Annotated in this window: 52 protein-coding genes, 3 tRNA genes and 1 pseudogene (2 of these 56 only partly in view); 28 read left to right on the forward strand and 28 right to left on the reverse strand. The window is 44.8% G+C overall.

The features are described 5' to 3' along the window. Positions 1-1,038 carry the final stretch of a photosystem I core protein PsaB gene (psaB, locus tag QH73_RS09815; protein ID WP_039716575.1) on the forward strand. Its footprint begins 1,179 nt before the window's first position, so the window shows 1,038 of its 2,217 coding nt (coding positions 1,180-2,217); its start codon lies off the left edge, out of view; its stop codon occupies positions 1,036-1,038. Positions 1,039-1,685: 647 nt separating this feature from the next. Here psaB and QH73_RS09820 read toward each other — a convergent pair. Further along, positions 1,686-2,036, reverse strand: a complete 351-nt coding sequence (locus tag QH73_RS09820) for a hypothetical protein (RefSeq protein ID WP_201278065.1) — start codon at positions 2,034-2,036, stop codon at positions 1,686-1,688. A 732-nt stretch (positions 2,037-2,768) separates the two neighbouring features. Between QH73_RS09820 and QH73_RS09830 the strand changes: the two genes are divergently transcribed. Further along, complete coding sequence (locus tag QH73_RS09830; protein WP_015155243.1) at positions 2,769-2,993, forward strand: hypothetical protein; 225 nt, start codon at positions 2,769-2,771, stop codon at positions 2,991-2,993. A gap of 36 nt (positions 2,994-3,029) precedes the next feature. Here QH73_RS09830 and QH73_RS09835 read toward each other — a convergent pair whose 3' ends face one another. Together QH73_RS09835 and QH73_RS09840 are read right to left on the reverse strand one after the other, a co-directional pair. Next, positions 3,030-3,257, reverse strand: coding sequence for a ferredoxin family protein (locus tag QH73_RS09835; RefSeq protein ID WP_039716573.1), 228 nt, complete (start codon positions 3,255-3,257; stop codon positions 3,030-3,032). A 1,025-nt stretch (positions 3,258-4,282) separates the two neighbouring features. Beyond that, positions 4,283-4,432: a hypothetical protein gene (locus QH73_RS09840; protein WP_165587654.1), complete on the reverse strand. Its 150-nt coding sequence runs from the start codon at positions 4,430-4,432 to the stop codon at positions 4,283-4,285. A 48-nt stretch (positions 4,433-4,480) separates the two neighbouring features. Between QH73_RS09840 and QH73_RS09845 the strand changes: the two genes are divergently transcribed. From QH73_RS09845 to QH73_RS09860, 4 genes are all read left to right on the forward strand, one after another. Continuing rightward, entirely contained in the window at positions 4,481-5,923 is a 1,443-nt protein-coding gene (locus QH73_RS09845) for a sensor histidine kinase (RefSeq protein ID WP_165587655.1), read from the forward strand. 379 nt (positions 5,924-6,302) lie between these two features. Continuing rightward, on the forward strand, positions 6,303-7,337 hold the full coding sequence (locus QH73_RS09850; RefSeq protein WP_039716571.1) for an acyltransferase family protein: 1,035 nt from the start codon (positions 6,303-6,305) through the stop codon (positions 7,335-7,337). Positions 7,338-7,781: 444 nt separating this feature from the next. Beyond that, the gene (locus tag QH73_RS09855; RefSeq protein WP_132866873.1) at positions 7,782-7,997 is read left to right on the forward strand and encodes a hypothetical protein; all 216 of its coding nucleotides are present in this window, start codon (positions 7,782-7,784) and stop codon (positions 7,995-7,997) included. A gap of 234 nt (positions 7,998-8,231) precedes the next feature. After that, entirely contained in the window at positions 8,232-9,092 is an 861-nt protein-coding gene (locus QH73_RS09860) for a lysophospholipid acyltransferase family protein (RefSeq protein ID WP_052290270.1), read from the forward strand. A gap of 25 nt (positions 9,093-9,117) precedes the next feature. On the opposite strand, the gene QH73_RS09865 is transcribed toward QH73_RS09860, so the two are convergent. The 3 genes from QH73_RS09865 to QH73_RS09875 form a co-directional block, all read right to left on the reverse strand. After that, entirely contained in the window at positions 9,118-9,948 is an 831-nt protein-coding gene (locus QH73_RS09865) for an MBL fold metallo-hydrolase (RefSeq protein ID WP_039716569.1), read from the reverse strand. A 152-nt stretch (positions 9,949-10,100) separates the two neighbouring features. Then, positions 10,101-11,015 (reverse strand): alpha/beta fold hydrolase, encoded by a 915-nt coding sequence (locus QH73_RS09870; protein WP_039716568.1) that lies wholly within the window; start codon positions 11,013-11,015, stop codon positions 10,101-10,103. 3 nt (positions 11,016-11,018) lie between these two features. Next, positions 11,019-11,216 (reverse strand): hypothetical protein, encoded by a 198-nt coding sequence (locus QH73_RS09875; RefSeq protein ID WP_039716567.1) that lies wholly within the window; start codon positions 11,214-11,216, stop codon positions 11,019-11,021. Between the two features lie 174 nt (positions 11,217-11,390). Here QH73_RS09875 and QH73_RS09880 point away from each other — a divergent pair, with 174 nt between their 5' ends. From QH73_RS09880 to QH73_RS09900, 5 genes are all read left to right on the forward strand, one after another. Next, positions 11,391-11,690, forward strand: a complete 300-nt coding sequence (locus QH73_RS09880; RefSeq protein ID WP_132866875.1) for a hypothetical protein — start codon at positions 11,391-11,393, stop codon at positions 11,688-11,690. 93 nt (positions 11,691-11,783) lie between these two features. Continuing rightward, positions 11,784-12,704: a hypothetical protein gene (locus tag QH73_RS09885; RefSeq protein ID WP_039716566.1), complete on the forward strand. Its 921-nt coding sequence runs from the start codon at positions 11,784-11,786 to the stop codon at positions 12,702-12,704. 71 nt (positions 12,705-12,775) lie between these two features. Next, a complete protein-coding gene (locus QH73_RS09890) occupies positions 12,776-14,698 on the forward strand; it encodes an Hsp70 family protein (protein WP_039717659.1) in 1,923 nt (640 codons plus the stop codon). A 272-nt stretch (positions 14,699-14,970) separates the two neighbouring features. Next, positions 14,971-15,774 carry an SDR family NAD(P)-dependent oxidoreductase gene (locus QH73_RS09895; RefSeq protein WP_039716565.1) on the forward strand — a complete coding sequence of 268 codons (804 nt, stop codon included), beginning with the start codon at positions 14,971-14,973 and terminating at the stop codon, positions 15,772-15,774. 22 nt (positions 15,775-15,796) lie between these two features. Next, positions 15,797-16,387: a pentapeptide repeat-containing protein gene (locus QH73_RS09900; RefSeq protein ID WP_039717658.1), complete on the forward strand. Its 591-nt coding sequence runs from the start codon at positions 15,797-15,799 to the stop codon at positions 16,385-16,387. 1 nt (position 16,388) lies between these two features. On the opposite strand, the gene QH73_RS09905 is transcribed toward QH73_RS09900, so the two are convergent. The 5 genes from QH73_RS09905 to QH73_RS09925 form a co-directional block, all read right to left on the reverse strand. After that, entirely contained in the window at positions 16,389-17,612 is a 1,224-nt protein-coding gene (locus QH73_RS09905; protein ID WP_039716564.1) for a saccharopine dehydrogenase family protein, read from the reverse strand. A gap of 830 nt (positions 17,613-18,442) precedes the next feature. Next, positions 18,443-18,524: transfer RNA gene (locus QH73_RS09910), tRNA-Leu, on the reverse strand. Positions 18,525-18,562: 38 nt separating this feature from the next. Further along, positions 18,563-19,837, reverse strand: a complete 1,275-nt coding sequence (locus QH73_RS09915) for an ABC transporter permease (protein WP_039716563.1) — start codon at positions 19,835-19,837, stop codon at positions 18,563-18,565. A gap of 231 nt (positions 19,838-20,068) precedes the next feature. After that, positions 20,069-21,337: an efflux RND transporter periplasmic adaptor subunit gene (locus tag QH73_RS09920; RefSeq protein ID WP_132866959.1), complete on the reverse strand. Its 1,269-nt coding sequence runs from the start codon at positions 21,335-21,337 to the stop codon at positions 20,069-20,071. A gap of 213 nt (positions 21,338-21,550) precedes the next feature. Continuing rightward, complete coding sequence (locus tag QH73_RS09925) at positions 21,551-21,769, reverse strand: hypothetical protein (RefSeq protein WP_165587636.1); 219 nt, start codon at positions 21,767-21,769, stop codon at positions 21,551-21,553. Here QH73_RS09925 and QH73_RS09930 point away from each other — a divergent pair. After that, positions 21,706-22,899: a sensor histidine kinase gene (locus QH73_RS09930; protein ID WP_039716562.1), complete on the forward strand. Its 1,194-nt coding sequence runs from the start codon at positions 21,706-21,708 to the stop codon at positions 22,897-22,899. The genes QH73_RS09925 and QH73_RS09930 overlap by 64 nt on opposite strands. A gap of 8 nt (positions 22,900-22,907) precedes the next feature. Here the strand turns inward: QH73_RS09930 and QH73_RS09935 are convergent. The 3 genes from QH73_RS09935 to QH73_RS09945 all read right to left on the reverse strand — a co-directional run bounded on the left by QH73_RS09935 (position 22,908) and on the right by QH73_RS09945 (position 26,039). Beyond that, positions 22,908-22,980, reverse strand: a tRNA-Arg gene (locus QH73_RS09935). A 146-nt stretch (positions 22,981-23,126) separates the two neighbouring features. Further along, positions 23,127-24,494, reverse strand: coding sequence for an FADH(2)-oxidizing methylenetetrahydrofolate--tRNA-(uracil(54)-C(5))-methyltransferase TrmFO (gene trmFO, locus QH73_RS09940; protein ID WP_039716561.1), 1,368 nt, complete (start codon positions 24,492-24,494; stop codon positions 23,127-23,129). 66 nt (positions 24,495-24,560) lie between these two features. Beyond that, on the reverse strand, positions 24,561-26,039 hold the full coding sequence (locus QH73_RS09945; protein WP_039716560.1) for a site-2 protease family protein: 1,479 nt from the start codon (positions 26,037-26,039) through the stop codon (positions 24,561-24,563). A 175-nt stretch (positions 26,040-26,214) separates the two neighbouring features. Here QH73_RS09945 and QH73_RS09950 point away from each other — a divergent pair, with 175 nt between their 5' ends. Beyond that, the gene (locus tag QH73_RS09950; RefSeq protein WP_039716559.1) at positions 26,215-26,862 is read left to right on the forward strand and encodes an MBL fold metallo-hydrolase; all 648 of its coding nucleotides are present in this window, start codon (positions 26,215-26,217) and stop codon (positions 26,860-26,862) included. Positions 26,863-26,974: 112 nt separating this feature from the next. On the opposite strand, the gene crtR is transcribed toward QH73_RS09950, so the two are convergent. Continuing rightward, on the reverse strand, positions 26,975-27,901 hold the full coding sequence (gene crtR, locus QH73_RS09955) for a beta-carotene hydroxylase (RefSeq protein WP_039716558.1): 927 nt from the start codon (positions 27,899-27,901) through the stop codon (positions 26,975-26,977). Between the two features lie 192 nt (positions 27,902-28,093). Between crtR and pyk the strand changes: the two genes are divergently transcribed. After that, positions 28,094-29,860 carry a pyruvate kinase gene (gene pyk, locus QH73_RS09960; protein WP_039716557.1) on the forward strand — a complete coding sequence of 589 codons (1,767 nt, stop codon included), beginning with the start codon at positions 28,094-28,096 and terminating at the stop codon, positions 29,858-29,860. A 112-nt stretch (positions 29,861-29,972) separates the two neighbouring features. Here pyk and QH73_RS09965 read toward each other — a convergent pair whose 3' ends face one another. From QH73_RS09965 to QH73_RS09980, 4 genes and pseudogenes are all read right to left on the reverse strand, one after another. After that, on the reverse strand, positions 29,973-30,359 hold the full coding sequence (locus tag QH73_RS09965; protein WP_039716556.1) for a YybH family protein: 387 nt from the start codon (positions 30,357-30,359) through the stop codon (positions 29,973-29,975). 477 nt (positions 30,360-30,836) lie between these two features. Beyond that, entirely contained in the window at positions 30,837-31,322 is a 486-nt protein-coding gene (locus QH73_RS09970; protein WP_039716555.1) for a globin domain-containing protein, read from the reverse strand. Positions 31,323-31,642: 320 nt separating this feature from the next. Continuing rightward, positions 31,643-32,734, reverse strand: a complete 1,092-nt coding sequence (cax, locus tag QH73_RS09975) for a calcium/proton exchanger (RefSeq protein ID WP_039716554.1) — start codon at positions 32,732-32,734, stop codon at positions 31,643-31,645. 6 nt (positions 32,735-32,740) lie between these two features. After that, a pseudogene (locus QH73_RS09980) lies at positions 32,741-33,088 on the reverse strand (calcium:cation antiporter family protein); the annotation flags it as partial. A gap of 507 nt (positions 33,089-33,595) precedes the next feature. Here QH73_RS09980 and QH73_RS09985 point away from each other — a divergent pair. The 3 genes from QH73_RS09985 to QH73_RS09995 all read left to right on the forward strand — a co-directional run bounded on the left by QH73_RS09985 (position 33,596) and on the right by QH73_RS09995 (position 40,588). Next, the gene (locus QH73_RS09985) at positions 33,596-36,358 is read left to right on the forward strand and encodes a DUF3536 domain-containing protein (RefSeq protein WP_039716552.1); all 2,763 of its coding nucleotides are present in this window, start codon (positions 33,596-33,598) and stop codon (positions 36,356-36,358) included. Between the two features lie 206 nt (positions 36,359-36,564). Beyond that, the gene (gene bchH, locus QH73_RS09990; RefSeq protein ID WP_039716551.1) at positions 36,565-40,410 is read left to right on the forward strand and encodes a magnesium chelatase subunit H; all 3,846 of its coding nucleotides are present in this window, start codon (positions 36,565-36,567) and stop codon (positions 40,408-40,410) included. 31 nt (positions 40,411-40,441) lie between these two features. After that, complete coding sequence (locus QH73_RS09995) at positions 40,442-40,588, forward strand: hypothetical protein (protein WP_165587656.1); 147 nt, start codon at positions 40,442-40,444, stop codon at positions 40,586-40,588. A 47-nt stretch (positions 40,589-40,635) separates the two neighbouring features. Here QH73_RS09995 and QH73_RS10000 read toward each other — a convergent pair whose 3' ends face one another. Next, entirely contained in the window at positions 40,636-41,259 is a 624-nt protein-coding gene (locus QH73_RS10000) for an HD domain-containing protein (RefSeq protein WP_052290162.1), read from the reverse strand. Between the two features lie 158 nt (positions 41,260-41,417). Further along, a complete protein-coding gene (locus tag QH73_RS10005; protein ID WP_039716549.1) occupies positions 41,418-41,861 on the reverse strand; it encodes a DUF6220 domain-containing protein in 444 nt (147 codons plus the stop codon). A gap of 113 nt (positions 41,862-41,974) precedes the next feature. Here QH73_RS10005 and QH73_RS10010 point away from each other — a divergent pair, with 113 nt between their 5' ends. Then, complete coding sequence (locus tag QH73_RS10010) at positions 41,975-42,697, forward strand: helix-turn-helix transcriptional regulator (protein WP_309476469.1); 723 nt, start codon at positions 41,975-41,977, stop codon at positions 42,695-42,697. 47 nt (positions 42,698-42,744) lie between these two features. Here QH73_RS10010 and QH73_RS10015 read toward each other — a convergent pair whose 3' ends face one another. Next, positions 42,745-43,524, reverse strand: a complete 780-nt coding sequence (locus tag QH73_RS10015; RefSeq protein ID WP_132866879.1) for a class II aldolase/adducin family protein — start codon at positions 43,522-43,524, stop codon at positions 42,745-42,747. Between the two features lie 238 nt (positions 43,525-43,762). Here QH73_RS10015 and QH73_RS10020 point away from each other — a divergent pair, with 238 nt between their 5' ends. Both QH73_RS10020 and QH73_RS10025 read left to right on the forward strand, forming a co-directional pair. Then, positions 43,763-45,343 carry an ArnT family glycosyltransferase gene (locus QH73_RS10020; RefSeq protein ID WP_236146960.1) on the forward strand — a complete coding sequence of 527 codons (1,581 nt, stop codon included), beginning with the start codon at positions 43,763-43,765 and terminating at the stop codon, positions 45,341-45,343. A gap of 270 nt (positions 45,344-45,613) precedes the next feature. Continuing rightward, positions 45,614-46,168 (forward strand): zinc ribbon domain-containing protein, encoded by a 555-nt coding sequence (locus QH73_RS10025; RefSeq protein ID WP_039716545.1) that lies wholly within the window; start codon positions 45,614-45,616, stop codon positions 46,166-46,168. A 69-nt stretch (positions 46,169-46,237) separates the two neighbouring features. On the opposite strand, the gene QH73_RS10030 is transcribed toward QH73_RS10025, so the two are convergent. Continuing rightward, positions 46,238-46,765 carry a DUF3172 domain-containing protein gene (locus QH73_RS10030; RefSeq protein ID WP_039717656.1) on the reverse strand — a complete coding sequence of 176 codons (528 nt, stop codon included), beginning with the start codon at positions 46,763-46,765 and terminating at the stop codon, positions 46,238-46,240. Between the two features lie 132 nt (positions 46,766-46,897). Here QH73_RS10030 and QH73_RS10035 point away from each other — a divergent pair, with 132 nt between their 5' ends. Further along, a complete protein-coding gene (locus QH73_RS10035) occupies positions 46,898-47,707 on the forward strand; it encodes an ABC transporter permease (RefSeq protein WP_039716544.1) in 810 nt (269 codons plus the stop codon). Positions 47,708-47,770: 63 nt separating this feature from the next. On the opposite strand, the gene QH73_RS10040 is transcribed toward QH73_RS10035, so the two are convergent. Together QH73_RS10040 and QH73_RS10045 are read right to left on the reverse strand one after the other, a co-directional pair. Beyond that, positions 47,771-48,592: a circadian clock KaiB family protein gene (locus tag QH73_RS10040; RefSeq protein ID WP_039716543.1), complete on the reverse strand. Its 822-nt coding sequence runs from the start codon at positions 48,590-48,592 to the stop codon at positions 47,771-47,773. An 82-nt stretch (positions 48,593-48,674) separates the two neighbouring features. Next, a complete protein-coding gene (locus tag QH73_RS10045; RefSeq protein ID WP_039716542.1) occupies positions 48,675-50,063 on the reverse strand; it encodes a type IV pilus twitching motility protein PilT in 1,389 nt (462 codons plus the stop codon). A 720-nt stretch (positions 50,064-50,783) separates the two neighbouring features. Between QH73_RS10045 and QH73_RS10050 the strand changes: the two genes are divergently transcribed. Further along, the gene (locus QH73_RS10050) at positions 50,784-51,164 is read left to right on the forward strand and encodes a hypothetical protein (protein ID WP_039716541.1); all 381 of its coding nucleotides are present in this window, start codon (positions 50,784-50,786) and stop codon (positions 51,162-51,164) included. Between the two features lie 94 nt (positions 51,165-51,258). Here the strand turns inward: QH73_RS10050 and QH73_RS10055 are convergent, their stop codons facing one another. Then, a complete protein-coding gene (locus QH73_RS10055; RefSeq protein ID WP_039716540.1) occupies positions 51,259-51,639 on the reverse strand; it encodes a hypothetical protein in 381 nt (126 codons plus the stop codon). Between the two features lie 98 nt (positions 51,640-51,737). On the opposite strand from QH73_RS10055, the gene wecB reads away from it, so the two are divergent. Together wecB and QH73_RS10065 are read left to right on the forward strand one after the other, a co-directional pair. Further along, complete coding sequence (wecB, locus tag QH73_RS10060; protein ID WP_039716539.1) at positions 51,738-52,841, forward strand: non-hydrolyzing UDP-N-acetylglucosamine 2-epimerase; 1,104 nt, start codon at positions 51,738-51,740, stop codon at positions 52,839-52,841. Between the two features lie 3 nt (positions 52,842-52,844). Next, positions 52,845-53,633, forward strand: coding sequence for an SAM hydrolase/SAM-dependent halogenase family protein (locus QH73_RS10065; protein ID WP_039716538.1), 789 nt, complete (start codon positions 52,845-52,847; stop codon positions 53,631-53,633). 124 nt (positions 53,634-53,757) lie between these two features. Here QH73_RS10065 and glgA read toward each other — a convergent pair whose 3' ends face one another. Next, on the reverse strand, positions 53,758-55,236 hold the full coding sequence (gene glgA / locus QH73_RS10070) for a glycogen synthase GlgA (protein ID WP_039716537.1): 1,479 nt from the start codon (positions 55,234-55,236) through the stop codon (positions 53,758-53,760). A 571-nt stretch (positions 55,237-55,807) separates the two neighbouring features. Here glgA and QH73_RS10075 point away from each other — a divergent pair. From QH73_RS10075 to QH73_RS10090, 4 genes are all read left to right on the forward strand, one after another. Next, positions 55,808-56,197: a hypothetical protein gene (locus QH73_RS10075; RefSeq protein WP_039716536.1), complete on the forward strand. Its 390-nt coding sequence runs from the start codon at positions 55,808-55,810 to the stop codon at positions 56,195-56,197. 121 nt (positions 56,198-56,318) lie between these two features. After that, positions 56,319-57,194, forward strand: a complete 876-nt coding sequence (locus QH73_RS10080; RefSeq protein ID WP_132866881.1) for a M48 family metallopeptidase — start codon at positions 56,319-56,321, stop codon at positions 57,192-57,194. Then, a tRNA-Leu gene (locus QH73_RS10085) sits at positions 57,173-57,256 on the forward strand. The genes QH73_RS10080 and QH73_RS10085 overlap by 22 nt, the downstream gene beginning before the upstream one ends. 37 nt (positions 57,257-57,293) lie before the next feature. Beyond that, on the forward strand, positions 57,294-57,506 hold the full coding sequence (locus QH73_RS10090) for a hypothetical protein (RefSeq protein WP_039717655.1): 213 nt from the start codon (positions 57,294-57,296) through the stop codon (positions 57,504-57,506). A gap of 51 nt (positions 57,507-57,557) precedes the next feature. Here QH73_RS10090 and QH73_RS10095 read toward each other — a convergent pair whose 3' ends face one another. After that, positions 57,558-57,671 carry the end of a GspE/PulE family protein gene (locus QH73_RS10095; RefSeq protein ID WP_039716535.1) on the reverse strand. 1,596 nt of this gene lie beyond the right edge of the window, so 114 of the gene's 1,710 nt are visible here — the last part of the coding sequence; its start codon lies beyond the right edge, outside the window; the stop codon is at positions 57,558-57,560.

Below are 57,671 nucleotides of genomic sequence, written 5' to 3' on the forward strand. Positions count from 1 at the left end.
GCGGGGATCTTCTGGGTACGCGACTACGACCCCGAACAAAATAAGGGTAACGTTCTCGATCGCGTCTTGAAGCACAAAGAAGCGATTATCTCCCACTTGTCTTGGGTGTCTCTCTTCTTAGGCTTCCATACCTTAGGGCTTTACGTCCACAATGACGTAGTGGTTGCCTTCGGAACTCCCGAAAAGCAAATCTTGATTGAACCCGTGTTCGCACAATTCATTCAGGCTTCCCACGGTAAAGTTCTATATGGCTTTAACACTCTGTTATCAAATCCCGATAGCATTGCTTCCACAGCTGGCGCGACCTATTTACCAGGTTGGTATGAGGCGATCAACAACACCACGAACTCTCTGTTCTTGACTATTGGTCCTGGTGACTTTTTAGTACACCATGCCTTTGCTTTAGGTCTGCATACCACTACCCTAATTTGTGTCAAAGGTGCATTAGATGCCCGTGGTTCCAAGCTGATGCCAGACAAAAAGGACTTTGGTTTTACCTTCCCCTGTGACGGTCCTGGTCGTGGCGGTACTTGCCAAACTTCTTCTTGGGAACAAACTTTCTTCCTTGCTATCTTTTGGGCGCTTAACCTAGTTGGTTGGGTGACATTCTACTGGCACTGGAAGCATTTGGGTATCTGGCAGGGCAATGTGGCTCAGTTTAACGAGTCTTCCACCTACCTCATGGGTTGGCTGCGAGACTATCTGTGGCTGTACTCAGCTCAGTTGATTAACGGCTACACCCCCTACGGTATGAATAACCTGGCTGTCTGGTCTTGGATGTTCCTGTTCGGACACTTGGTATGGGCAACTGGTTTCATGTTCCTAATCTCTTGGCGCGGTTACTGGCAAGAGTTGATTGAAACTCTCGTTTGGGCGCACGAACGCACGCCACTAGCAAACTTAGTTCGCTGGAAGGACAAGCCAGTTTCTCTGTCCATCGTTCAAGGTTGGCTAACTGGTGTAGTTCACTTTACAGTTGGTTATGTCCTGACCTATGCTGCGTTCCTCATTGCTTCAACTGCTGGTAAGTTTGGTTGAGGTTGTAGAGGAGAGATACATGTTTAATTGAGACTGTACAAACGTTAGATGTAGCGTCTCTACATAAAGCCCCACCGATTTCCATCTTATAGGTAGGGTTTTTTCTTATGAGTATTTTTTCTCTTTTTCATAGCGGTTTTCAATTGGGTGAAATACATAACACTGGTAGGGGCGCTTTCTCTGTGCGCCCCTACCAGTGTTATGTATGCGATCGAGAATTGCTGTCAGTTATGTGAAATCCAATTTTTGTGGAGACGAAGATAGATAACTATTGGCTATGTTCTAATACAAACAATGATTTTGAAATTAGTAAAAGTTCGTATTGTTTTCTAACAGCAAATTGTATCCATATAAACATAGCTTTCTAAAAAATATCTCTTTCTTTAGTTAGTGTTGAGCTATTAGTAAATCTAGTTAATTTATAAATAAGTGAATTCTCTGCCTCATGCAGACTTACTGTCCTAGATAGCTTTCCTAAAAGAGACAGAACTGGTATAGTTTTTCTTCTCTAATTGGGCACTGGTTAGCTTTCTGGGATTTTTACTTTATTGGTGCAAGAAAAACCGCCAGGGTTATCGCTGGCGGGTAGGAAAGGAGAAAAAAATTAGCTTAATATTAAATTGGCAATACTTTTGCGCCAAACCGAGCTAAGGGTTAATGATGCCGAAGTAGAGAGCAGCAATAAAAATGAGAATTGCCAGAGTCACTATGCTAAGAGTGATGCGAAACTTGGTATTAGGCATTTGCTCGCGGGTTAGTACGCTATCTGCTTGTACCTGAGTTATCGGTTCAGATTTCGAGTCAGGATTAATGTGAGAAGTTGTATCGTTTGCTAAAGCAGGAGGGGTTTTCGATGCCGGATCTGGGCGCGCAGTTTCGCGGTTATCTATTTCGGGAGCTGTATTCTTGGGAGAGTCGGGATTTTCTGTGTTTGGTGTTTGGTTGTCTGGCGATCGCATGATTGTTTGGTGGTATTTTAATAACAGATGTACTGCCATAGTTTCAAATATTTATTAGTGACTGCATCTTTCTATAGAACCAGTTGGTTGAAAAATGGTTCTATCAAAGGAGTTAGCTCGATCTAAAGTTTAGTTGTAACGCTAAATACAATACCAAGCACTCGCTGTTTGTACACCTTCGCTGCCGCGCGAAACAAGGGAGCAATTTATAAGCTTGAATACCAGTAATTTTCTCAATTCATCTGTAATTTGACTGAAGCCTTAGCAAAGTGCGATCGCAATCTTTTGTATTGAAAAATACAATTTGCTAAGATTTTCTCTCAAACTAAAATATATCTTCAGTCTAGGTAAAACAGACTGAAAGGATGAAGTTGTAATTCTTAGAGTTCTTCATGATGAGAGATGAAAAGGTACTTCACTAACGGCACTAAAAGAGTAGAAATCTATGTTCGGCATTGGAGAGTATGTGCTTCATCAAAAGACAGGGCACATCGGTAAAGTCATCGGTTACGGACACGAAATACTTAATGGTGTTTATACAACGACACTGAAAGTACTGGTAGATTACACTGAAACTTCTGGAAAGCGAGGAGTTGTAGAAGAGGACTTGTATTCAGCCTGGGTAAAGTGGATAAGCTCTTAACGCTTCTACCTAAGAGGTAAGCAAAAGAGTTGGCTAAGCATGAATACTGATGAAGGATCGATTTGTATTATCATCCTTAATTAAATTAAACAGCTCCACAAGTTGCGGCAACAAACAACGTAACAATTATGGCGGAAATTTTCGATCTAGGTATGAGTGATGAAGAGTACTTGCAACTGACTGCTCAAGGTAGAGATCCAGTGCAGGAACAGATTCTTGTCAGGAACCTTATCCGCGCTGGAGTACCAGCAGCAGAAGCCAATCGAGTTGCACCATTACTGCAAAAATTAGTCCGTTCGCCTCAGGAGGAAACTTTGATTAAAAAGGTATGGCAGCAAGTCAGAAGCCAATAATTCGAGTCGCTTCGCGCCAATTTACGCATCATGAATTCACGTATTAGTTTTTTGCAAATCTGGTCGTTCTTCTGAAAGAATTGCACCTTCCACAGGGCATACTTGCAGACAAATACCGCAGTCAATGCAACCAGTAAAGTCAATCCAGTTCCAATCAGTATCTTTGGCATTTTTACCTGAACCTGGGTAAATACAGGCAACGGGGCAGGCATCAATGCAATCGGCGATACCTTCACAGGTATTGGCAATAATTGTATATCCCATAACATCTCCATTCAAATTACTGTTAAGCAAGAGTTTTGAAGAGAAAATACGAATTGCTTTTGTGGAAATCGAAACGCAAAAATCTCTACTAGAACAAGGTTTCTATAATTCTTATTTTTCTTCTTCTATCCAGGGTCAGAGCGTCATATTAAGCTACTCTGTACTCATTAATACAAGAAAACTCTTATAGTACTCTCGATTGTGTGGATGACATTTGTAGAGGCGCACAACAGCTATCTGTGCGCCTCTACCAGGCATGTATTGCCCCATTGAAAACCGCTCTTAGTTATCGCTGCATATAAACTTTAGCAATCGAGAATGACGCACCAAATTTAGCTCGAAGTAGCGTATTGAACAACTGAGTCTTAGGTAAGATATTCATATTAACAGTGTAAAAAGATAAGTGTAGATTTACACTCAGAAGCTAGAACTGAGCAATGCAATATGTATGTGCGATATGTATGTTGCACAACAAACTTTTATTCTAAAAGCTATCTCTCTAGGGATACATAAATTACTCTTTAGCGTTTAATAATTGACGTAGTGATAAGAATACCCAAGGTGAAAGCTCGACCCTATTTATAGCTTTATGAATAGAGTTTAAATGAAGTGGTAAACGAGGCTAGCCTTTTAAGAATAATTGAGGTAGTGAATAAATTTCGCAAAAAATAAATCAACTCCTCTAGTTCAAGCTGTAGATACTTAAGCAGATAATAAAATAATACTTTTTCTACGTTTAGTGCTAGACAATTTTCCTTTTATATTTCATCAAACGATAAATTTTCAAAATTATTTTTGAGTAAAAAGGTGGTATGCGATCGTGTCTACTTTCTCTCAAGATGAGTATTCTCAGAAGAAAGATGATTTGTCTAATCTATGCTTTGAAGCAAAGATGATGCGGCTTCGAGCTTGCAAAATGCGGATTGACGCTTTAATAATGCGTATTAGAGCAAAAGCTATACTCGAAAAAAATCGGAATTTAGTTGCTATCTATCAGGAATGGTTTGTCAAGTAATACTTGTAGTTTAGCGATCGCCTAGATACACCCCAAATTCCAGCAATTCATTTGACTGCTGATATTTGGAGCAGTCTGTTACCCTTGCCACAACTATATAAAACTTGACACTAAATAGCGGCAGCCAAAAGCTAGGATCGTTGTTAATTGCTAATTTCAATGATGGATTTCTAGTGTTGGATCGAGCTGTCTTTGTCAATTCATGGCAATGAAAGATGAGCAAAAGACAAAAGAGCAACTGATTCGAGAGCTGGTCGCACTGCGTCAGCACTTGGTTGAGCTAGAAAGCGCTGCACAGCAGCAGCAGGTAACAGAGATATTACAGCAGCAAACTCAGCGAGAGCTATTGGTAGCAAGAATAGCGCAGCGCATTCGGCAAAGCTTGCAAATAGAGGCAGTGCTAAACACAACTGTTGTAGAAGTGCGGCAGTTACTTCAAGCGGATCGAGTGTTTATCTACCGCTTTGAACCAGACTGGGGTGGAGTCGTAATTGTTGAGTCTGTAGCACCTGAATGGACATCGATTTTAGGCAGCAGACCCAAAGACCCGAGTTTTGCTCCAACTTACGTTGAATTATACAAAAAAGGTCGAGTACAAGCGACAGCAGATATTTATGCGGGAGAGCTAACCGAGTGTTATGTGGAGTTTTTGGCGAATTTTCAAGTCCAGGCAGACTTAGTAGTACCAATATTACAAGCAGAAGAGTTATGGGGACTGCTTGTGGTGAATCAATGTGCGGCACCACGACAATGGCAGCAATGGGAAATTGACTTGCTGCGACAATTAGCAACACAATTGGCGATCGCACTTCAGCAAGCGGAACTTTATCAACAGTTGCAAAGCGAATTAGAGGAACGGCAAAAGACGGAGAAGGAATTAAAACGCCAGCAACAACTTTTAGCACAGTCCAACAGCGATCTACAACAATTTGCTTCTGTTGCTTCCCACGATTTACAGGAACCACTACGCAAGATTCAAGTTTTTGGCGATCGGCTCAAAGAGAAATTTAGCGAAGTATTGGGAGCGCAGGGACGAGATTATATCGAGCGAATGCAAAGCGCTGTCGGTCGGATGCAAAGCTTGATTGATGACTTGCTCATTTTTGCGCGAATTGCCACCAGAGCGCAGCCATTCGTAGCGACGAATCTAGAACAAGTGGTGCAAGAGGTACTGTCTGACTTGGAAGTGCGGTTGCAGCAGACAGGAGGAAAAGTAGAAGTAGACAAGCTACCCACCATTGATGCTGACCCAGTACAGATGCGACAACTGTTTCAGAATCTGATCGGAAATGCGCTGAAATTTCATCGTCCTCAAACACCACCAGTAGTCAAGATTTATAGCCAACTGGTCGCTCCACTCCAAAGCGAAGCAGAGGGCTCAGAAGATGTCGCCGCGTGTCAAGTGATAGTGGCAGACAATGGAATTGGGTTTGAACCAAAGTATCAGGAGCGAATTTTTCAGACATTTCAACGCTTACACGGTCGCAGTCAATATGAAGGAACAGGCATGGGATTAGCAATTTGCCGCAAGATTACCGAACGGCATGGAGGTAGTATTACAGCTACAAGTACGCCGGGACAAGGAGCAACATTTATCATCACATTGCCAATGCAGCATCAACAGGTGTTACCAGATGAAGAGTTGCTGTAACAGCCTCGATCGTTTTGTTTTGAGTTTCAGTCAGCGATCGCGATTTTGAGAAATTGTCACTTAGCTAAATTTAAATTTTGCAACTTTTCCATCAATGAGTTGTAAAAATTGTTGCACGATCGCAGCAATTTTTGAGCGCGAGCGTATCGTTAATCGAACGTCGATCGCTATCTCAGCAAAGTGTAAAGAAGAGAAAAATTTTTGAAATTTGCGATTGCGATCGCGAAAATTCCGATAACATGTGTAGCAAACATGTAGTCCGCTCGATTGACTCTCAAAGCTTCGATTGCTTATCTGTTGTCTTAGTACATAAAGAGGTACTGTAGACTGGGTGAAATTAGCCTAATAATGTAGTTGCGTCTATAGGAAATGCTCGAAAATGAGAGACATCAAAATAGACTTCTTAAGGTTTTTAGGTTTATCTCTGATTATTCTCGCTCACGTCGAGCCACCAACTTGGCTGGCTCAACTCAGAAACTTTGATGTAGTTTTAATGGTCGTAGTTTCTGGATTAGCATTTACACAATCCCGAAGAGTAGAATCTTATCAAAGTTATCTCTGGAAAAGAATCAAACGGTTACTCTTTCCCGTTTGGCTTTTCTTATCTTTCTACTTTTTAGCGAATACTGGATTGTCACTCTTAGGAAAGACCGCGTTAATTCCTCCAGAAGTTATATTAGATAGCTACACCCTAACCGAGGGAATTGGCTATGTTTGGATAATTCGAGTATTTCTGCTAGTCGCCCTCACAGCTCCTTTTATTGCAAGAGCAAATCAAAGAATCAAAGACCATAAAGTTTATTTCTCCATCTTAATCTTTTCATATTTAATATACGAATTGCTATTAGCTCTAACTTCGCAATACACAACCACCTCTTTAGGAGAAAATGTGTCATTGTTTGTCTATTATGGGATAGCATTTTCGTTGGTGTTTGCTGTTGGCATTCGGCTCCCGCAATTAAGAAAAGCTGAATGTTCGGTTTTAGCAGGATTTTTTCTATTAACATTTGCTATTTTAGGAATAACTTACTTTACTCAACAGGGCGACTTAGTCACTACGCAAACCCATAAGTATCCACCTTCTGCATATTATCTTTCCTATGCTATGGGTATGACTGTTTTAGCTTACCTAGTAGGAGACAAATGTATTCCAATTATAAGGAAGTTCAAAAAATTAGAGTTTTGGATTTTATTTATTGCCCAGAACAGTATGTGGATGTATCTTTGGCATATACCAATAGTTGAGTTTTTTGAGCAGAATAGTTATTTTAACTTTCTAATTGAATATTTTGTTGCTTACTCAGGGGCAATGCTAATTACCTTCTTTCAAGTCTCTGCTGTCAAAAAGTGGCTTTTACCTACTATAAAGAAAGAATCTTTAAAAAAAGACTTAACAATTCTTTTGACGGGCTAAATAATAAATACTGTCAGCCTTGAGCGACATACAGGGGTTGTAAGGGCGCTTTCTCTGTGCGCCCCTACAGTTCGTGTATCTCATCCAATTGAAAACGGCTATGAAAAAAATTGATGAATACAGAAACGCAAACAAGTCAAACAAACTAGAACTGAAGTCATACATTGTCTTAAACGTAACTGTAGACAAGTCGTTTGTATCCTGAATAAATATAAGCCTTTTATCTGCTTGCCATGATGACAAGTATATTTGTTTCAAAGGGAGTAGGAAGTAGGTAACCCATGCGCTATAACATAAGATTAAAACAATGACTTATTGTGTTTCGTGCTACGCATCTCAACATAATTGTTTTTGATTAGTGGGCTATAAACCCATGACAAAAGTTTTTATACTGTCGCCTGCTCCCTTATCTCTGCTCTCTTTTAGTTAAACGAGGTTAAGATTATGAAATTTCAAATCGAACATAGGAGCTATTCGCTAAAATACCAGTGTTGCTATTTCTGTCAGCGAGATTTCGAGAGAAAAGAAGCAGCAATAATTTTATGTAACGAACGTGGAGAAACCTGTGGCGAAGCTTGTCCGAATTGCATTGATAAGGGATATACATGGATGCAAAATCAATGTCATACAACTAAGCTAGTTGGCAATCGATTTGCCTAAACTAGAAATAGGAGCGCTTGTTGTTGGGCTAGACTACTAGCACCTTTTGAGGCTATGCAGATCGCGACGAACAGTGGTAGAAGTGCGATCGCTATTCATATGTCGGAGTGACATGTATAGAATGATTAAGGGCTATAGCTATCTATTGGAATCATCTTGAACATTTTTGAACGCAACTGGGACAGCAATGACCAAATCTCTCAACAACTCTCCGATCTACTGGAAAAGATAAGCATTGTCACAGGCACGAAAAGCCATAGCGCCACAACTCTTGGGCATAGATTTGATGGCTGGTCTTTATCAGAGCGCAATCCTGAAGCAATTAAAGCTTGGATGCCGATCTGGAAATGGTTTTACCATAATTACTTTCGAGTGCAAACCGATGGCTGGCATCATATCCCATCGACAGGTAAGGTGTTGCTCGTTGGCTCCCATAATGGCGGCTTGGCTTCCCCAGATACATCAATGTTTCTGTATGACTGGTTTAGTCGCTTTGGTTACGACCGATTAGCCTACGCCTTAATGCATCCCTCGGCTTGGCAAACGCCGCTTTTTGCTCGACCGGGTTCGCAGGTCGGGGCAATTATAGCTCATCCAAAAATGGCTCGCGCGGCACTCTCGAAGGATGCAGCACTACTCGTCTACCCAGGCGGCGCAAAAGATTTGTTTCGTCCTTATGCAATGCGAAACCGAATTTACTTGGCAAACAATAAAGCGTTTATCAAGTTAGCTCTGATCGAATCAGCACCGATTGTACCGCTGGTTTCCCACGGCGCGCATGAAACTCTAGTTATCTTGACCGATCTTTACTCGCAGGTGAAACAGCTACAAGAGTGGGGTTTTCCCTTGGCGCTTGACGGTAATACAGGCGTGTTTCCAATTTTTCTGGGGCTACCTTGGGGTGTAGGAATTGGTCCAATTCCCAATTTCCCGTTTCCCGTGCAGATTCATACTCGCGTCTGCGCGCCAGTTGTATTCGAGCGTTACGGTCGTGCCGCCGCACGCGATCGCGACTATGTAGATGCTTGCTACGAAAGGGTTTGCAGCCACATGCAGGCGGAGCTAGACGATTTGATCGAGCAGAGTGACGGATAATTGGTAAGTGAAATTGTCTAGCCGATCAATTCGATCGCTTGGCGAATGTCTCAAACTCAATAGCGTCGTGACTGCAAAAGAGGCGCACGTCTTTGCTGCGATCGAGGGAGAGTGCGTGTAACCGTTGTTGGTTATAGATTCGGGCTTGGCGATCGACTTCCATCATCCACTGGTAGGCGCGCAGACCGGGCGTACAGCGACGCTGGGGCGAACCCATCTCATGTCGATAAAAGTAGGCATCGCCTGCATGAAGCAGCCAGCCTTGGGGGGTGTCGATCGCAATCCCAGCATGACCCCGCGTGTGACCGACAAGCGGGATCATCAGGATTTCTGGTGGTAGTCCTTCAAGGTTGCGCACTGCCTCAAAGCCGAACCAAGGTTCACCTCCAGCAGAATAATACTTCCAACTTTTGACCTCATCCCACTGCCCAGGACGATAGCGCTGGCTGGCAATGAAACCGTGCCGCGATCGCGTAGCCTCAATCTCAGCCTGCATCACATGTACGGTTGCTTCAGGGAAATCTTCTAAACCGCCAGCATGGTCAAAATCGAGATGGGTTACTACAATATGGCGCACGTCATTTGCACTAAAACCGAGTTGTTCGAGTTGGTGGAGCGCCGTATATTTGCGATCGAATTGAATCCGATTAACTTGAATGAAGAACTGGCTCAGTCGCGAGTCAGGCGCTTCAAGATCGCGCTGACCAAAGCCAGTGTCAATCAAGACAAGTCCCTGTTCTGTCTCGACTAGCAGGCAATGGCAGACGAGGCAGGCACTCAAACCCCGACTAAAGCCGTCAAATAGCGCTCCGCCCAACGGACACATACAACCGCAATTCAGATGATGAATGCGCATAAATGCTCCCTCTCAGGACTTCCAAATTGGATTCAGGACTTACGCAGTCGATCCCCCAAACCCCCTTAAAAAGGGGGCTTAAAGTCCCCCTTTTCAAGGGGGGAACCAGGGGGGATCGAGATCTCAGATTTCAAGTGCGTAACTCCTGTGGATTAACTATGGTTCAAAGGTTCAAATGCTGCCAACGTGGCAACAAATTCAGGCGTTGACTCGTAGGGCAAGACATTGCGACCGGCAATCTTGACACCTTTGCCTTGAGGCAAGCACTTGAGATAATCGGTTAATCGTCGGTCTGGTGTATCCTGCTTGCCTGCTTGACTGATACTCGATGCTCGATCGCCCACAACAACTAATGTTGGTTGAGCGATCGCGGCGATCGTATCTCGATAATTCTGTCGCCAGAAACCCGCTAAGAAGGAAAAGACTGCGTGACGGCTAGCGGGATTTGCCGCACCTTTGACCAACAGATCTAACCATTCACTATCGACGCGATCGCTACTAGCAAATAGCTGGCGCGTCGAGAAAGACCTCAAAAACTGCGGTCTGCGAGCATACAAATAAAAGGCAGTGCCAAGGGGCGAATCTAGCAAATTCCAAGTCAGTTTTTGCTGCCTCGCTCCTGTTGGTTGAGACATGAGTGCGATCGCTGGGGGACTAGCCAGTACCAATTTTTGGATGAGATTTGGTTGAGTTTGCAACCGGACTAACTCAAGCGCTACAGGTAACAGCGCCCCTTGCACGACCAGGGTGACGGGTTTTTGGACGACTGTTTGCAGAAAATGTTGCAACTGCGAAGCCCAATCAGCCGGAGTGTAGGCGATATGTGGCATTTCGCTCTCACCACAGCCAAGAAGGTCGGGATTGTAAATCGGATTATTGTGTCCGGCTCGATCCCAAGCTTGGCAGAAGCGATGCCAAAATCGACGCGATAAGCCCACACCAATCGGGTGAATGAGTAGCAAAGGAGTGCTATCTTGTGCCGAGCTGTCAGGTGTGTAGTTTTCGTAAGCGCAACGGTAGTTCTTCCAACTGTAAAACTCTGTATTTGGGATTGTAATCTGGCTCATGACTCACACCTTTGCTTGCTGTAGATGCCAGTATTTAGCTAGCCGTCCATCTTTACCATATTGAGATAACTTCACCGCATTTTGGGACAAAACTAGAGGCAGTTTTTCATTGTTCGGAAATCTACCGTCATCTGCAAACACCTGAACGAGGGGGTTTGAGCGCTGCAATACTGCATCTAGATGCGAATTGCTCGTAGTCATTGGTTGTTGCCAAAAGTACAAAGCAGTTCTACTAGTTTGCCTACAACTTTACTCCAGCTACCTCCACCAGAGGTCAGGGTTCTCTAGGACACAATTTGAGTATGTTTACTCACAAGCTACACAAAGCGATCGCGACACTATTGTATTTCTCAACTCATAGCAATTTTCGATCGCGTGCGTGACATTTGTAGGGGCGCACAGCTGTGCGCCCCTACAAATCGTGTGTTGTATCCAATTGAAAACCGCTCTCGGACTAAATTTTCTGGAATCGAGCTGGGGAGTTTTGAAGATATAAGTAACAACGGTTCAATTCTAAATTTAAATCTCTATGTTAAACCTGGGGTGCGTTTCTATAACTGCACCCCTTATTATTTGCGAATTATCGCCCCCTTTTTCAAGGGGGGTTGGGGGGATCGAGCCTTATCTAATATTGAATGCGATCGCCCTCCAGATCTTCACTACCACGCCAACTGATAAAAGTAACCCTGGAGTTAGTGGTCGTCAACCTATTGAAGAAGTTACCGTTTTTAGAGAGGCAATTTAGCTCCCCAAGCCTCGTCTAGCAAAATGAAGACACTCACAACACTTTTTAACGAAAGCCGCAGCGATCTACACTCAGAAATCGAGAGAGCGACTAGCCTAGAGCAAGTAGTTAAGGTGGTGCAGAACCGACTTGACGAACTTGAAAGAAGTTATGTTGGCGAACTCAGTGTAACTCAGGTGCGTTTGGCTTCCTTTTTTTTAGAAGTGCTGCGGCAGTCTCTAAATACTCTGACTGCGATCGATTCTACGCAAGATTTAAGTATAGAACGGGGACAAATTTTTAGTCAAACTCCTAAATTTTCGCCAAAAAGCTTAATTCTAAAACTGCTCCAAGGACTCAGTTGTATTGGAATTTTAGGAGCATTGTTCTCCTCGTATTCAAATTCTTCGCAAGTCTGGATTGCAATTTTGTTGCTCTTTCTACTTATTGGGCTAGAAGTGGTATTTCAACTCAGTGCCAGCCAAGAAAATCGCTTAGATTCTGCTGTGCTAAAAGAAATACTTCCGTCAAAATCGCAAATTGATAAAGCTACTTTTTTAAATTGTTTAAGCGATGCCCTAAATACTATCGACCTTGCCGTTGCCGCTTCAGAAACCAAGAAGACAATTGATACTAGTGGCATAGAAGAATTGCCTGAACTTTTGAATTTTCTCCAAAGACTCAGTGGCGCGTCATTTCTAGCTCAACCGCAAATGACGCTCGAACTGGTGAAACTTCTGCCGCAAATTTTAATGGAGCAGGGAATTAGAATTCAGATGTATCGACCGGATGACGAATCTAGCCGTCGCGAGTATTTTGACTTCGAGCCAAATATAGACCGCTCGGCTCAAGACTACATTACTATAACCCCTGCCTTATGGAAGGGCGATCGCCTGTTACTTCGCGGTCGAGTCATTGAGCCATCTCGTTCTAAATCTGAAAATGAAAATATTGTGTCATCGTGAGTTGGTATAGCATCACTTTTAAATTCGAGCGAGATTGAGATTAGATATTACCTATAAATAATAGTATGAACGTGAAAGTTTCCGAAATAATTGGTTTCGATTTGGGACATGGTGAAACAGCTGTGGCGAAAGCACCAGCTCAAAGTATTGAATCTCCTCAGATGCTAGAAGTAAATCATAAAAAAAACCAAATAACTGCACTTGGCTGGCATCCCGAACTAGGCTATCTTGTGGGAGAACAAGCATTGATTCAAGCTGGTGTGACTCAATTAAAAATTGCTTTTAAGCAAAAACCAGATGAAGATCTAAATTCTAGAGAGACAATGCGTCGATTTCTAGAAACTTATTATCGCCTGCTGAAAGAAAGTAAACAAATTGAAGGTGGAACGGACAGTTATTTCTATGTTGGATGTCCTTCAGGGTGGACTTTGGACGACCGAGAGAAGTATCAACATTTATTAGAGTCAACTGGCATTCCATTATTAAGTGTCGTCCCTGAATCGCGGGCTGCTTTCATGCAAGCCAAAGAAGTCGGTAAGTTTGGCTACGACCAGCTCAAGTCATCAGTGCTGATTGTCGATATTGGTTCTTCGACTACAGATTTTACTCTAGTTAAGAGCTTTCATGAAATTCCCCTAGATTTTGGTAGTAACGCTCTAGGAGCCAGTCTGATAGACAAGGCAATTTTTGCTCGTACTCTTGCTAACCACGAACAGAAAGTTTTACTAGAAAAAGTGTTTGCAGAATATCCCCATCATCAAGCACGGTGCGAACTTGCCTGTCGTAAAGCGAAAGAAGATTACTTTTCTAACGAACAGATATACAGCGATTCTCAATCCTTCGCACGCGGTTTTGAGTCGATTAACGAACAGATTTTTTTTATTCCTAAAGTCAATCGGCAAATTATTACGGAGATTTTAAACCAACCCTTACCCGAACTAGAAAATAAAAGTTGGCAAGAGTCGTATCGTCAAGCAGTCAATGAAGCAAAGGAAAAACTAGAAAAACTTGGTGTAACACCCAAAGTTTTATTAATGACGGGTGGAGCATCTCGCATGAGTTTTACGCGCCAAATTTGCGAAGAAATTTTTCCCGAACCTGAAACTCAAGTTCGTCCCGATCCAGAACCAGAACGATGCATTGCATTAGGTCTAGCACGGGTAGGAAGATGGGAGCTACGCGCTAGTGCATTTAAAGCCGAAGTTGACAAACTATACGACTCGCACCAGATGAAAGAGGCGATCGCCAGAAATATTCCAGAGCTAATTAAGCTAATAACTCAGCCATTATCGATCGCTTTGGTTGAAAATGCTGTCAAACCCGGATTAAAAAACTGGAAAAACGGTCAAATCCGCACTCTGGCAGATCTGGAAAGTTGGATGAAAAGCCAAGCAGAACAGTGGCTAAAAAGCGATCGCGGTCGGCAACTCATCGATAATAAATGCGTGACTTGGTTTAATAGCAGCATTCAACCTGAAATCGCCGAGCGAACCGATCCAATTTGCCGTCAGTTTCAAATTCCTAGAAGCAGTTTAAGGCTAGAAAGTGGGATTGACCCAACTCTCGTCAATCCTGACTTACCGATAGGCGATGCTATCCTTGCCGATGCAGTGGCATTTACGATTAATTTGGTCATTGGCAGTGGTACTCTCGGTAGCATTATCGCTCTACTCTTAACTGGGCATTTAATTGTGCCGATCGCACTCGTTTATGGTGCAGCTCTCGTTGGTGGAGGAGTGGGCTTAAATCGGGAGAAAATTGAAGATGCGATTAAGGAAAAGCTGGATATTCCTAGTTGGATTCGTTTTGTGGCATTAGGAGATAAAACAATAGATAGTATCTGTGACAAAATGCAGCCCGAATTAGAGTCAAGTCTGAGGGAAAAAATGACCCAAGAGCGGCAGGCTTTTGACGAGCTGATTGAGAAGATCGGGCATCAGGTGAAGAAAGCTTTGCATACCAAAGCAGAAGAGGTGACAATCCTGATTCAATAGCAGGTGTTTTTTGTTGACTACTTCGTGTGAAGATCCCCCCAACCCCCTTAAAAAGGGGGGCATTGTTTCACTCATTGTGAGGGGGCTAGAGGGGATCGAATCTGTGACAATGACAAATGGGCTTGGTAAAGGAGGAAGTGTAGGCTGCCAGTGTTGTCCTCGATCGAAACTCCTCTAAAAGGCACAGTGGTACTACTTCATTGGAAAGACGCGATCGCATTGTTGTGTTTCTAGGATTGTAAGGGTTAGAAGTATGCAGTTTTTCACCACTTATGGATAATTCATTCACCCGTCCCTTAGCTGTCGTCACAGGTGCTTCCAGCGGGATCGGCTACGAACTTGCCAAACAGTTCGCCCAAAACGGCTTCGATCTCCTGATCGCAGCGAATAGTTCAAACCTGAACGAAGTTGCTCAGATGTTGGCAGGGATGGATGCAAAAGTCGAGACGGTGCAGGCGGATCTCGCTACCTATGACGGTGTTGAGGCGCTATATAAGAAGATTCAAGACACTAATCGAGCGGTAGATGCGATCGCCATTAACGCAGGTGTTGGTGTTGGCGGCGATTTTGCCCGCGAAACCGATCTACAAGACGAACTCAATTTAATTAATCTCAACGTTGTCTCGTCCGTCCATCTTGCCAAGCGGGTTGTCAAGGATATGGTAAATCGCGGCAAGGGTCGAATTCTTTTCACGTCATCGATCGCCGCCCTGATGCCTGGTTCCTTTGAGGCAGTCTATGCAGCTTCTAAAGCTTTTATCCAATCCTTCTCGGAAGGGTTGCGCAACGAGTTGAAGGACACAGGCGTAACTGTAACTGCGCTCATGCCTGGACCGACTGAGACTAACTTTTTCCACCGCGCGGGAATGGACGATACTAACGTAGGTGCAAATAAGAAGGACGATCCGGCTGAGGTTGCCAAGCAGGGATTTGAAGCCCTGATGAAAGGTAAGGATAGCATAATCGCTGGGTCGCTCGCGACCAAAATTCAGGGTGCGGTGAGCAAGGTCTTGCCCGATACCGTCAACGCCGAAATGCACCGCAAGCTGACTGAGCCAGGATCGGCTAGCAATTAATTTTGTGATGGAGATCGAGAGCATGAAAGACTTACGGCAAAAGTGGTCATTTTTGAGAGACGCGATCGTTAGATTGAGCGATCGCTCTGGGGAACATCGCGTTCTCTTATTCGATTCACATGATGCAGCCTATAATGTTGCTTTCATGCTCAACGGTGAATGGGATGAGTGTAATAGTGTGGTCATACCTAGCTCGGATGAAATAGCAATTAAAACTGCTGCTAGCTTGGTGGAAGCTAGATGGTGTGACAGCGGTAAGTCTTGTACTTTATTACCCAAACTAAGTGTTGAGACATTAAAACGGCGCTACGCAGTTGGAGACAGACACTTTATCAATGCCAATCTCATGTGCGCCGATCTCAGTCATCTCAATCTCAGTCAAATAAATTTCGGCTGGGCAAAGTTGAGAGGGGCTAACCTCAGTGGCGCAAATCTTAGCGGAGCTGACTTGACTGCGGCAGATTTGAGCGATGCTAATTTGAGTGGAGCTGACTTAAGCTTTGCAAACTTATCGAGGGCAGATTTAACCGGCGCAAATACGAGCGAGATCGATCTTAGTGGTGCTTGCTTGAGGGGTGCGATCGCCCAGATTAGAGGCGATCGCATCTCTTGACTCAAGCTACTCCAAGCTCGACAGTCATACCTGCATGGCGCAATCGCTCTGCCAGAACGTCACCGAGTCCAGTTGCAGGGGTGAGGATGCCCCCACATTGCCAACCGCCAGGTAGTTTGTCTCGATTCAAAGCCAAACACAGTGCTGACTCGCACAAAAATTTTACCGTGGCGCGATTGCCAGGATCGCCGCGATCGCCAATCAGCCCCCGTACTTTGCATCCGTCGCTCGTCAATCCTAAAAGTTCGCAGCGAAACCATCCCTCGTTCATTGTTTTCTCCGATGGACCGTTACCTGGTTGGGGTAAAAGGGGTTGCAGCAGATTACGGATTGGCGGTTGCTGGATTGCACCTGTAAATAGAGCCGTTGCAGCCGTAATCCCAACTGCTGGTAGCCATCCTAGCGGGGGGTCAAACTTCAGATATTCCTGGTAGGTAAAGTCAACGCCGTATGGTTCTTGCCACTGACTGTATAAGGCACTGCTGCGGCGTACCACGCGGGTATTAATCGCACCCATGAAAAATGGCGCTACCCACGTATCAATATCGGGATCGTATTGCGGGAATTGTGGATCTCGATTGCGTTCTATTTCTTCTGGGGAGCGATCGCCTGCTGGATCGAGTAGGAAAGGATTGCTGACTTGACTTAGCTGAGCCGAATCATAGAGGTTAAAAGCAGAAGCTAGAGTCCCACCGTTAAATCCGCCTATAGCTTGATAGTAAGCTTTCACCGCTCGGCAGGATGTTCCCAGTTCTTGTTGGATGTAGCGGACAATCAGGTAAGTCCCCAAATCCGAAGGCACGGAATCAAAACCACAGCAGGGAATAATGCGAGTACCATCGGCTGCGGCTCTGTCGTGGTAGCGATCGCAGAGTTCCTTCACCCAAGGAGTCTCGCCTGTAATGTCAACATAGTGGGTTTTGAAGCGCACGCAGGCATCAACAATTTTATTGCCATAGAGAGCGAATGGTCCTGCCGTATTGAGCAGTACCCGTGTCTGGGACACGATGTTATCTATGGCAGTTGTATCTTGGCTGTCTGCGACTAATACATCGACATTGACACCAACTTGCGCCTTTACCTGTTCGAGTTTTTCACGGTTACGACCTGCGATCGCCCAACGTACTTCGCCTGGAGTTACGTGCTGGGCAAAGTATTGCACTGTTTGCTTTCCAGTAAAACCACTAGCGCCGTAAAGCACGACATCGTATGGACGAGCGGTCATCGAACGGCATCCTCATTCATAAATTTAGCTACACGAATTGTAATTTGATAGAGTATTGCAGACAACTTTTCATCATTAGTTTCTAGTTCTGCTCGACCGATTCCATCTATGTAGCGCAAAATGCGTCTGATGGCATTGGCTATATCAATCAGAGATTCTTCTCCATCGGCAGTTCTATTGCAGTAATGGTCATGTTAGTTTTATCCCCAAGACTTCTAGTTGCCGATCTATCCAAGCGATCGCTCTTTCTACTACTGTTTTAGCAATTGGGCGATCGCTCCTACTCGCTGAATATTCTGCTTTTCTTTAAGTTTCAACCTATATGTAGTTTTATGTCATAAGAACGACATAAATTACAATTTTTCCCTCAACTCGATCGCTTTTAGTCACGAACAACGAAGTTATCGCGCCCCCAACTACAAGTATCCGTAGAGCAAAAATCAACCCAATGTCATAAAAATACGATCGCCATCGCTCTAGCTAGTGCATCCTTACTCGTCTGCTTTGATGGTTGTCACGCTAATGCTTGCATAGTACAAATGTTTTATAGTACGATACCAACGTGTGCAATGCACTTTTATGTGTGAGTGTATTGTTTGTTGTCAGCAGCCCTGGCGTGTGTTGTTATTCTGGGGCTGCTTTAATTTTGGAGAAATAGGAATTGCCGGATCAACTTTCTCTAAAAATATTTTGAGTGCAAAGACAACCTGTCCAACTAATGAAGCGAAAGTGTAGTTAAATGTGGAATTAGTTCGAGGCGATACCTGATGCCCGTTGTGTAGATCTTACGAATTGGTGTAAAAGCTTGAAAGGCTTGAAGAGAGAGGGAATGCGGATGAAAGGACTTGAACCTTCACACCTCTCGGTACTAGAACCTAAATCTAGCGCGTCTGCCAATTCCGCCACATCCGCATATCGGCTTTACGATTATAGCAGAGAATAAAAGATTTTTACTCGCTTCTCAAAGCGGCAATGGGATCTAATTTAGCAGCATTCCGAGCTGGGATGACTCCCGCTAGCAGTCCGACGACGAAAGAAAGCCCAAACCCACTCGCGATCGACCACAACGATACGATGAGGGGAAATTTGAAAATATTAGCAGCAGTAGCCGCGATCGCCACCCCTAACCCAATTCCCATCCCTCCACCAACTACAGAGACAACAACCGCTTCGGCTAAAAACTGAATTAAAATCGCCGCATTAGTCGCGCCTACAGCTTTGCGAATACCAATTTCTTTTGTCCGTTCGACAACTGAAACCAGCATGATATTGGCAATCCCGATCCCGCCAACGACTAGGGAAATCCCCGCGATCGCCACTACCATCACGGTAAATAGTCCTACTACACTACTAAACGTGTTGATAATATCGACCTGATTGATAATCCGAAAATCATCGGCTTGCGGTGGATAGATATTGTGACGCAAGCGTAAGAGGTTCGTGACTTGAAATTGTGCTGCATCTAACTGCGTCTCGTTACTAGCTGCTAACCAAAATCCGTTGATGGAAACTCCAGTCAAAGCATTATTTCCTACCAACCGCGCCGACATATTCGTTAACGGTACGTATACGCGATCGTCTTGATCTTGACCCCCAACCGCGCCTTTTGGCTCCATTACCCCCAGTACCTTATAACTTTGTCGCTGAATGCGAATATCGGCTCCTACTGGATTAACTTCTGCACCGAACAGTTGATCTCGCACCTTAGAACCCAACACTACAACTGGCTGAGCTGCATCTAAATCTGCTTGAGTAAAAAATTGTCCGACTTGGGGGCGAATATTTTTCACCTCAGAGTAATATAAATCCGTCCCGAGAACGCTAGTAGAAATATTCTGTCCGCCATAGACAACTTGAAACTGACGTTGTAAAAAAGCAGTCACTCCAATCGCTGCTGGAGCCTGTTGCGATACTGCTTTAGCATCTTCCCAAGTCAAAGTTGAAGCCGAACCCACCCCTTGATTAATCCCGCCACCAGTCGTAGACGCACCAGCAAGGACGAGCATCACATTCGTACCCAAAGCTTGAATTTGTTGCTCGGTAGATTTTTGTACTCCTTGTCCTACCGAAGTAATAGAAATCACGGAAGAAATACCAATAATTACACCCAGCATTGTCAATCCCGTGCGTAACTTATGGTTCCATAAAGATTCCGCCGCCATCCCGACAACTTCAGCAGTTGACACGGTGTTAGATTGCTTGGGAATAGGTTGTTTTTTGAACATGATGAATAATCGGGAGTCGGGAATCGGGGAAGAAGGCTGAGGGAGCTGAGGGAGCGATCGGGAGCTGAGGGAGCAGCTCAAAATTCAAAATTCACGCATTCACGCATTAATTCCGAATTCCGAATTCCAAATTCCGAATTCTCTCCACTACACCCCACACCCCACACCCCACTTACTACTAGCCACCAGCCACTAGCCACTAGCCACTCATAACTGATAACTGATAACTGTTCACCGTCGCGAACCCCCCATACCTGGGATTCCAGGCGTTCTGGTTTGGGGACGAGTTCCTGGCGGAAAGGTAATGAAGACTTTTTCGGTTCCCGTTAGTCCTGATAAAACTTGGGTTTTGTCATTTACAGTCACTCCGGTTTGGATGGGAGTGAAAACGGGATTGTTATTCTCGCTAGCAACAAATACACCCGTACCATTGGGCTGACGGGCGATCGCAACTGTGGGAACGGCGATCGCATTTTTCAGTTCGCCTGCTTTAAAATCAACATCAACGTTCATTCCCGATCGCAATTGCTGAGGAGTGGTGAGAATTGCAGCTTTAACTTGAAAACTCGTGACGTTCTGCTCTACGGTAGATTGAACGGCGATTTGAATCACTCGCCCTTTAAAAGTTCTGCCGGGATAAGCATCAGCTCGAAAATTAATTTCTTGTCCGATGCGAATTTGAGCAATATTACTTTCTGATACGTTGGCGACAACCTGATTGTTCGCCGCCAGTGCCAAGATAGAATTGGAAGTTGCGCCAGATACAGAACTACCTGCGGTGGTGGGAGTGACGAAAGCACCGGGATCGGCATATTTTTGCGCTACTACACCACTAAAAGGAGCTGCGATCGCCGTATCCTTAATTTGTGTTTGAATATTCTGTAATGCCCCTCGTGCTTGTTCGACTTGAGCGCGGGCTTGGGCGATATCTTCAGGACGCGAACCATTTTGTTGTAATGTTAAAGCTTGCTGCGCTCTATCCACGGCGGCTTTGGCACTATTGTAAGCAGCGCGGGACGTAATTAAGTCTCGACTAGAAATCGCTCCAGAGGCGAATAACTGCTCGTTTTGGCGCAGATTTGAGGTTGCTTCTTCTAAGGTTGCTTGAGTATTTTGTAACTCTGCTTGCGCTTGAGCGATATCTTCAACGCGATTCCCCGCTAGTAATTTTTGTAAATTTGCTTGCGCTTCTGCTAATCTTCCCCTGGCTTCGGTTAATTGTCCTTGTAGGTTTGAATCATCCATGTAGGCGATAATTTGCCCTTGCTTGACCCAATCTCCTTCTTTTACCAACAGGCTTTTCAGCCTTCCCGAACTTTTAGGGCTGACATTAATCGATCGCTCTGGTTTAATTGTGCCATTAGCTGCAACAGTTACGGATAAATTCAATCGTTCTACTGGAACAGATAAGGCTTGGCGCTGGGCGGCTTGACGGGGAACAATGACAATTTGACGATAAACAATGTAGCTACCTGCGGCTACGAAGCCAAGCAAGAACATCCCCAGCACCCACTTAGTAATTCCTACTTTCTTTATGTCTTTCACGCGCAATGAGAACGCCCTGAATCAGGCAAATCAGTTTTCATTTTAGCTTCACGCTCAGCAATACACTCACCACACCAATTCTGTGCCACCATCTTAGAAACTAGTTCGTTCAACCTCATGTAGAAAAGGTCACGATCGCCCTATGACTTTAGTCATGGTTATCAGTTATCAGTAAAGAAAGGGTGTAGGGTGTGGGGTGTGGGGTGTGGGGTGTGTGGGGTGTAGAGAATTTTGAATGCGTGAATTGTTTTGCTCCCTTGTCTCCCCCCTCTCCCTTGTCCCAATTTTGACTTTTGACTTTTGACCTTTGACTTTTAAACCTTGTGACTCGTCCCATTCAACCTCAGAATCACCCGTTTCCATTTCTGCTCTATCTAGAGTGGGCATTATTGGCGATCGCAATTTGGACTGAATTATTACCTAATCCCAGTCTCCGGTTTCCCAGATTTCCTTTGCTAACGCTACTCAGTATCACTGGTTTTGGATTAATGGGTTTGAGATTACCCACGGGTAAGCTAATCTACAAAGTTATTTATACTGCATTTGAAATTGTCCTAATCTTATTCACTTCTTTAACTGGTAGTCGAGCGATCCGTCTGTTTCCTTTCCTTTACTTACTTCTCGTAACTCGGAGTTGTCTGATTTTTGAACTACCAGGAAGATTATTGATTACGGGTTTATCTTTTACTTTCTTTCTATTAACTTTGCAGCGCCGTTTTCATCGCATTCCTGCACCGCCAATGGCTCAAGAACGGTTGCGTTTTTTTCCGTTCCTCTTAGCATTATTATTTGGGTTAGTTTTAATTTTTGTATTATTGTTAATGAATGCAGTTTTGGCTGAGCGTCAAAGTCGAGAAAAACTGGCGATCGCTAACGAACAATTACGAAAATATGCATTGAGAATTGAAGATCAAGCGACTTTGCAAGAACGCAGTCGCATTGCACGGGAAATTCACGATTCTCTCGGACACTCATTAACAGCACTCAACCTTCAACTGGAAACGGCACTAAAACTTTGGCTGAGCGATTCTACTAGAGCTTACACGTTCCTCACACAAGCAAAAAAATTAGGTTCTCAGGCTTTGCAAGATGTGCGCCAGTCAGTTTCAGCGCTGCGCGATCCCCTGTTGGGACGTTCTTTGGAGCAAGCGATCGCATCTCTCGCTGAGGATTTTGGGCGCTCCACTGGGATTATTCCTTTATGTCAAATTCAACTTGTCGATTCCATCACGATAGAAGTTTCTACAGCGATCTACCGCATCGTCCAAGAAGCATTGACAAATATTAGTAGATATGCGTTAGCTACTGAAGTTAAAATTGAATTACAAGTTACGAAAAACCATTTAAAATTAACAATTGCTGACAATGGGAAGGGATTTCAATTAAGTCAAAATACCACTGGTTTTGGGTTGCAAAGTATGCGCGATCGCGCCCAAGTATTAGGAGGTGAATTGAATATTAATACCGCTCCAAACTCAGGTTGCACGATTGTCGCTGATATTCCTTTACATAGATGATGAAAAAACGAGCATAGAGGGATTTGAACCCCCGACCCTCAGAACCGGAATCTGATGCTCTATCCACTGAGCTATATGCCCTTGCACTCGGATATTATAGCATAGCAAGTTAAATGGCAAGCGATCGCGCTTTTTAACCTAGAATATTACGGCGCGATCGCCATGAATTTGTATGGCGCACATAAATTTGTAGGGGCGCACATCTGTGCGCCCCTACAGCTCGATCGCTAAATTACCCCAGCCAATCCTAAAGATAACCCAGCCTTCCAACTGGCAAGATCGGACAAAGAGCGATCGCGATACCTGCCGTATCTGAGCTGTTTCTGCTTAATTTTCTCGCCTAAGTCGGGCAAAATGCCAAAATTAGGTGGCATCGGTTGAAAATGTTTTGGAGCAGCAGAACTGATAAATTCAAATAATGCCCCCATCATTGTCGCCGGTGGTAAAACCAACGGATCTTTACCCAAAAGAATTCTCGCTGCATTCGTTCCCGCCAGCCAGCCACCAGCCGCCGCCGCTGTGTAACCTTCCGTCCCGATTAATTGTCCCGCACCCAACAAAGTCGGACGACTTTTAAACTGCAATGTCGGTTGCAATAATTGCGGGGCATTAATAAACGTATTGCGGTGCATCACTCCCAGCCGCACGAACTCGGCATTTTCCAAACCTGGAATCATCTGAAATATCCGCTTTTGTTCGCGCCAGCGTAAATTCGTTTGAAATCCAACCATATTCCACAACTGCCCCGCCTTATCTTCTTGGCGCAGTTGTACCACCGCATAAGGGCGTTCTGATTGATTTTCTGGGGCGCGAAAGTCTCCCTTGCGGGCATCAAACAACCCTACAGGCTTGAGAGGACCGTAGCGCATGGTATCTTCCCCGCGTCGGGCAAGTTCTTCAATCGGTAAACAAGCTTCAAAAAATTTAGCATTTTCGCGCTCAAAATCCTTTAATTCCGCTTGTTCTGCTCCACACAACGCTTGCCAAAATTGCAAGTATTGCGTTTTATTCAGCGGACAATTGAGATAGGCTGCATCGCCTTTGTCGTAGCGAGAAGCGAGAAAAGCAATATCGCGGTTAATCGATTCGCCTACAATAATTGGACTTGCGGCATCGAAAAAGCTGAGATATTCCATTCCCGTGAAGCGGTGCAAATCTGCGGCTAAATCGGGACTGGTTAAAGGACCCGTCGCCAACACGACAATTCCCTCTGGAATGGCGTGAAGTTCGCCCCGTCGTAATTCAATCAAGGGGTGACGAGACAGGGTTTCAGTTAAATCTTGGCTAAACTGTCCTCTATCTACAGCTAAAGCACCACCAGCAGGGACGGCGTGACTGTCAGCTTTACCTATTACCACAGAACCCAATTGACGTAGTTCTTCATGCAACAATCCCGAAGCGCGATCGCTTGCTTGCGCCCCAAAAGAATTACTACAGACTAATTCTGCTAAATGTTCCGTATGGTGGGCGGGACTCGATCGCAGCGGACGCATTTCATGCAAAATAACTGGTATTCCCGCCTGGGCAATTTGCCAAGCTGCTTCTGTCCCAGCTAATCCACCACCGATAACTTGAATTACATTGTCATTTGTCATTTGTCATTTGTCATTGGTAGTTGACAGTTGACGGTTGACTGTTAACTGTCAACTGTCAACCGTTAGCTATATCTGTAATAAATTTGTAATAAATCTGGGTGCTGGCAGGATAATTAAAACGAGCAAAGCTAAGACTAGCAGACCAATGATATCGCGTTTGTTGTCTAGTTCGGTTACGTCGTTGAGGGCTGGTTCGTCAGCGATGGGCATGAAAAAGAGAATGATCGCCCACAACCAAAATCCAGGTTGGACTAAAGCTAATCCTAAAACCAAAAACCGCGCAATTTGTCCGATCGCGGCTCCAGTGCGCTGTCCAAACATAGCATGGACGATGTGACCGCCATCGAGTTGTCCTACGGGCATGAGGTTCAGCGCCGTGACTACGAGTCCTAGAAAACCCGCGATCGCCACTGGGTGTAAATCGATCGCTTTATCTGCCGTTAGTTGAGCGCCTAATGCTAATTTACTCAAGACTGCTAGTAAAATCGAATATCCTGGGTTGAGGGCATCGGGGTCGAGAGTTCCTGCTTTTTCTGGGATTGGCACGACTTGAGAGTTTGCTAAACCCCAGATCAGCAGCGGTAATGTTGCCACAAATCCAGCTACGGGACCAGCAATACTAACATCAAATAAGGCTTTCCGGTTGGGTACGGGGCTGCGCATTTGAATAAATGCCCCAAACGTACCGGGAAAGAAAGGAATAGGAATGAAATAAGGTAGTGTAACCAGAATTTTATGAAATCTAGCTGTTAAATAGTGACCCATTTCGTGAATGCCTAAAATCGCCAGTAAAGCTACGGCATAAGGCAATCCTTCATGTAATTGAGTGATAGTTGCTGATGGTGTGGTACTAACATTAGAGCTAGCTAATTGCACGCCAACGACGGCAGTTGTAAATAAAGTGGCTGCAACTAAGCCTACGGCTAAAAACGGTCTAGAGAGCTGCGATCGCTCCGCTGGTCTATCTTTTCGCGCTTGGGGATTGGGAACTAGGGCAAAGAAAGGTTTGCTGTTGAGTCCTTCCTGCAATAGGACTAAAAAGCGATCGCCAAATTGATTTTCAATATTTCGGCGAATTTTCTCGTAAGCATCTGTCGGAGAAGTGCGGAGTTGTCCGCGACAGATCACGGCTTGGGGTCGATATTCAATATTGTGAATGTAGAAAGCTGACCAAGGAAAGCAATCCCTCAGTTGAGCTTCTTCTGCTGGCTCGATCGGGCGAACTGGTGTCGGTTCTGGTGTTGGTTCTGGGTTAGAATTGACTGCTGCTGGGTTAGCAGTTGGTGGCGCGGGTGACATCCCTCTCCGTCCCCACTGAATCAGCAGCCAGTACAAAACTGGGCAAACGACAAACGGACCGATCGCCAGAGCAATAGGCAGCGGTTGATCTGGACCGTAGACTGCCATCCATATGCTCCAAATTAAGGCTGGTGTCATCAGTACGAGCCATAACAGCCAAACGGGTGTCCGCGTCATGCCAGCGACACTGCGCCGCACGATGATATAAGTAAATAGTCCCAGGAGGAGGAGAAACCAAAATTCCATGTCTGTTGCAGTTGTACTGAGTGGGTATCGCGTCTAGGCGATGTAGACAAGTCAGTTGAGAATACTTATCTTTCACCTCCTATTTGTCGTGCCAATGCCATAATTTTTCTCGCCACATAAGATCGCAATAAGACTCTAAATTCAACCTTGACCCCTCACTAATCATTCCCGAACTTTGCAAAACCAACCTACCCGTTCTCCCAAACTACCACAAGCAATTTGGTATAACGTATTTGCGTTTCCACCCAATAGAGATACGTTAGGAGGAACTGCTTATCTTATTGTAGAAAATCAAGGCAATATTCTGATAGACTCCCCAAGCTGGGACGAAGTAAATCAGGAATATCTCAATTCTCTAGGTGGAGTCCGCTGGTTATTTATGACGCACAGAGGTGCGATCGGTCAAACGCGACACCTGCAAGCAACATATAACTGCGAGATTATCATTCAAGAACAAGAAGCCTATTTGTTGCCGGGATTAAGAGTTACGACTTTTGAGCGAGAATTCGACCTGGGAAATGGCATTGAGACGATCTGGACACCCGGACATTCGCCTGGTTCTGCTTGTCTTTACTACCCGCAGCATGGGGGGATTTTATTCTCTGGTCGTCATATTCTTCCCAATCTTCAAGGCGAACCAGCGCCGTTGAGAACGGCAAAAACTTTTCACTGGTTGCGCCAATTACGCAGCGTCAAACTGATTTGCGATCGCTTTACCCCAGAAACCCTACAATACATCTGCCCTGGGGCAAATACGGGGTTTCTGCGGGGTCAGCGATTTATTAGCAATGCCTATGAGAGATTGAATTGTGGTAGTTGGTAGTTGACAGTTGACAGTTGACAGTTAACAGTTGTCAGGGTGTGGGGTGTGGGGTGCGGGAAGTGTGGGGTGTAGTGAGTGGTTAGTCATAACTACTGTCTTCACTGATAACTGGTTACTGGTCACTGATAACTGCTCGTGCGCTCCCTGCTCCCTGCTCCCTTGCTTTGTGAAACCTAATCCCCACAAAGACATCATAGAGAAAACTCCAAAAATCTTTTCCTTGCCAGATACCTAGCGTTTGAGGACTGCCTTTGGCATCTAAAAGATGTTTGGTAGCGTGGTATGCGGGTTGGTATTTATACCAGGGAATTGAGGGCCATAGATGATGAGTGAGGTGATAATTCTGCCCGCCAATTAATAGATTCAGTACCGGATTGGGGTAAACTCTGGCATTTGTCCAACGTCCGCGATCGCTAAATGGGCGATGGGGTAGATAGTCAAAAAATAATCCCAAAGTCAGACCCACAACCGCAGTTGGGATAAACCAAAAATTGAGGATATAACCCAAAAAGTGATATTGAATTGAGATGTAAAAAATTGCTGCGACAATTGCACGGCTAATAAACCACTCTAATAATTCGTATTTTCGCCACAATCGCCGCTGAAAGAAAAAGACTTCATGATAGAAGAAGCGAGCATTAATTAACCAGAGAGGACCACCAGTAGAGACAAAATGATCTGGATCGTTTTCTGGGTCGTTAACATGGGCGTGGTGCTGTAGGTGTACCCGCGTAAATACGGGAAACGAAAAAGCTAACATCATGGCGCTGCCATGCCCTAAAATTGCATTGATCGTTCGATTAGGATGGGCAGCTTGGTGGCAAGCATCGTGAATCACAGTGCCAGACATATGAATGGCAAGAACGTTAATGGTAAAGCAGCACCAGTGTTGCCACTCCCACAGCCAGTAACCGCAGTTGGATAATACCAATAAAGTCATGGCTGCTAGAAACATCCACACATCGGGATTGATTTTCTCAGGAGGTGCTAAAAACTCCTTGGGAACTGTCAGCGGCTTCTTTGCCTCCGACGCGATCATCTTGACTCCTTTTGCTATCGGTTGTTGCAAATTATGTTGCAAATTATTATGGTACGTTCACTAGAATACTAAAGTTTTGTGTAGCATAAGTCATTTTTACTACTGCTACTAGCAATTTATTCTCTGGCGATCGGGTGATATACCGATCGCAGTACGATCTGTAGTTTGTTATCCCCTTGTAAAGTTGTCTTCATGCAGTCAATAGACTCCGTTCGTCGCACTAAAATCGTCGCTACCATTGGTCCCGCTACTAGTAGCCCAGAAGTCCTCAAGGCATTGATTGAGGCTGGAGCAACCACTTTGCGGCTGAATTTTTCCCACGGCACTCACGCCGACCATCAACGCAGCATTCGCCTGATCCGGCAAACCGCTTTTGAATTGGATCGTCCAGTTGGAATTTTACAAGACTTGCAAGGACCAAAAATTCGCCTGGGTAAGTTTGAGACTGGCTCGATTCAAGTGGGTCGGGGCGATCGCTTTACTTTAACTAGCGATCGCATTGTCGGGACTCAAGAGCGCAGTTGCGTGACTTATGACCTGCTAGCCGATGAAGTCCCCGTAGGAGCGTCAATTTTACTGGATGATGGGCGAGTCGAAATGCTGGTGGAAGATGTCGATCGCAGCAATCGAGAATTGCACTGTTGCGTCACTGTGGGGGGCATTCTTTCTAATAATAAAGGGGTCAATTTTCCTGGGGTCTATCTATCCATTAAGGCAATGACAGATAAAGACCGCGAAGATTTACTTTTCGGTCTAGATCAAGGTGTAGATTGGGTCGCCCTTTCTTTCGTCCGCAATCCCCAAGACATCTTAGAAATTAAAGAAATTATTTCTAATGCAGGGAAGCAAGTGCCTGTAGTGGCGAAAATTGAGAAACATGAGGCGATCGACCAAATGGAGGCGATTTTACCTCTATGTGATGGCGTGATGGTGGCTAGAGGGGATTTGGGGGTAGAACTACCAGCGGAAGACGTGCCGATCTTGCAAAAGCGGTTGATCGTGACGGCAAATCGCTTAGGTATCCCAATTATCACGGCGACCCAAATGTTAGACAGCATGGTTCACAGTCCCCGACCGACTCGCGCTGAAGTCTCGGATGTGGCAAATGCGATTTTGGATGGTACGGATGCGGTGATGTTGTCGAATGAGACGGCGGTGGGGAAATATCCAGTGGAAGCCGTGGCAACAATGGCAAAAATTGCCGTGCGGATCGAACAGGAACAGGCTCTAGCCTCGCCTCCAGCTCATATCAAAGATGCGCGGCGATCGATCCCCAATGCGATCAGTCAAGCAGTAGGACAGATTGCCGAACAATTAGAAGCATCTGCAATTATGACGATGACCAAGACAGGTTCGACGGCGCGGAATGTGTCTAAATTTCGACCTCAGACTCCAATTCTTGCCGTTACTCCCCATGTTGATATCGCGCGACAATTGCAGATGGTATGGGGGGTAAAACCGCTGCTAGTACTGGATTTAGCTTCAACGGGACAAACGTTTCAGTCGGCTCTCAATGTGGCACTAGAGAAAAATCTCTTAACAGAAGGAGATTTGGTCGTGATGACGGCTGGGACGCTTCAGGGAGTATCGGGATCGACAGACTTGATTAAGGTAGAAGTGGTGACAGCTTTACTCGGTCAAGGGATTGGCATCGGTCAGGGTTCCGTCAGCGGTCGCGCTCGGGTAGCTCACGCTGGGATAGATGTGAGTAAATTTAATCCTGGGGAAATATTGGTTGCGCCTCGAACTTCTGCCGATTTTGTCGATGCGATCCGCAAAGCCGCAGGAATTATCACCGAAGATGAGAGTCTTACCAGTCATGCTGCGGTATTGGGTTTGCGTTTGGGGATTCCCGTCATTGTGGGAGTCAAACGCGCTACCGAAGTGATTCGAGATGGGGCTATTTTGACTTTAGATATGCAGCGGGGTTTGATTTATTCTGGGGCTGTGGGGGGTTAAGTAGAAGAGGCGATCGCATTCTGTTTGAGAAATTAAGATTGAGGATGCGATCGCGTTTCATAGATCGTCTTTCGTAAGACTCTTACCGATATCTCAGGAAATCAAACAATCGTTACTTGAGGTTCCACATTTGCCTCTTAATTAGCCATTCTCCCGAGTCCTCTTGATGGAAAAGCCAGGTCTTCGTAGTTTTGTATGAATTTGTCACCCCATCAGCGTAGGCAACAGTGTTTACATTGCCTTGTGCAACTCCATATACCCATCGATCGTCAATCCGTAGGGCATCAAGGGGTGTCAAATGAACAGTCCATTTCGCAACATCATAGTCCTTCTGTTCGCTCTTTGAAATCTCGTCCGAACCATATTCAGGCTCCGATCCTGGTGGAATCCGAATCGCATCTGTGGCGAATAACTTCCGATAGGCTGTCGAATCGTTTGCACTAACAGCTGCCTGATACTTTTCACACATTGCCTTGAGAACCTCGTTCGCGTCAATCATAGTTCGCTCCTTGGTTAGGTTGCTCTTTCCTATTCCACAGCAGGTGAGCAGTATTGGTATAACCGAAGCCAACTTCTCGCACCGGATCTCATGGCAGCATCTCCATGCAGATGAATATAGTCGAACTCATCGATCCAAGAGTAGTTTTGAGTTAAAACTGGGTGAGATCGCTATGCATTCTTGTGCAGCGAGTAGTTAGGATAAACTCCACAAAAGTTTCCTAACCTAAATACTTAACCGCCACCAGCTTGACATATTTATATTTTTACACTACCTAATTCGTAGCGGTTCTCGCAACAGTAAATTACAAATCTTTGAGAACATTAAACTGAATCGAAATATTGAGTAAAGCGATCGCATATCTGATTGCTTTGATTCTAAGGATAGGCGATCGCACGGTCTATTAGGCACTCAGCCTGTTTCAGCTTCTCGACTAAAATAGCCGTTACTTTGGCTTCCTTCGGTCAGTCCAATGCACTAGGGACAATCGGCTTTCGCTAATTGCTCAGTTAGTTCTCGATCTTCTTGTTTGTAGATCGCATTTTCTGTTTGAATAAAGATGTTTGCTAAAGCAGCATAAGCTTCAGCCCACGCCGAAATCACTTCATCCGTTGCAGCATCTTGCAAAACATCTTTCATCGCCTGCAACAGCTTTTCACCAATCAGCGGATATTGCTCTGGTAGTATGCGAGTTTCTACATGACGATGGGCAATTTTATCTACTGCGGTAGCCAATTCATCTAGGCGGTCAATATGAGTCGCATAGGCGTAAACAGCCGCAGCTAATTTGTATGCTTGCCCGCCACCGTCTAGATGCTGCATCCAAGTCGTTTCAAAGCTGCGTTTATAGTCAGGTCGTTCTTCAAATGCAATTTGATACATCCGCCTGGTAATTTCTTCACCTTTTTCTTTAATAATCGGTGCAGTTGCCTTAACAATTTCAATTGTTTTTTGACTAACCATTATTTCAAGTTCTCCTCTTACGATCGAGACTGTTGGGAAACTAAGAGATAACTATTAATACAATTGACTTTTTCTATCTCATATCTTCAACATGGTTATGACACTAAATTTTGCGAGCTAACTTTTCTCGCTAGGGAATTAGACCGCTATATTATTCGTATAATATAATACACTAACGTTTGCGTTATTAGGCAGAGAACTGCAACGTGACACAGCCAACAGCCGTGTTAATTTCTTTTCTTGTTTTAGAGCTAATTGACAATAACAATGATGGGTCGAGGGGTGCGCAGTCCACTCGACCCTTGAGAATTTATGGGATATTAGACCGGATGAAAATAGAAAGCTAAGCCCAAGACTGTATAGGTTGCTAATAACAAAGTTCCTTCTAACCAGTTAGAACGTCCATCTAAACTAATCAGATTTGCAACTAATACAGCGATCGCTACAGCGACAGCTTCAAATGGATTGAAATCTAAATCCATCGGTTGTCCGATCGCAGTTCCAACAATTACCAATACAGGAGCCATAAACAATGCTACCAAAAGGCTCGAACCCATCGCGATCGAAACAGACAAGTCCATATTATTTTTGACTGCAACTCGCACCGCTGTCACGTATTCTGCCGCACCACCAACCAGAGGTAACAGCACCACACCTGTAAACAGGGGAGTTAATCCCAATCCAGCGGTAGCTTCTTCCACCTGACCGACAAACAACTCTGACTCGTAAGCAACGGCAAGTGTGGCGGCGGCTAGAACGCCAACCCACAGCCAGAGATTGGGTTTATGGGTAGACGATTCAGACTCAGGTTGAGCTTCATTTTCCAAATCTACCAATCCCACATCGTATAAATAGCTGTGGGTTTTCAACGAAAATAGCAGCGTCATTCCGTAGACAACAATTAACACGACTGCGGCTGCAATGGAGAGATTTTTAATCGCTACTGGTTCTATGCCGCTAGAAGTTTCGATCACCAGCGTTGGTAGAATAATTGCGATCGCAGCTAATGTCATGGAAGAACCATTCACCCGCGCTACCACAGGTTGAAAGTCCTGTTCTTTGTAACGCAAACCTCCCAACAACATCGCCAAACCCATAGCTAAGAGTAGATTGCTGATAATACTACCCGTGATACTGGCTTTGACAATATCAACCAATCCTTCCTTGAGGGCAACTAGGGCGATAATTAACTCTGTAGCATTGCCAAATACGGCATTTAACAACGCACCAATTGAGGAACCTGTAACGATCGCCACTTCCTCCGTCGCCGTACTCAGCCAAATTGCTAAAGGGACGATTGCGATCCCCGACGTGATAAATATTGTCAGCGATCCCCACTCTAAATATCGAGCTGCGATCGAGATGGGAATGAAAACCAACAATCCAAGCGAGATAATATTCTTGATTGACATGAGGGATTATCCGATACCGTCAATTACGGGGTGGAAATAAAACGCCAACCCCAACACCGCATATGCAGCTAACAGCAATGTACCCTCTAACCAGTTCGAGCGACCATCGGAACTAATAGAATTTGCAATTAATACCGATACTGCTACCGCTACCAGTTCAAACGGATTGAAGTTGAGATCCATTGGCTGTCCCAACACCCAGCCAGTTATCACCATTACGGGAGCGACAAATAGAGCAATCTGCAAGCTCGATCCCAAAGCTACGGATACCGAAAGATCCATTTTATTTTTCATTGCCAGGGTAACGGCTGTAGCGTGTTCTGCGGCATTACCAATGATGGGGACTAAAAAGATTAATTATCGGTACAACCGATTTTAAGCGGAGGTAATGGGTAATGGGTAATTCGCAATTCGCGCCTTTTCGCAATCAACGTGTACGGACGGGTTTTGCGTGCAGATTTCTGGTCATAGACGTGAATCTTTGCTAAACCCGCCCCTACAATACCCGATCGCTGATAACTGATAACTGATAACTGATAACTGATTTGTAACCAATCGTGTAGATTCGTGAACCGATCCCCAAACCTAGTTGCAAAAATATTAAGCCAAGCTTAAATAAACCTAAACTTGCAGTTTAATAAGATCGAGTGCGATCTCATGCTTGAAAGCAAGGTCAAGCTAGGGTGCGACTGACTTCAACAGCTGCCATCAGTTACCGATTTACCCCCAGCTATCTCGATCTCTGCTTCATTTGAGTTTTAATCTAGAGTCTTAAGCACGTTATTTCACATAGCTACTCCTTTGAGCAATATAGGGTAGCAAATTGTAAAAATTAATTTTTGTAATTTGGATATAACTTTCATGACCTCTGCTGCCGATCTTCCAGCTGCTGAATCAAATTTTCCGCTCGATCTCGATGCAAAGCATCAGGTAAGTCTCAATCCCCTGCAAACGGCTACAGGTGTATACGTGACCGTTCACGGTCATTTCTATCAGCCACCTCGCGAGAATCCTTACTTAGATGCGATCGAGCGTCAGCCTAGTGCTGCACCCGCTCACGACTGGAACGAACGCATCCACCATGAATGCTATCGTCCAAATGCTTTTGCCAGGGTATTGAACGATCGCGGTGAAGTTTTGGGGATCGTTAACAACTACGAGTATTTCAGCTTCAATTTCGGTTCTACACTGCTGTCTTGGTTAGAGCGTTACGATTTGGAGGTGTATCAGCGGATAATTGAAGCAGACCGCAACAGTTGCGCCCGTCTTAACGGTCATGGTAATGCGATCGCTCAAGTTTACAATCACATCATCCTACCTCTAGCTAACGAACGCGATAAATACACTCAAATTCGCTGGGGTATAGAGGATTTTCGCTCCCGTTTTGGGCGCGATCCCGAAGGAATGTGGTTGGCGGAAACTGCGGTAGATTATCCTACCCTAGAGGCTTTGGTAGCAGAGGGAATTCGCTTCATTATTCTTGCTCCCTCCCAAGCCCAACGCTGTCGAACGATTCCCACAGACGAACAGCCAGTAACTCAGTGGCACGAAGTTGGGGGCAGCCAGATCGATCCCACTCGCCCTTATCGTTGCTTTCTCGAAGGGGTGAGGAGTGAGGAGCGAGGAGTGAGGGGATCGGAAATTAACAACGGTCATCCCGACTCCCGACTCCCGACTCCCGACTCCCGCCCGTACATCGATATTTTCTTCTACGATGGTCCAATTTCGCGGGACATGGGTTTCAGCGATGCACTCAGCAATTCCCATCACTTTATCGGACGGATGGGACTGGCAATTCGTGGGGATCGCCGTTCGGCACAGTTAATTTCTGTTGCTACAGATGGTGAAACTTTCGGACATCACAAAGGTGGTACGGAAAAAACCTTCGCCTATGCCTTTACAGAAGAATTTCCCCGCCGAGGTTGGACGGTAACGAACTACGCCCATTATCTCAGCCTCGATCCGCCAACTTGGGAAGTCGAACTCAAACCCGTCACTGCTTGGAGTTGTTCGCATGGTGTAGACCGCTGGCAAGATGATTGTGGTTGCGGTGGTGGTGGTGAGTGGCATCAAAAATGGCGGCGACCCCTACGCAACGCCCTCGATTGGCTGCGCGATCGCTTAATTGATGTTTACGAAACTGCTGCTAAAAGTTTATTCTGCGATCCCTGGTTAGTACGGGATGAATATATTCAAGTCATTCGCGATCGCTCGGTGGCTAATGTTCAACGCTTCCTCTCGCGCCATCAATCCCATCCGCTGACGGACTCAGAAAGAGTCGATGCCCTGCGGTTGTTGGAAATGCAGCGTCATGCCTTGTTAATGTATACGAGTTGCGGTTGGTTCTTTGAAGAAATCTCCCGTCCCGAAGGCACGCAAATTTTGCGTTATGCTGCTAGAGCTTTGGAACTTGCCGAAGATGTGGCAGGCGTGCAACTGGAAAAAGAATTTATCAACCGTCTCAGCCTTGCCCCTAGTAATGTCGAGTTTTTCGGTCATGGGGCGGAAGTCTACCGTCAACTGGTGCTAACTGCCCAGGTTAACTTTCAGCAAATTGCTGCTCAATATGCCATTACTTCTTTGTTTAGGAAACAGGAGATCGGCTCTAACGGTCAACGGTCAACGGTCAACAGTCAACTGGATCGCTTTTCTACGACCCACTGCCCGCTTCCTACTCCCCATATCTATTGCTATACAGTCAATCAGCTAGACTACCAATGGCAGCGCGTCGGGACGCTGACTCTAGCTGTAGGGCAATTGGAACTCATGTCGGAAATCACCTGGGAGAAGGAAGAGTTAGTATTTGCCGTGTTGCATCTGAGTGGCTGGGATTTTCATTGCTGCATTCAGCCATTTACAGGGTGGCGATCGTACAACCAGATGAAAGAGCAAGTGTTTGAGTCTTTGCAACAAGCTAGCGCCGCCCATGCGATTCAGAAGATGATTCAAATATTTGGCGATCGCTCGTTCAATTTGCAAGATTTAATTGCCGAGGAACGTCACCGAATCGTCCAGATGTTGAGTCAGGAAAGCTTGACGCGGTTAGATCTGCTCTACACCCAAGTTTACCGGGATAACTATGGGGTACTCATGGCTTACCACCGCGATTATTTACCCGTCCCCCAAGAGTTGCAAGTTGCAGCTGAGATTGCTTTAGGTAGTCGCTGTTCGGATTTGGTGCGATCGCTGTGTGAAGAAATTGGGGATCGAGACACTTGGGAACACTTGGCAGAATTAGAAGCAGTCGCGACAGAAGCTAACTTGTTACGCTGTCAGTTGAAGTTACCAGAAGTCAAACAAAGTCTAGAACAGCTGATGCTGCGATCGCTCTGGCAACTATTACACGGTGATGCTGCTGTAGAAGAAGAAACTCAAAAAATCGAGCGTTCGATCGATATCGGTTGTCAGCTCAATCTTGGCTTATCTTTGGCGCGCGTCCAAGAAGTTTACTGCCGCTGTTTGCACGGTCAAATTATCCCGCAGTGTCTCCAAATTCTTGACGGTGACGTAGAAAGTCGAAATGGCGATCGTCCGATGTGGGATTTGACGCAGTTGCGCTATTTATTGAGGTTGGGACAAAAATTATCTGTAGATGTTGGCGGGTGGTTGGATCGGATTGGGTAGACAGAATTAGGAGTCACGCACTGGAAACAAAAGATCTCGATCCCCCCTGACCCCCCTTAAAAAGGGGGGGGGAATTGAAAGCCCCCTTTTTAAGGGGGTTGGGGGATCTTCAAGATCCTTGCATCACTAACCGAGATCTACTGGCACTCTACCCAGGCAAGAAATTTCTCCTTAAGATCGAAGTAGAAATTTCTTGACATTTAGGCATGAAGCGCATAGTTCTGATCGCTGGGTTTGAATCTTTTAACGCTGACTTGTACCGTCAAGCAGCAGATTTAGCACGTTCCCGCTGCCCAGAATTAGAAATTTGCGTATTTAGCGATCGCGACATTTCTACCAAACCGACAGAAATAGAGGCTGCACTCGATAACGCCGATGTTTTCTTCGGTAGTTTGCTATTTGACTACGATCAAGTTTTGTGGTTGCGCGATCGCCTCACCGCGATCCCAATTCGCTTGGTATTCGAGTCCGCCTTGGAACTGATGAGTTTAACCAAACTCGGTGCGTTTGCGATCGGCGATAAACCCAAAGGAATGCCCAAGCCAGTTAAATTTATTCTGGATAAATTTAGTCAAGGACGAGAAGAAGACCGACTCGCAGGATATATCAGCTTTTTGAAAGTGGGACCCAAACTATTGAAATACGTCCCCGTGCAAAAAGTGCAAGATTTACGCAACTGGTTAATTATCTACGGTTATTGGAATGCGGGTGGTGCAGATAACGTTGCAGCACTATTTTGGACGCTAGCCGAAAAATATTTAGGATTAAAAATAGGCGATATTCCTCCCCCGATTGAAACACCTAACATGGGGTTGTTACACCCCGATTATGCAGGCTTTTTCACCTCACCCCGCGAATATTTGGAATGGTATGAAAGTCAAAAGTCAAAAGTCAAAAGTCAAAATATTCCGACTCCCGGCTCCCGACTCCCGACTCCCGCGATCGTCGGCATTCTACTCTACCGCAAACACGTCATCACCAAACAACCTTATATTCCTCAATTAATTCGTTATTTTGAAAGAGCGGGATTGATTCCTTTACCAATTTTTATTAACGGGGTAGAAGGTCACGTTGCTGTTAGAGATTGGATGACAACGACTTATGAAACGGCACAAAGACAGTTAGGAAATATCGAAACCCCATCTTTATCAAACGAAGCTGTCACAGTTGATGCAATTGTTTCTACAATTGGTTTTCCTTTGGTAGGTGGTCCGGCGGGTTCGATGGAAGCTGGACGACAGGTGGAAGTTGCGACGCGCATTCTCAACGCCAAGAACGTACCATATATAGTTGCCGCACCGCTGTTAATTCAAGACATCCATTCTTGGACGCGCCAAGGAATCGGAGGCTTGCAAAGTGTCGTATTGTATGCATTACCAGAACTCGATGGTGCGATCGATACCGTGCCTTTGGGTGGCTTGGTAGGAGAAAAGATCTATCTGATCCCCGAACGAGTTCAGCGTTTGGTAGCAAGGTTGCAGAAATGGATTGCTTTGCGTCAGAAACCTGCGGCTAAAAGGAAAATAGCCATTATTCTCTATGGTTTTCCCCCTGGTTACGGGGCGACAGGAACGGCAGCTTTACTAAATGTACCGCGATCGCTGTTGAAATTCCTTCAAGCTTTAAAAGATGAGGGCTACACTGTCGGAGATTTACCGGAAGACGGGGAAGAATTGATTCGGTGGGTGAAAGAGGCGGATGAAAATACCGCTGTAGGGGCGTACAGCTGTGCGCCTCTACAAAATACTGTTCCCACGCAGAAACTAGAAACATGGCTTGGTTATTTGCAAACATCCCGAATTGAGAAACATTGGAAATCTCTATCCGGTAGCGGTATTAAGACTTACGGTGATGAGTTACTTGTGGGTGGAGTTCAGTTAGGTAATGTTTGGATTGGCGTACAACCGCCTTTAGGTATTCCTGGCGATCCAATGCGGTTGATGTTCGATCGCGATTTAACTCCTCATCCTCAATATGCAGCTTACTACAAATGGTTGCAGCAAGAATTTCAAGCGGATGCAGTGATTCATTTCGGAATGCACGGGACAGTGGAATGGTTGCCTGGTTCTCCTTTAGGAAATACAGGTTACTCTTGGTCGGATATCTTATTAGGAAATCTGCCTAATTTGTATATTTATGCTGCGAATAATCCCTCTGAATCAATTTTGGCAAAGCGGCGGGGTTACGGTACGATAATTTCTCATAACGTTCCTCCTTACGGTCGGGCAGGGTTATATAAAGAGTTAGTCGCATTGCACGATTTAATTGCTGAATATCGCGAAGATCCAGAAAAGAACTACGCTCTAAAAGAAGCAATTTGTAAGAAAATTGTAGATACGGGAATTAATACAGATTGTCCGTTGGCAGAAGCAAAGCATTTAGGGATTGCTTTTACTCCTGAGAACGCCCGGTTATTTAGTAAAGTCGTCTTCGATCGCTATTTATTACAGGTATACGAGTATTTGCAAGTATTAGAAAATCGCCTATTTTCCAGCGGACTACACGTTTTAGGTGAGCCACCGAATGCAGAACAATTAGCAAGTTATCTGCAAGCATATTTTGGCGAAAAATTATCAGTTGATGCAGTAAATGCGATCGCCAATGGGAAAATTGTAGGGGCGGGTTTAGCCAAAGATTCACAGCTAAGACCAGAAATCTCCGGTCAAAACCCGCCCGGAGATGCGATCGCCAATGGGAAAATTGTAGGGGCGCACAGCAGCGCGCCCGTACAGGGGGTTGAAGAAGCATTAAAAATCTGCGATCTATTAATGCAAACGGACGAGGAACTAACCAACCTATTACGCGGACTCAATGGTGAGTATATCCCTCCTGCACCTGGGGGCGATTTATTACGCGATGGTATGGGTGTGTTACCTACAGGACGCAACATTCACGCTTTAGATCCCTACAGAATGCCTTCACCTGCGGCATATGAAAGAGGAAAAGCGATCGCGCAAAATATTATCAGCCAACATCTGCAAGAACATGGAGAATATCCCGAAACTGTAGCTGTGATGTTGTGGGGATTAGATGCAATTAAAACGCGGGGCGAGTCTTTAGGCATTTTACTAGAATTAGTCGGGGCGGAACCCATTAAGGAAGGTACGGGGCGGATCGTCCGTTATGGATTGAAGCCGCTTGCAGAAGTGGGACATCCTCGAATTGACGTATTGGGGAATCTGTCCGGCATATTTCGCGATAGCTTTGTCAATATTATCGAATTACTCGACGACCTATTCCAACGGGCGGCTATGGCTGAGGAATCGGAAACAGAAAATTTCATCCGCAAGCACTATTTAGCTTTACAAGCACAGGGTGTAGAAAATCCGTCAGCGCGGCTATTTTCCAATCCAGCAGGCGATTTTGGTTCGATGGTGAACGAACGAGTCACGGATGGAAATTGGGAATCGGGGGATGAGTTGGGCAATACTTGGCGCGATCGCAACGTGTTTAGTTATGGTAGACAAGATAAGGGACGGGCTAGACCGGAAGTCTTGACGCAGTTGTTGCAAAAGTGCGATCGCATCGTCCAAGAAATCGATTCTGTAGAATACGGTCTGACAGATATTCAAGAATATTATGCCAATACGGGTGGTTTGAAAAAGGCGGCGGAAAAGCAGCGCGGGAAAAAAGTGACTGCTAGTTTTGTCGAAAGCTTTTCTCAAGATACCACTGCACGCAACTTGGACGATTTACTCAGAATGGAATATCGTACCAAATTACTCAATCCTAAATGGGCGGAAGCAATGGCGAATCAAGGTTCGGGGGGTGCGTTTGAAATTTCTCAGCGCATGACAGCTTTAATTGGTTGGGGTGGTACTGCCGATTTTACCGATGATTGGGTCTACGACCAAGCCGCTGATACCTACGTTCTCGATGCAGAGATGGCAGAAAAGTTACGCAAGGCAAATCCCGAAGCTTTTCGTAATATTGTTGGTAGAGCGATCGAAGCACACGGACGCGGTTTTTGGAATGCCGATCCTGAAAAGTTGGAAAAGCTACGCCAGTTGTATGAAATGACAGAAGATGAATTGGAAGGAGTGAAAATTTAGTATCAGTTATCAGGATTTGTAGGGGCGGGTTTTGTTGAAGCCCTCTGCGCGATCGCCAATAATTTTACAGTTAAACCCGCCCAAATTTGTAGGGGCGGGTTTTGTTGAAGCCCTCTGTGCGATCGCCAATAATTTTACAGTTAAACCTGCCCAAATTGGTAGGGGCGGGTTTTGTTGAAGCCCTCTGTGCGATCGCCAATAATTTTACAGTTAAACCTGCCCGTACTATTCTGAGAAAGGACTATTACGAATCATATCGTCAAAACTGGGGCAATTAAAGCCGTGAATATGACATTTGCCTAAGTCAGCTAACCAGGTAAAAGCTACTACTTCTGGTTTGCGTTTTACTTGCGCGACGAGCAAATCTGTAAGCGATTTATTTACATTTAAGCGGGGATAGGCATATGTTACCTGCTCTACAATTTCAGGAGAAATTTCTTGCAAGCGCAACCCAAATACATCTGCTCCAGCACCTAAATGGACTAAAGCAATTTCTGGCTGTTTGCGGGAAGCTATCCCAATTGAAGTATGTAAAGCGATCGCATCCCAAATAACTTCTCCTTTTTCTATTGATAACCCATGCTCTAGCAAAAATGTTTTTGCTGCATCAGCACCATCTACCTCAAATCTTTGATTGCCATCAAATCGTTCTGTTAAGCCAAGATCGTGCATGACTGCACCTAAATAAAGTAATTCGCGATCGTATTTAAGTCCATCTCGTTTTCCAATTGCTTCTGCAAATAGGTAGGTACGAATGCAGTGGTTATATAAGAATTTGGGAGAGAGAGCGGCTACTAGTTGAGTAGCTTTTTTGGCTAATGTACTATCTGGAATTGATAAGTCTTTCATGAGATTACATAGAACAGTTTTCAAAGTTAATTAACCTGCCACAAATAGCTTGCGATCGCCTATTAACCATTACCCATTACCTCCTTCATAAACCGCTGCCAAAAGCATCATCTGCTCAGGAACATTTTGATTTCAGTTACAAACACTTGTGAAGGCTGTCAGTCATGTGTCAAAGCAGTCTCTTCCACATCTGATTTGCCAGAGATAATCAGCCAGACACGATGAACTAAGGTTGTGGACGTAGAAAATAACGTGAATCCGAACAAAGGATGAAGTACGCCCAAAGGTAAAGGCGATCGCAAATGAATTGTGAGAAATTGTAGTCCTAGCAATACTGGCATACTTGTTGTCAAACTCCGCACTCGACGCGGAAATGGAACTAAATATACCCACACCAGCAAAACTAAAGATAATCCACTGTAACTACGCACCAACCAAACATGAATATTCCACCACTGAGGATTGTAAAAATAGGCGAGTCCAACGGTTAATACTTGGAGAGTCAGGCAGAAATTGAAAAGTACTGCAACTAGATAAAAACCGATTTGATTCCAGCGTCGAAATGCTGTCGGCGCAAAATTGAAGTTAGAACTGAGTGCCATGCTAAAGTTTTCCTTGAGGGGGAATCGATGAAAGACTGACCGTCATTGAAGCTAAGATAATACTGCTATCCCAATCGCATCTAGTCCTCGATCGGGTACAGTTTGCACTCACAATGATGAGAGATTCCTTACAATCTTTATTTACAGCGATCGCTCAGGCGCAAAATCTTACAGAAGTACACCAGCGTGTCATGGTAACAGTGAGCGAATACTTTGCGGCTCGACGCTGTAGGCTATTTTTCTTTGATGAACTTTCTTCTGTCGATCCCAAGTGGCAAGGTCTTCTCAAATTCGCGACATCGGTAGAATACAATCCAGTTTTACGTTACTTGGTCGAACACCACGCACCCGTACATGAAGCATTAGTCGTGTCGCCTAAAGCCTGGAGAGCAATTTGTCCCCGTGCCGATCATTGGCACGTTATGACAGGACCAGTTGTCTGCCACAGCCAGCTAGTGGGTGGAATTGGATTGACTCGCGAACGGGGCAATCTTGCCTTTACCACTCAAGATTTAACCGATCTGGGTGCAATTTGTCTGCATTTATCGACTCGGATAGCAACAATGCGATCGCCAAGTGTTTCTATTAGCGATCGCCATTTAGAGATAGATCGATCTAAATCCAGCGCTGACAATTCTCTTCGTCTTACGCCGCGCGAAATACAAATTGCCGATTTAGTTGCTCAAGGATTGACAAATGCCGAAATTGGCGCACAACTTTGGATTACTGAAAATTCTGTCAAACAAGCGCTCAAACGTATATTTCGCAAATTGAATGTTTCATCCCGCGCTCAAATGGTAGCACAATTGCAAAATGTCCTATTTAGGGCATTCTGACGGCTGAAAGTGCAATTGAGTCATTACCCCAGAGGGTGACTCAGTTGCTAGTCATCCAGTAAGTCGGGTTCTTGCTGCACGATTCTGTCATACAAAGGTTGAAAGCTAAACCAGCCGATGTGATGAGAACCTACTTGGCTGTGGGCAATACTTGCTGGTTGAGAATCGATGACGCGAGGCTTGCCAGCGGCTTCTGCCATGAGTTGCGCTTGACAGGAACGATCCATTGTGATGAACCACCAAGCTGCTTCATCTACGGTTTCTCCTACAGTCAGTAGACCGTGATTTCTCAGAATAATCGCTTTATTTTGTCCCAGAGTTTGGGCAATACGCTTGCCTTCGGCTGGATCGAGTACGACTCCGGTATAGTCGTCAAATAAGCTGTGGTCTTGGTAGAAAGCACAAGCATCCTGAGTGAGGGGATCGAGGAGGCGACCGAGGCTAGACCAGCTTTTACCGTAGAGAGAGTGGGCGTGGGCAGCGGCGACGATATCGGGACGGGCGGCGTGAATTTGAGAATGGATGGCGAAGGCGGCTGCGTTAACTGGTTTGTTGCCTTCTACAACTTCACCTTTGTCGTTGACGAGAATCAAATCTCGCGCGCGAATCTGTCCGAAGTGCATTCCAAAAGGGTTGACCCAAAAGCGATCGCGGTATTCGGGATCGCGGGCTGTGATGTGTCCGGCGATACCTTCGTCGAAGCCGTAGCGGGAGAATAGGCGGAAAGCAGCGGCTAAGCGTTGTTTGCGATCGCGACGTTCTTCTGCAACTGTGGCAAAAGTTGGCGGTTCGGGCAGTTTAGGAATTGACGTGGATAAGGTTGTCATGCGATCGCCTCCTTTATTTATACCCCTGCCCGAATCAATTAACTGACTCTATTTTACCGTTCAGGAAAACTTAGTAGTATATTTCTCGATTTTTTGTATAGAAAAGCACAGAGATTTCAAACATACATGAGATATTTTTGAGCTATCTTTTCTGGGAAAGTATGAGCTTTTATTGTTGCTCATAATTCGATTTCAGCTATTTTTCTGACGACTGAATTTTACTAATTTCAGAATGAATATGAGATTAAAGCAAGTCAAGCAGACAGATTTGTTAGTTTGTATAGGCTTTACGATTTTCGTTTTTCTCTTACGATTGCCAGCTTTCTTTGAGTTTGGTATTAACAATAATGGTGATGAAGGTTTATATTTTTTAATAGCAAGAGATTGGATTGCGGGTAAACTTCCTTACACTGAGATTTGGGACAATAAACCCATTGGCATCTACCTAATTTATTCTTTAGGTATATTTTTGTTTGGCAATTCAGTGTTTTCGACAGCTATTATGGCTTGTATTGCTATTACAATAACGTGTTTTATTTTATACAAATTCGGCACATTAATCGGTAACGGTCAGCGGCAACTCGGACTAATAGCAGGCTTACTTTACGCCACTTTTTCAACTGGAAATGACGAACTTGCAGCTAATACAGAAATTTTTTTCGCTGTCTTTACTACATTTTCATTCTACCAGTTATTTCAAGTCAATACTGAAAATTCAGTTCGTCGCAACTCCCTGCGGCTATTTATTATTGGTCTAGCAATGGGAATAGCATTATCGATTAAACAAGTCATAATATTTGAGTTTATCGCTATTGTCATTTTCACCGCGATCGCTTTGCGGTTTTTGCCACCAAAAACTAAGAGATATAGGATTAAATACCTCTGTCAAAGTTATGTATTTCTCCTTTTCGGGTTTCTCCTTCCTACCATATTAATCATATTTTATTTTTGGACTAACGGACACTTCAACGATTATATATCTGCTAATTTTACCGCCAACTTATTGCGCGTTACTGGTGAGAGAGTAACATTAACAAGCCTAGCATCAGGCTTGACAATTCAGATTAAGAGAAATTTATTTCTTTTATTGGGCTTACTCGCGACACCGATTTATATGACAACGATTGGTAAAAAGAATTTAGGTGAGAATAGAAAGCTAACTTACTTACTTATGTGGATATTTGCAGCTCTTCTCGGTATTTCTTCTCCTAAAAGTTTCTATCCTAATTACTTTATTCAAGTCTTACCTTCTCTAGCCTTGCTAAATGCCTATTTAATCAATAACGCGATCTTGAATTTTAATAAAATTACTAATATCAAAAGTCTTCTTTTATTGAGCTTTATCTTAATAACGCCAATATTTAATAATTTATATTCTCAAATTCAACTCAGTGGGAAGTATTTATATTTTCGCAGTATCAAAGGAATAGAGGATTGGGGTAATACTCCTTCTGCGATCGCTAGATACCTGAACCGAAGAGTGAGTTCTACAGATTATATATATGTCTTTAACTATCATGCAGTAATTTACTGCTTAGTACCAGCTAAAGTACCAACTAGATATGCGTTTCCCCTATTTGTCACGACAAAACTAGCAAAGATTACTGGTAAAGATCCAGCCGAAGAACTAGATGCAATCATGGCAAAAAAACCACTTTACGTGATTAAATCGAGCGTTGGAGCTGAAAATAAAAATATCTTAGCCAAAATGAACAATTATCTCCGAAAAAACTATAGCATGGAGAAAAGTTTTGTAGATCTAGAAAGGGAAATTCCAGGTAGAGAAAGATTACAGATTCAGCTTTATAGAAGAGTATAGCCAGAAGAGAAGTCGAAGGTCGGGGAAGAGAGCTGCTCTTGAGCTGAGGAGGCTGGGGGAGATAAGGAAGACAAGGAAGACAAATCATTCACAATTCACAATTACTGCTCGCGCGCTCCCTGCTCCTTTTCTTCACTGACAACTGACAACTGATAACTGATAACTGATAACTGATAAGCCCGTTTTGCTATATATTAAGCGATCGCCCTCTAACTATCAGAAGATTGGATAATAAGAGTCATTAGGAACTAACTAAGCAAAGAGGTTCTCATGGCTTACGTATGCGAGATTGGCACGGGTCAAAGAGCCTACCTCGACAATCAAGGTAAGCAAACAATTGTGACTACTGCTAGTAGTAGCCTCGGACAGCAGCAACAATCGAGTCAAAGTTTTCTGACGGGAAGTTGGACAGCATCCCCAGAATCATTCCGAAATGCTAGCGGTGCGATCGTCAAAATTACGACTAGTCAAGGACAATACTTTATCCAAATCCAGGGTAATAGTATGGGCATGATGGCTGAATCTCCTTCACTCCAAGGCGCTCAACAAATCCAATTACAACAGGTCGATTATATTCCTACCTCATTAATGTCACCGATGGAGCCGATGAAACCGATGGAACCGATGAAACCGATGGAACCGATGAAGCCGATGAAAATGGGTGACATGGAAATGAGTCTGAACCCAATGCAAATGCGCATGGGTAACATGGAACTGCGCATGGATAAGGCAGTCTCAGGTACGCACCGCTTTTGCAGTCAGTGCGGTACGGAAGTCAGTCCGAGCGATCGCTTCTGTTCTGCTTGCGGACATCGCTTGCAGTAATTCATAAGTTTTAGGGGGCGTACAGCTAGCTGTACGCCCCCTAAAATACCCTAATTAGCCTTTTAGCTTTTAGAATTGTTCGGTCTGACCAGGCGTACCACCAGATTGCGTCAGATAGAAATTCTTGGCTCCGTCATTTTGATAAACGCAATTAATTTCTGGAGAAGTGCCTAAATCTCCCGTAAAACCAAACGTATTCATTCGGTTTTTGCAATCTCGCACTTGTTCGTGAGTCACTAATTTACGGTCTTCTAAAAGATTCCAGCTGTTGGTTCTCAGCACGCAACCTGGGCGCATACTAGGCTGAGATACATACACGTTGAAGGGGTTGAGAGAAACAAATAGTCTAGTATCCATGACCATTGCACTAGCGCCATACTGCACGCATAGATCGGCATTGGGTGCAGCGCGATCGATAAACTCGCGAGAGGCAACGTTTCTAGTGTCGGTAATTGTCGTGGAACTAAAAGCAATGCCAATACCAATTCCTAAGATTAACACAGCCGCCATTACCATAACCGAAAGGTAATTAAAGGCAGTTTTGACTGGTGAAGACTTCGGAGCGGGTGCAGTTCTAGTAGTAGCTTTACGTTTCATCATGAGAGAGTAGGGAGTAGGGAGTAGGGAGTAGGGAGTAGGGAGTGGTAACTAGTAACTGGTTACTGGCTCCCGATCTCTGATTACTCATAGAATTAAGAAGTATAAATTAGTATCTTTGATTAGCAGTCAGTGGATTTTCAAGTTGGCACGTTAAAAGCAAGAAAGAGTTATCTACAAACCCTGATAGCAGATAGTTTAACGATATTTTGGGGCGATTGGCTAGAATTACGGGTGCGGATTGCCCAAGTTGCTGCTTCAGGCTTAGTGTCGCCCTTGATTTATATTTTGGCGTTTGGTCTGGGTTTGGGAAGTTCATTGCCCAAGCCTGCTGTAGGTGATAGCTATCTAGAGTTTATTTTGCCTGGAATGGCAGCGCTATCGTCCATGACCATTAGCTTTGGTGGCACGACATTTTCAATTTGTGGCGATCGCCTATTTGCCAAAACCTTTGAGGAATTGCTCTTAGTCCCCGTTCATCCCCTTGCCTTACACCTGGGGAAAATGCTAGCTGGAGTTGTGAGGGGGTTAATGACTTCAGCGGCGGTGGTTTTAGTGGCGGCGATCTTTACTGGTAAGGTTTGGAGTTTTCTCAATCCCTTATTTTGGCTGCTGTTAGTTTTGAACTGTGCTGTCTTTGCAGGTTTAGGGGTAATAGTCGGGTTGAAGGTGCGATCGCTCGAAAGCGTAGGTTTGGTTAACAACTTTCTCATCGTGCCAATGTCATTCCTGGGAGCCACATTTTTCGAGCCTGAGACGCTACCAGGTTTCCTCAAAGTGGTTGTTTACCTTTTACCACTAACCTACACCAGTATTGGGCTAAGAGCGGCTGCATACTTACCACTGTCGCAGTTTCCTTGGTATAGCATTTTTGTTTTAGTCACAGTGGCGATCGCCTTATCTCTTTACGGTGCTTACTTGTTCTCCCACCAGCAGGATTAGTCAGTTATCAGTTGGCAGTGAACAGTTAACTGTCAACTGTCAACTGTCAACCGACAACAATTTTTACAATTCCGGCGATATCAGCAATTTCAAAATCTTAGCCGTGTTATCTAAGTCACCTACGAGTCTTCGGACTGGGTGAGGCCACGCTCTGACTAAAGTAGGGGTAGCAGAAACTTGATATAGTTCGGCTTGCTCTGGATGCTTAAAGACATCGACAACTTTTAAGGTATAAGGATGGCGTAGCGATTGTTCTAGCAGCTGATGTAAAGTCTGAAGGATTCGCTCTGTATTTACACTGTGTCCCGCTACAAATAAGCGCAGCACGTAACCTAGCTTTTCGGAATATTGAGATTCTGCTGGGGTTGCCTCTGTAGCTGTCACTGTGGTTTCTATTTCCGGTGCTTTTAGCTCCGTCTGAGAGAAATTAGCAGTCGCATCGTATCTCATATGTGGGGTAGCAGCGGATGGATCGAACCGCACGATCAAACCACGATCGTCCCACAATTGGGGAAAATAAGCGCGATAGGTAGCTAATGCGATCGGATCGCAAAATTCTTCCGACCAAGGAGCTGCTTGCCACACTAATTCTCCGACATCAAAAACTGCATTGAGTAATGCCTGATGGCGCATCACTAATGGATAAGCTTCCGCAAAGGTTTGGATTTGCTGAGTCTGTGGATCTAACCAACAATCTAGCGTTGCTGTGTAACAAGGAACGAGAAAGTGGGGTGGCTCTGGCAGCCCTAGTATTTGTTGTAGCTCCATGCATAACTGTAAATGCCAGCGCTGTTGTTTAGAGCGGTCGATACAGTATATCAGATCCCCGCCTGGCGTAAACAGGGCGATGCCTTTAAATACTTTGAGCGATTTGGAATGACTCAATTTTAGCGGGGGTAGGGGATAAGGGGAAAGTCGCAAGTCGGAAGTTGGGAGTAAGGCGCGATCGCGCCTTACTCCCAATGTACTAAACTCGACCTCTGAGGGTCATAGCCATTTCATTGGGTTTGGGTGAGGCTTCTAGGGCTGTTTCTTCTGTGATTCGTCCTTGTTCGTATAGCTGATACAAAGACTGATTCATGGTACACATACCCTCGAAGCCACAACGAGGAATAATTGCCTCTATTTCTTCAACCTGATTACGTATAATGTAATCTTTAATTGCGTCTGTATTAATCATAATTTCGTGTACGGCTGCTCGTTTGCTATCTGTCGTACGAACTAAGCTTTGCGCGATGACTGCTACGAGCGATTCAGCTACCTGAATTCGCATGGGTCCCTGTTCTTCGGGATTGTAAAGGTTCAAGATCCGTTCGATCGTTTTTACGGCGCTGTTTGTGTGTAACGTACCAAATACTAAGTGTCCGGTTTGTGCTGCTTTGAGGGCTGTGTTCACTGTCTCGCGATCGCGCATTTCCCCAATCAGAATGATATCTGGGTCTTCTCGTAAGGATGCTTTGAGGGCGTTATCAAATTTTAATGTATGAATTCCTACTTCCCGTTGCTTGATCAACGACTTTTGACTAACATGCACGAATTCAACTGGATCTTCAATTGAAATGATATTCTTCGGCATAGTCTTGTTGATAAAGTCGATCATTGCTGCCATCGTGGTAGACTTACCCGAACCTGTCGGTCCCGTCACCAAAATTAATCCTTTGTGGTAGTGACATAGATCTCTAAATACCTGTGGCAAATTCAATTGTTCCATTGTTAAGATTTTTAACGGAATCAGCCGTAGTACCATTGCTGGACCATTGAGCGCAACAAAAATATTGATCCGCACCCGCACCAATCCTTCATATTGGGTTGCTCCGTCGAATTCTAAATCTTCTTTGAATTGCTCGATTTGCCGATCGCTAAGAATTTCCCGCAGCCAACTGAAAAAAGTCTCTTCGTCAATCAGGGGATGATCGGTGAGAATAATTTGACCGCGATCGCGAAAACGCGGGACTTCACCTACTCCTAGATGTAAGTCAGAAATGCCGCGATCGTATGCTTCTCGTACCAATTGTTCTAATGTAGGTGCGTTATTCGTCTTACTTTGTCTAGGACGGACAGCACTAGGTGGTGCTGGTCTAGGCACGTTGAGACGAGGACTTGTAGATGGTAACGGTAACGGTTCTTCTGGCGTATTCACTGCTACATGAGTGCTAGGTATCGGCTGGATTGGCTGCGTCGAACTCACTCCTGTCACATTCACCGCCACATGGGTGCTGGGTATCGGCTGGATTGGCTGCGTCGAACTCACCACTCCCGTGTCTCCACTAACATTCATTCGCTGCGGTGGTGGTGGTATGGGAGGAACGCGGGGTGCGGGAGATGGATAATTTGGCTGACGTTGGGGTTCTGTCATATGCCTCAAGTCTGTGTGATTACACGTTTAGTTTTCCCCTAATCAGTTATCAGTTATTCAGTGACTGGTGACTGGTGCGTGGTGTGTGGGGTGTGGGGTGTGAGGTGTTGCAGGACGCGGCTCCCGCCCGCTCCGGTTGGCGAGGTTTCCTTGCTAACAAAGCTACGTCGTGGCGCGTGAATCACTTTTGACTTTTGACTTTTGACTTTTGACTTTTGACTTTTGACTTTTGACTTCTCTGCTCGCTAGTTATAAAAATTCATGAACTTGCTTTGAGGATAGTTTTAATCTAACGATTATCAAAATGAGGAATTAAGGTGGGCGATCGCTTTCTTTTTGGTCAATAAGTCATGGAGGAATTATGAGAAACTACCGCTGTATTTATACGAAATGTTAAGCCAACAAGGGAGCGATTGTTTTTTGCATTTGCTAGCGATCTTGTTTCACATAATATTTCTCGCTCGATCGGTGTGAAAGCTAGATTCTAGAAGACTTTGAGGTTATATATCTCAAGATAGATGTTTTAACTTGCCTGGGTTTTTTATATGCTTTTCCGTTCGGATTTATAAACACAAATTATCTAGTGTAAAGATTAATAACTATCCGATCATCTTATCTATGGGTATCTGTATACTAATTTTCAATAGGGCTTAACTGGCTCCGACTCGGCGTACAGAATTTTACAAATCTGAATTTTTGCATTGACTTTGGAGAGAAACTATGGCTTTAACTCAAAGCTCCAATTTAGGGACATCTTCTTCTTTATTTACACTCAAAAGCTTTTTAATCTGGAGTTTCACATTAGCAGTTTGTTTGCTCGTTGTGGGCTTTCCTTTAGTAGTTTTGATGGCTACAGTAGCTTTCTTGTTGTCGATGGTACTGCAATCTGTGATGCCAGTAAGTGCAGTTTTATTAGTAGCAGGAAGTGTAATTGGCTTCAATGTTTTGGCAGTGCTGATTGGAGCTAGCATGTTGACTTTGAAAGGAATTCATCCACATGAAGTTAGATGGTTAAGCTGGCTGCATGGCGAGGCAGATGACATTGATACTTCCGTTTATGCAGCTTGTCCTTTAACCTGTGATATGGAGCCAAAGTTCTAGCGGAAGCTCAGTTTATTTCATCCAAATAATGCATCTGCCCAGTGTACCAGCTGGGTTTTTTCATTTATTTAGAATCGCTCTCATACTGTCGAGACTATTGGGAATCAGCTTGTCTTTTATAAGCAAAATAACGATTTAAATCTTTGCTACTTGCCATATAGACCGGAATAATAGCGCTGAGAACGATCGCGATCGAACTTCCAATGATGAGAAGAGTGGAGAGCTTTGAACTCAGTGCCACAACCACTGCGATTAGACTGACAACAAACAAACTACAGATGCCAATCAGAAGCCATCTTGCCCATTTTCGCCCCTGCATCACAAAGTACATCACGACAATTGTTAGTAATATACGACCGATAGCCCACCTGTCCCGTACTGCGATCGCTAACGTAACGTCTAAAATGCACAGTAGTAGAAACATAGCGAGTAATTGATTTCGAGCTTGCATAGCAGCTCGGTCGAGCTGAGTCATGGTTTTTGTAGTAAGGGTAAGACATTGATATTTACTGTACGATAAATGACCGTTGACCAATTACCATTGACCAATGAACCACTAGCAAAACCAGCTCAATGAAAAAAATCTGCATTATCTTAGGCACTCGCCCAGAAGCAATTAAGCTAGCACCAGTGATTCAGGTGTTTCAGCGCGCGCCTCAGTTTGATACCCAAGTTGTTTTAACCGGACAGCATCGCGAGATGGTTGCCCAAGTCATGCAACTATTCAACCTAAAGGCAGATGCAGATTTGGAAATTATGCAAATGCAACAATCTCTAAGCGATATTACTTGTCGCAGTCTGCGAGGATTGGAAACCTTGTTTGAACAGCAGCAGCCGGATTTAGTTTTAGTTCAAGGGGACACGACTACGGCTTTTGCAGCTACTTTGGCAGCATTTTATCAAAAAATTCCGGTAGGACATGTAGAGGCGGGACTGAGAACGGACAATATATTCGATCCTTACCCAGAAGAAGCTAATCGCAGGTTGATTTCTCAGTTGGCGCAGTTGCACTTTGCCCCCACGCCGCAGGCAGTTGAGAATTTGCAACGATCGGGCGTTTTAGGAGAAATTCATCAAACGGGTAACACGGTCATTGATGCATTGCTATCGGTAGCAGAACAGCAACCAGCTTGTCAGATCGATGGTTTAGAGTGGGACAAATATAGAGTTTTATTAACTACAGTGCATCGGCGAGAAAACTGGGGCGAACCGCTTCAGGGAATTGCCCAAAGTTTTTTGCAAATACTAGAAAAGTTTGAGGATACAGCTTTATTGTTGCCATTGCACCGCAATCCCATCGTGCGCGAACCGCTACAACAGATTTTGGGCAAGCATCCCAGAGTCTTCTTGACAGATCCGCTAGATTATGGAGAATTAGTAGGGGCGATCCAGCGATCGCACTTGCTTTTAACTGATTCTGGTGGTTTGCAGGAAGAAGCACCGAGTTTGGGTAAACCAGTTTTGGTCTTGCGCAAAACGACAGAAAGACCCGAAGCAGTGACGGCTGGAACGGCAAGATTGGTTGGAACCCAAACAGAAGAAATTGTGATGGCGGCGGCTGAGTTGTTGAGCAACCCGTCTGCTTATGAAAAAATGGCAACAGCAATTAATCCTTTTGGAGACGGACATGCAGCGGAACGAATCTTGCAGGCTGTGACCAATTACATATGCTCATAACTTATGCAAATTAACCTCATTGCAGATTATGGAAATGGCGACCCAGCTTTTGCTGAAGTTACCCAACGGCTATTGATGTCGTTACCAACAGCGCAAATTCACTGGGTTTCCGTACCACCATTCAGCACGCTAGCGACTGGTTTTTGGGTGGCTCAACTCGGACTGAATCCTGGTGCAGCAGAAAGGCTGATCTATCATAATTGCGCGCCGCGTCAGGATGATGCACAACCCAGAAAAGATAATGAAGGTGAGGGACTGACATACGTACTGTTACCTAACAATATCAAAGTTGTGGGAGTCAATGCAGGTTATACTCTGTCTTTCATCAAATCTGCTGCACAAGCGATCAAAATTGTCAAGGTATCTCGCGGTGGTTCTCAGTTTCGATCGCGAGACGTATTTCCTCAAGCAGCGGCAGCGATCGCCTCTGACGACTTGAGTTTATTAGGCGACGAGTTAGATCCGCAGCAGATTCCCGACCCACCAAGCGATCGCGTGGCGTGGATCGATGGCTACGGTAACATTAAAACTACCATTCCCGCCGATAGCGTCAACCTAGAGCCAGAAACTAAGGTAACGATTCGAGTAGGGGATACGGTCAGCGATGCCGTGTATTCGGATGGTAGCTTCCGCGTTCCAGAAGGGACGCTGGCTTTTGCGCCAGGGAGTTCTGGCTGGCAAGAGACGAATGGGAAGGAAATTCGTTGGATGGAATTATTTCTGCGTGGAGGCAATGCCTGGGAGAGATTCGGCAGACCTCGGATCGATCGCGTTGTTAGTTATAGCAGGTAATGGGTAGTTGGTAGTTGGTAGTTGGTCATGTTGTTGTAGGGGCGGGTTTATCGACGATCTCTACCGCTAGATGAAGATCTTGACAAACCCGCCCTCAATGGATTTGTGATTGATGAAAAACCTCTTATTTGTGCCGAATGCGATCGTAAATTTCTAGATATTCCGTGCCTGGATGGTTCCAAGAGTAATCGTATGCCATGCCTTGTAGGGCAAGCTGGCGAAACTCTTGAGGATAGTTGTACCACAAGCCGATCGCCCGATCCATTGCCGATTCCAAAGCGCTGTAATCAGTTTGATAGAATACGTAACCATTGCGTTCTTCTGGTGGTTTGTTGGGGTCGTAGTCGCGATCGAACACCGTATTGACCAGCCCGCCAACTCCGCGCACGATCGGTACAGTACCGTATTTCATCCCAATTGTCTGCGTCAACCCGCAAGGTTCGTAATTACTAGGGACGAGAATCATATCAGCTCCAGCATAGATGAGATGAGATAATTCTTCGTTAAAACCGAGTTCTAAATGGCAGTCGGGGTTATCGTTTAAAAAGTTTTTCTCATGGCGGAAATGAGCGTTGATTCCTGGTTCTGTTGCCGAACCTAGTAAGACGAACTGCGCTTCTCTCTGGAGAGCATAATAGATCGCGTGATGGACGAGGTGAACCCCTTTTTGATTATCTAATCGACCAATATAGGCAATAACAGGTTTTTGCGGTTCATCGCGTAGTAAAAGCCGTTCCCGTAAAGCTTTTTTGTTATAGACTTTTTGCTCAAAGTCGTCCGGAGTGTAATTGAAAGGTATGTATCGATCTACTTCTGGATTCCAGAAATCGTAATCGATCCCGTTGAGAATGCCGCTGAATTTATCTTGATGCAGGTCTAAAGTATGACCTAAACCACTGCCAACTTCTGTATAGTGAGCTTCCCAAGCATGGTTGGGCGAGACAGTCGTGACGGCGTTAGAGTAAACAATCCCCCCTTTCATCAGGTTAATGGCAAAGGGATTGAAGTTATCTTTTAGCTTGTCATATTGGAAGTAATACTCTGCCCGATTGAGTTCTGTTGCTTGTAATACTTCGGTTCCAGCAATCCCCTGGTGTTTGAAGTTGTGGATTGTATAACAAACTCGTTGATTGCCCATACCGTGATACTTGTAGATTTCATACAGCATCACGGGTATTAGCCCTGTTTGCCAGTCGTGACAGTGAATCACATCGGGGCGCTTATTGCTCTGGAGCAGAAATTCTAAAGCGGCTTTGCTGAAAAAAGCAAATCGCATATTGTCATCATCGCAACCGTAATAGCAACCGCGATTGAAGAAATTATCTTGAGAATGAGGTTCGATAAAGAAACAGACTCTTCCGTGTACCCAGCCGCAATAGACAGAACAGTGAATTCTGCCGCCATACCAAGGAACCCACAAGTCGCGGTAGGCATCGTGCAGTCCCCATATGTGGTCGTAGCGCATACAATCATATTTGGGCAGGATCAGCTCGACACAGTTTCCCCGAATCTCTAATTCCCGACTCAGCCCGTAGACGACATCGCCTAAGCCGCCTGCTTTGATAACAGGAGCGCATTCAGAGGCAATTTGCACGACGTACATGTTTAACTTTCTCCTCGCTTAATGGCTTAATAAAAGTTCATTTTTATATTTCATCCATTATATGAAAAATGTACTCATTGACAATAGCTTGCGTAAGTGATAGGTACTGATGTTTTAGTAGTGGTGAATGTTACAGGATTTGGGAGAGTTGACAGTAAATGCTCCGCTACACTGCGTGAAGACGGCTGACAGTTAACGGCTAACAATTGACGGTCAATCCCACATTCCATACATGATGGCTTGCATTGAACGAGCAATTAATAAAAATGTACTTTGTCGTCATATATTTATGTCGTTAGATAGAAGACAGCTTTCTACTATTTTATAGAGTGAAATTTTGTGAAAATGTTTGAATCGAATTAACAATTACTGATTTACTAATAGTCAGGAAAATATAGAATAAGCTAGGCTGAAACTGAGCCACAATTAGTATTCTTGCACGCTCGAATGCGATCGCCTGCCTCCATTTATTGATATTAAAAGTTAAACGAGAGAAAAAATGTGGCAGATGTGACGCAAAATTGGTAAAAAAATCTCCAAAGTGTTGGTAAGGAAGTATGGGAATTAAGTTATGAAGCTGATTTACAACAAAGAAAAACCAACCGCAATTGAAAAAGCTGAAATTGAAAATACCTTAATTGAGATGTGCGATCCTCAGACGAGGGCTTTGTTACGTCTGGCTGTAGATTTTAACGTTTGGTCTTGCGAACAATCTAACCGCCCCAAGCTGATGGTACATTGCAAAAGCCGCGAGGTGACGGCAGCGATCGGTTCCAGGCAAGAGATCCTCAAAAATCTACTTCAGCGCATCCTCGGTTGTGAGGTGACAATGGAAATCTACTACAACATTCCTGAAGGACTCGTGTACTTCGACACCGAAGGCGCAGTTGCACCCGCGAAATGGTATCTTTGCAATCGCAAAGATTGCGGTTCGATGAAAATTCCTTTACCCGATTGTTGACGGCTGACGGTCACTGGTCACTGGTCACTGGTCACTGATAACTGGTCGCTGATAACTGGTCACTGATAACTGGTCGCTGATAAGATCGCATCCATATACTACAAACTGGTTCGCAATACTCATGTCTTCCTTCAAGACGCAGTTAGTTGGGCTAAAAGCAGATTCTTTTCGTCATCCTTTAGACTTAGAAGCTACTAAAGCACTGAAACAAATTCCTGGTGTCGATTTGCTGGTGCGAAATTTATTGGGACAATTGGCAGAACAATTTTTCTATATCGAAAATATTGCCTCAAGTATTTTGGTGAGCGATCGCCAATTACCTCAATATCATCAACTGTTAATAGAAGCGTGTCAGGTTTTGGATCTGGAACCGCCGCAACTATATGTCAGACAGCATCCAGTCCCCAATGCTTACACGTTTGCCATGCGGGGCAAACAGCCATTTATTGTCATGCACACTTCGCTGATCGATCTGCTGACACCAGAGGAAGTGCAAGCGGTAATTGCTCACGAACTGGGTCATCTCAAGTGCGACCACGGTGTCTATTTAACACTAGTGAATTTAATCGTCCTCGCAGCCGGACAACTACCGAATGTGGGTCAGTTACTCGTCCAAACCCTACAGGCGCAACTATTAGAATGGGTACGCTGTGCTGAGTTTACCTGCGATCGCGCTGCCTTGCTAGCGACTCAAGACCCCAAAGTCGTGATGTCTATATTGATGAAACTCGCTGGCGGTTCTCCCGTTCTGGCTTCCCAGCTCAATCTCGATGCTTTTATCGAGCAAGCGCGTGCCTACGACAATATTAGCAATACCGAAATTGGCGAAATGCTCAAATCAGCGCACTCCTCTCAACTCACCCATCCCGTGCCAGTCTTACGCGCCAGAGAGATCGATCGCTGGGCATCTAGTCGCGAATATCAAAACTTGTTAGAAAATACAAAAATAGATTACAATGGTAAAGCTGAAAAAAAGGGCGGGTGGCGAAACTGGTAGACGCACTTGACTCAAAATCAAGCGGGCTTAAACCCATAGGAGTTCGATTCTCCTCCTGCCCATCAGCACAATACCAGGAAAGCTGCAAAGGAGCAGAGTATGCGACTCAAACGATGGGAGTCGCCCCGTCGCGAAGGTAGAAACGACAAAGGTAGAGGCGGTGCGGCAAGAGCCAGACAATTGAAGAAACAGGCGCAGATGATGCGTCAAAAGCTAAAAGAAGGCGATAAAGCCGGAAATAATCAAAATAACCGCAAGAAAGAGGGGAAGGACAAGAAAAATCCTTCTCCTCTTTTTTTATTAAAAATGTAGGGGCGCACAGTCGTGCGCCCCTACATTCAAATGAAATAAATACCGCGATCGCTATTGCATTCTCCCCAATTCAGGAAGCTTGCGCCCGTTTAATTCGTATTCCGATTCAGCCACACTATCGCTGGCAAAATGGTTGTTATATAAAGCACAACGAGGCAGGACGCG

The sequence above is a fragment of the Scytonema millei VB511283 genome (assembly GCF_000817735.3).
Taxonomy (GTDB): Bacteria; Cyanobacteriota; Cyanobacteriia; order Cyanobacteriales; family Chroococcidiopsidaceae; genus Chroococcidiopsis; species Chroococcidiopsis millei_B.

Excerpts from the sequence above, each read along its gene's own strand:
- QH73_RS09820 (WP_201278065.1), bottom strand. The coding sequence starts at position 2,036 with ATGGCAGTACATCTGTTATTAAAATACCACCAAACAATCATGCGATCG.
- QH73_RS09830 (WP_015155243.1), top strand. The coding sequence starts at position 2,769 with ATGGCGGAAATTTTCGATCTAGGTATGAGTGATGAAGAGTACTTGCAA.
- QH73_RS09835 (WP_039716573.1), bottom strand. The coding sequence starts at position 3,257 with ATGGGATATACAATTATTGCCAATACCTGTGAAGGTATCGCCGATTGC.
- QH73_RS09845 (WP_165587655.1), top strand. The coding sequence starts at position 4,481 with ATGAAAGATGAGCAAAAGACAAAAGAGCAACTGATTCGAGAGCTGGTC.
- QH73_RS09850 (WP_039716571.1), top strand. The coding sequence starts at position 6,303 with ATGAGAGACATCAAAATAGACTTCTTAAGGTTTTTAGGTTTATCTCTG.
- QH73_RS09855 (WP_132866873.1), top strand. The coding sequence starts at position 7,782 with ATGAAATTTCAAATCGAACATAGGAGCTATTCGCTAAAATACCAGTGT.
- QH73_RS09865 (WP_039716569.1), bottom strand. The coding sequence starts at position 9,948 with ATGCGCATTCATCATCTGAATTGCGGTTGTATGTGTCCGTTGGGCGGA.
- QH73_RS09870 (WP_039716568.1), bottom strand. The coding sequence starts at position 11,015 with ATGAGCCAGATTACAATCCCAAATACAGAGTTTTACAGTTGGAAGAAC.
- QH73_RS09875 (WP_039716567.1), bottom strand. The coding sequence starts at position 11,216 with ATGACTACGAGCAATTCGCATCTAGATGCAGTATTGCAGCGCTCAAAC.
- QH73_RS09885 (WP_039716566.1), top strand. The coding sequence starts at position 11,784 with ATGAAGACACTCACAACACTTTTTAACGAAAGCCGCAGCGATCTACAC.
- QH73_RS09895 (WP_039716565.1), top strand. The coding sequence starts at position 14,971 with ATGGATAATTCATTCACCCGTCCCTTAGCTGTCGTCACAGGTGCTTCC.
- QH73_RS09900 (WP_039717658.1), top strand. The coding sequence starts at position 15,797 with ATGAAAGACTTACGGCAAAAGTGGTCATTTTTGAGAGACGCGATCGTT.
- QH73_RS09905 (WP_039716564.1), bottom strand. The coding sequence starts at position 17,612 with ATGACCGCTCGTCCATACGATGTCGTGCTTTACGGCGCTAGTGGTTTT.
- QH73_RS09915 (WP_039716563.1), bottom strand. The coding sequence starts at position 19,837 with ATGTTCAAAAAACAACCTATTCCCAAGCAATCTAACACCGTGTCAACT.
- QH73_RS09920 (WP_132866959.1), bottom strand. The coding sequence starts at position 21,337 with ATGTTCTTGCTTGGCTTCGTAGCCGCAGGTAGCTACATTGTTTATCGT.
- QH73_RS09925 (WP_165587636.1), bottom strand. The coding sequence starts at position 21,769 with ATGCCCACTCTAGATAGAGCAGAAATGGAAACGGGTGATTCTGAGGTT.
- trmFO (WP_039716561.1), bottom strand. The coding sequence starts at position 24,494 with ATGACAAATGACAATGTAATTCAAGTTATCGGTGGTGGATTAGCTGGG.
- QH73_RS09945 (WP_039716560.1), bottom strand. The coding sequence starts at position 26,039 with ATGGAATTTTGGTTTCTCCTCCTCCTGGGACTATTTACTTATATCATC.
- crtR (WP_039716558.1), bottom strand. The coding sequence starts at position 27,901 with ATGATCGCGTCGGAGGCAAAGAAGCCGCTGACAGTTCCCAAGGAGTTT.
- pyk (WP_039716557.1), top strand. The coding sequence starts at position 28,094 with ATGCAGTCAATAGACTCCGTTCGTCGCACTAAAATCGTCGCTACCATT.
- QH73_RS09965 (WP_039716556.1), bottom strand. The coding sequence starts at position 30,359 with ATGATTGACGCGAACGAGGTTCTCAAGGCAATGTGTGAAAAGTATCAG.
- QH73_RS09970 (WP_039716555.1), bottom strand. The coding sequence starts at position 31,322 with ATGGTTAGTCAAAAAACAATTGAAATTGTTAAGGCAACTGCACCGATT.
- cax (WP_039716554.1), bottom strand. The coding sequence starts at position 32,734 with ATGTCAATCAAGAATATTATCTCGCTTGGATTGTTGGTTTTCATTCCC.
- QH73_RS09985 (WP_039716552.1), top strand. The coding sequence starts at position 33,596 with ATGACCTCTGCTGCCGATCTTCCAGCTGCTGAATCAAATTTTCCGCTC.
- bchH (WP_039716551.1), top strand. The coding sequence starts at position 36,565 with ATGAAGCGCATAGTTCTGATCGCTGGGTTTGAATCTTTTAACGCTGAC.
- QH73_RS10000 (WP_052290162.1), bottom strand. The coding sequence starts at position 41,259 with ATGAAAGACTTATCAATTCCAGATAGTACATTAGCCAAAAAAGCTACT.
- QH73_RS10005 (WP_039716549.1), bottom strand. The coding sequence starts at position 41,861 with ATGGCACTCAGTTCTAACTTCAATTTTGCGCCGACAGCATTTCGACGC.
- QH73_RS10010 (WP_309476469.1), top strand. The coding sequence starts at position 41,975 with ATGATGAGAGATTCCTTACAATCTTTATTTACAGCGATCGCTCAGGCG.
- QH73_RS10015 (WP_132866879.1), bottom strand. The coding sequence starts at position 43,524 with ATGACAACCTTATCCACGTCAATTCCTAAACTGCCCGAACCGCCAACT.
- QH73_RS10020 (WP_236146960.1), top strand. The coding sequence starts at position 43,763 with ATGAGATTAAAGCAAGTCAAGCAGACAGATTTGTTAGTTTGTATAGGC.
- QH73_RS10025 (WP_039716545.1), top strand. The coding sequence starts at position 45,614 with ATGGCTTACGTATGCGAGATTGGCACGGGTCAAAGAGCCTACCTCGAC.
- QH73_RS10030 (WP_039717656.1), bottom strand. The coding sequence starts at position 46,765 with ATGAAACGTAAAGCTACTACTAGAACTGCACCCGCTCCGAAGTCTTCA.
- QH73_RS10045 (WP_039716542.1), bottom strand. The coding sequence starts at position 50,063 with ATGACAGAACCCCAACGTCAGCCAAATTATCCATCTCCCGCACCCCGC.
- QH73_RS10050 (WP_039716541.1), top strand. The coding sequence starts at position 50,784 with ATGGCTTTAACTCAAAGCTCCAATTTAGGGACATCTTCTTCTTTATTT.
- QH73_RS10055 (WP_039716540.1), bottom strand. The coding sequence starts at position 51,639 with ATGACTCAGCTCGACCGAGCTGCTATGCAAGCTCGAAATCAATTACTC.
- wecB (WP_039716539.1), top strand. The coding sequence starts at position 51,738 with ATGAAAAAAATCTGCATTATCTTAGGCACTCGCCCAGAAGCAATTAAG.
- QH73_RS10065 (WP_039716538.1), top strand. The coding sequence starts at position 52,845 with ATGCAAATTAACCTCATTGCAGATTATGGAAATGGCGACCCAGCTTTT.
- glgA (WP_039716537.1), bottom strand. The coding sequence starts at position 55,236 with ATGTACGTCGTGCAAATTGCCTCTGAATGCGCTCCTGTTATCAAAGCA.
- QH73_RS10075 (WP_039716536.1), top strand. The coding sequence starts at position 55,808 with ATGAAGCTGATTTACAACAAAGAAAAACCAACCGCAATTGAAAAAGCT.
- QH73_RS10080 (WP_132866881.1), top strand. The coding sequence starts at position 56,319 with ATGTCTTCCTTCAAGACGCAGTTAGTTGGGCTAAAAGCAGATTCTTTT.
- QH73_RS10090 (WP_039717655.1), top strand. The coding sequence starts at position 57,294 with ATGCGACTCAAACGATGGGAGTCGCCCCGTCGCGAAGGTAGAAACGAC.